Raw genomic sequence first — 56,083 nt, 5'->3', positions numbered from 1 at the left:
GGGTCGCCGTCGGCCTGCCGCCGGTGGGGTCGCCGGAGGCGAAGGCCAGCTTCCCGCCCGGGGCCAGCGTGTAGGTGACGGTCGCCGTGACGCCCGTGCAGCCGAACCTGAGCTCGCCGTCCGTCACCTCCTCCAGCGTGATCTTCGAGGCGCTCGCCGACAGCAGTTTCGCCTTGCTGTCGCACTCCACGACGCCCAGCGCCGCGTACCGGGTGCGGACCACGTAGGCGCCCTTGCCGCCCGCGGTGACAGTGCTGGTCATCGTGCCGTTGGGGGTGCCGTCGGACTGGACGACGTCGCCGCTCCAGGTGCCGAGGAACGCCCCGGGGACCGAACTCCGGTCCGGCGGGCCGCTCGTGGCGGGACGTCCGGCGGACGCGGCGCCGCCGCCTCCCCCGCCCGGCAGCAGGTCGAAGACGAACACCGCGGTCGTGGCGGCGGCCAGCGCCCCGGCGACGGACAGCACGAGCGTGCAGCTCGCCCGGCGCGAGCGCCGCCCGCCCAGGACGGCCGAGAGCGCGACCCGGCGCGAGCGCGCGGGCAGGGGCGCGGGGACGGCTTCCGGCGCCGGCTCCGTGCTCGCCCCGTACGACGGATCCGGTGGCCCGAACGCCCCGGCGGCGGCCGCCGGTTCCGCCTCCAGATCGAGCAGTCCGACCGCTCGCCGGCTCACCTCCTCCACCACAGGCCCCGGCAGCCACCCCGGCCGCAGCAGCGCCCCCGCCCCGCCCTCCCCGGGCGCGAGGCGGCGTACGAGGTCCTGCGGGGACGGCCGGGCGGAGGGCTCCTTGGCCAGGCAGTCCGCGACCAGCGACCGCAGTCCGCCCGTCAGCGCCGGGCCGAGCACCGGCGGCTCGTGGACGACCTTGTAGAGGAGTGCGGCGGAGCTGTCCCCGGGGAACGGCGGCTCGCCCGTGGCCGCGTAGGCGAGGACCGCGCCCAGCGAGAAGACGTCGGCCGCGCCCGTCACGTCCCGGCCGAGGATCTGCTCGGGCGCCATGTAGCCGGGCGAGCCGACGGAGACCCCGGTGGAGGTGAGGGAGGCCGTGGCCTCCGTGGCCCGCGCGATGCCGAAGTCGACGATGCGGGGGCCGTCCAGGGCCAGCAGCACGTTCGACGGTTTGACGTCCCGGTGCACCAGCCCCCGCGCGTGCACCGCCGTCAGCGCCTCCGCGAGCCCGGCCCCCAGGGCCCGCACCGCGGGCGCGGGCAGCGGGCCCGCGGCGGCGACGGCCTCGGAGAGCGAGGGCCCGGCCACGTACCCGGTCGCCACCCAGGGCACCGCGGCCTCCGGGTCCGCGTCCAGCACGGGCGCCGTCCACGCACCGCCCACGCTGCGGGCCGCCCGCACCTCGCGCCGGAAGCGCTCCCGGAATTGATCATCCGCGGCGAAATGCGGATGGACGGCCTTGACGGCGACCGTGCGCCCTCCCGCACTGCGCCCGAGATACACCCGGCCCATCCCGCCGGCCCCCAGCCGGCCCAGCAGCCGATAGGTCCCGATCACTCGCGGATCTTCCGGCAAAAGCGGTTGCATTCGGGCTCTTCGCCTCCCCCCGGACGGGGCTGCGCGCCCCCCGATTAGCCTATGACGCAATTCACCGGCCGACCGGGAACCCGGGCTCGAGGTTTGCCCATCACCTAGGTCGGAACACCCACCGTCATGTCCTTCGGGGCAGCAAATCGTCCGGAGCGACGCGATGACGCACTCAGCCAACGGGGCCTACCAGTCCCAGGGCCACCGCCGGGCCTCCCGCGCCAAACGATGGATCCTCCTCGTGGCCTGCATAGCCGTGCTCGGCGCGATCGCCTACCCCGTCCTGAACTACTTCGACGTGTTCTCGGACAAGGGCGAGTCGGTCTCCTTCGGCCAGAGTGCGGCCGGCGGTGCGGCCGGCGGTGGGCAGGCGGGCGGCAACAACGGTGCGCCGGCCGACTCCAAGACGCTGATGCCGACGGGCCCGCAGGCCGACTTCAAGGTCGCCAACACCATCGAGGACGGCACCAAGATCGCCGTCACCACCTACACCGGCAAGAAGTCCGGCTTCACCGGCAAGGTGTGGGTCTGGGCCCCGAAGCAGTACAACGACCCGAAGTACAAGAACAGCGGCTTCCCGGTCCTCGTCGCGCTCCCCGGCGGCAACGGCTACCCGATGAACTACTGGATGGGCACCGACCTCAAGCTCGAGTCGTCGATCGCCCAGTGGTCGCAGGAGGGCACGTCGCAGCCCTTCATCGTCGTGATGCCGGTGCTCAACCCGGACAACAAGTACTACTACGACGGCAGCGACATCCCGAACCAGCCCAAGATGGGCACCTGGCTCTCCGAGGACGTCCCGGACCTGGTGCGGGAGAACTTCCGCACGCTGAAGTCGCGTGACGGCTGGGCGTTCATGGGCTCCTCCTCCGGCGGCTTCTCCGGCCTGAAGGCCGTGCTGCAGAAGCCCGACAAGTTCAAGGCCGTGATCGCCTCCGGCCCGGACATCGTCCCGGACTCCCCGCTGTGGGCCGGCCACGACCAGGAGAAGGCCGCCAACAACCCCGAGCTCCTGGCCCAGAAGCTGATCGACACCAAGGGCCCGGACGTCTACCTCGCCTTCCAGTACGGCACGAAGGAGACGTCGGTGATCCCGAAGGTGGACAAGTTCATCGCCACCTACGGGAACAAGGGGCCGATCCACACCCACCTGCAGGTCATCCAGGGCGGCGAGCACAACGCCAAGACCTATGTGAAGGGCATGGGCGACAGCTCCATGAAGTGGATCAGCGATCACATGGAGGGGCCGACGCCCTCCTCCTGATCCGCACAGGACGCACACGCGCAAGAGCCCCCGGGGACGTTCCCCGGGGGCTCTTGCGCTGCGGGCGGCGGTTCAGCCCTCCAGCAGTCGCACCCGCACGTCCGCCGGGAAGCCCGTCGTGGGTCCCGTGCGGCGCGCGAACTCCGTCACGCCGGCCAGCTGGTCCGGGCCGAAGCGGAAGTCCAGCGTGGTGAAGTACCGCTCCAGCAGCCCGGCGTCGAAGGCCTCCCAGCGCGCCGCCTGCTCGGCCACCTTGGCGACCTCCTCCAGGGAGACGTCCCGGGACTCCAGGAAGGCCTGGTGCACCTTGGAGACGATGCGCGGCTCACGGGCCAGGTAGTCGCGGCGCGCGGCCCACACGGCGAAGACGAACGGCAGGCCCGTCCAGTCCTTCCACATCTGCCCGAGGTCGTGCACCTCGAGCCCGAGCTTCGGGGCGTCGTGCAGCGAGGCCCGCAGCGCGGCGTCGCCGATGAGGACGGCGGCGTCCGCCTCCTGCATCATCAGGCTGAGGTCCGGCGGGCAGGTGTAGTAGTCCGGCTGTACGCCGTACCGCTCGGCGAGCAGCAGTTCGGCCAGGCGCACGGAGGTGCGCGAGGTGGAGCCGAGGGCGACGCGCGCCCCGTCCAGCTGCTCCAGGGGCCGCTGGGAGACGATGATGCAGGACATCACGGGGCCGTCGCAGCCGACGGCGATGTCCGGCAGCGCGACGAGGTCGTCCGCGTTTCTCAGGAACTCCACGAGCGTGATCGGCCCGATGTCCAGGTCGCCGTTCACGAGCTGCTCGCTGAGCTTCTCGGGGGTGTCCTTGGTCAGATCCAGATCGAGCAGCGTGCCGGTCCGGGCGAGGCCCCAGTAGAGGGGCAGGCAGTTGAGAAACTGGATGTGGCCGACGCGCGGGCGGCTGCGGAGGCTCGGGGGCCCGTCCTGCGGGTCCGCCGCGATCGCTACATCCGAGGCTGAATTGTCCACATGCGGAGGCTAGCCCCGCCTCCTCCCGGGCGCTGTGCCGGGGTCCCTCCCGTCGCCGGGACCAAAGATGGAGCCTTTCCGCCCGGAGAGGGCCGAAAACCCACCTTGGGCGTGATCTTCAACTCTTTCCCCGCGAGAAGCCCGCGTGCTAGGCTCGCCGCAAGTTGCAGTTTGGTTTCCCTTGCAGTACAGAGCCTGCGGAGCATGTGACCCGCAGGCTTTTGTAGTTTTCAGACTTCTCGCAGGTTCTGGAGCAGGGCAACCCTTTGGCCCATAGGAGGGCTTATGGCTACCGGAACCGTGAAGTGGTTCAACGCTGAAAAGGGCTTTGGCTTCATCGCCCAGGACGGCGGGGGCCCCGACGTCTTCGTTCACTACTCCGCGATCAACGCTGCCGGCTTCCGCTCCCTCGAGGAGAACCAGCTGGTCAACTTCGACGTCACCCAGGGCCCGAAGGGCCCGCAGGCGGAGAACGTCACCCCGCAGTAATCATCCACTGCGGGCTGATCGCGGCCTACGTGCAGTACCCAAGGAGCCCTGCCCCCCGCTTCGGCGAGGGGTGGGGCTCCTGCCTTTTCCGGCACGGGGCGGGCTGCGGATTTTCCGCCTATTCACCCACACGCATCACCCCTTTCACTTGTTTCCCCGGCCGTTTTTGTACCCCCTTTTGTGCGTCATTCCTCCGTACGTTCGTACAACGCATCGATTTCGGCCGCATGGCGTTCCGTGACCGCGGCCCGGCGGAGTTTCAGGGAGGGCGTGAGCATGCCGTTCTCCACGGAGAAGTCCTCGTCCAGGATGTGGAAGGCACGGATCCGGGCGGGCCGGGAGAGCTGCCCGTTCGCCGTCCGGACCGCCTCCTCGCACAGTCGCCGGACCGCCGGGTGCCGGGCGGCGGGCGCGGTGAGCGCGACGCCCTCCCGGGCGGCCCAGGCCGTGATCTCGTCCGCGTCGAGCGTGAGCAGGGCGACGGGGTACGGACGGCGGTCGCCGACCATGACCGCGCGGGAGATCCAGCGCGACTGCTGCAGGGCGAACTCGGCCAGCGCCGGGGTGAGGTTCTTGCCGCCCGACGTGATGACGATGTCCTTCTTGCGGCCGGTGATGCGCAGGTAGCCGTCCGCGTCCAGGCTGCCGAGGTCGCCCGTGTGCAGCCAGCGGTCCGCGTCCAGCACTTCGGCGGTCGCGGCGGGGTTGCCGTGGTAGCCGGGGAACACCCCGGGCCCCCGGGCCAGCACCTCGCCGTCCCCGGCGATCCGCACCTCGACGCCCTCGATCGGCCGCCCGACCGTGCCGGGGCGGACGGCGCCGGGGTGGTTGAGGCTGATGACGCCGCCGGACTCGGTCATGCCGTAGCCCTCGAAGATCTGCAGGCCGCAGGCGCGCAGGAAGTCCATCGTCTGCGGGGCGATGGGGGCGGCCCCGGTGAGGGCCCAGCGCAGCCGTCCGCCGAAGACCGCCCGGACGAGCGGGAACAGCCCGGCCTCCGCCGCCTCCCACGCGGCCTTCGCCTCTCCCGCGAGCTCCTCGCCCCGCTCGCGGGCGCCGGCCGCCGCGAGCCCGGCCCGCACGGCCGCGTCGAACCGCTCCCGGCCGTCCGGATCGCGGGACTCCGCGAGCGCGAGGACGGAGGCGTGCACCTTCTCGAACAGCCGTGGCACGGACGGCAGATGCGTGGGCCGCACCTCGGCCAGCTCGGCCACGACGTTCTCGATCCGGCCGCCGAAGTAGCACAGGGTGCTGCCGCGGCCCAGCGCGGTCAGCTGGACGAGCTGCGCGAGCACATGGGCGAGCGGCAGGTAGAGGTACGTGGTGTCGCCGGGGCCGCCCTCCTGGAGAGGCCCGGTGGCGTCCAGGACGGCGCCGAGGTTGCCGTGCGTGAGCCGGCAGCCCTTGGGCAGACCGGTGGTGCCGGAGGTGTAGACGATGGCGCACAGGTCGCCCGCGGTGCGCTGTGCGCCCTGCGCCAGGAGTTCGGCCAGGGGCGCGTCGGCTGGCAGCGCGCCCCACTCGTCCATCCGCACCACGTGCCGCACTCCGGGCGCCTTCCCGCGGACGCCCGCCACGCGGTCCGCCTGCGCGGCGTTCTCGCAGACGACGACGCAGGCGCCCGAGTCGTCCAGCACCCAGGCGAGTTCGTCCTCGCCCGCCGTCGGGTACACCGGCACCACGACGGCCCCCGCGGCCAGCACCGCGAAGTACGTGTAGGTCCACTCCGGACGGGTCTCGGCCAGGACGGCCACCCGGTCGCCGGGGCGCACCCCCAGACCGATCAGTGCGCGCCCGCCCGTCCGCACGGTCTCGCGCAGCTGCGCGTAGCCGACCTCCGTCCAGCCGTCCCCCGCAGGGGACTTGAAGCGCAGGGCGGGCAGCTCCCCGTACTCCGCCCCCGCCCGTTCCATGAACTCCGCGAGCGTGCCGGGCCGTTGTCTCATGAGCCTCCGCCTCCCCGGGAACCGTGCGCAGGAACACCCGACGCTAGGAAGCGCCCGCCCGCCGCGCGATGACCGGAACGGTCGGCACCACTGACTCGAACGCTCAACGGCGCTACCGTGCCCGCATGAGCGGGCGGACGGTCACCGTGCACTGCGTACGGGCCGCGCTGGGCGGGGCGCAGCGGCTCGGGATCGACACCGTGCCCCTGCTGCAGGAGGCGCGGATCGCGCCGCTGCTGCTGGGGGACGAGCGGGCGCGCGTCACGCCCGAGCAGTTCGCCCGGCTGGTGCGGGGGCTGCACCGGGCGACCGGCGACGAGTTCCTCGGGCTCGGCACGGCGCCGAGCCGGCCCGGGACGTTCGCCATGATGTGCCACGCCTGCATCGGCTGCCGCGACCTGGGCGCGGCACTGGAGCGGGCCGCGCGGTTCTACGGGCTCTTCCCCGGCGGGCCGGACCTGGCCCTCGAACGCCACGGCGGGGACGCCGTGTTCACGCTCCGCAGCGACCTGCGGGAGCAGGCGGAGGGGCGGTTCCTCGCCGAGTGCCTGATGATCATCTGGCACCGGCTGGCGAGCTGGCTGATCGGCCGCCGGATCGCCCTGCACCGGGCCGCCTTCGCGCACGCCGCCCCGCTCTGCGCCGCGGACTACGGGGCGGTGTTCGGCTGCCCGGTGCGGTTCGGGGCGGAGCGCACGGGGGCGGGGTTCGACGCGCGGTGGCTGGCGGCGCCCGTGGTGCGGGACGAGGCCGGGGTGGCGGAGCTGCTGCGCCGGGCCCCGGCCGAGCTGCTCAGCCGCCGCGAGTACGGCACGACCGTCGCCGAGCAGGTGCGGCACTCGTTCCTGCGGGCGCTGCGCGAGGGACGGCCGGCCCGGCTGCCGGAGGTGGCGCAGATCGCGGAGCGGCTGGCGGTGAGCCCGGCGACGCTGCGGCGCAGGCTGCAGGCGGAGGGCACCTCGTACCGGCGGCTGGTGGACCAGGTGCGCCGCGAGGCGGCCATCGCGGGGCTCGCGGAGGGACGGGAGCCGATCGCGGAGCTCGCGGTGCGGCTCGGGTTCTCCGAGGACACCGCCTTCCACCGGGCGTTCCGCCGCTGGACGGGCACCACGCCCGGCGCGTACCGGGGCTACCGCGGTCAGCAAAACTGAGCGTTCCGACCAGCACCGGTTCCGCCCGGCGGTCACTACGGTCACCCCAACTCGTACTACCTCACCGGTCAGTTGGGAGTCCGCATGCCCCTGCACCGCTTGCGCACCACCGTCGCCGCCGTCGCCGCGCTGGCCGTCTCGCTGGGTCTGTCCGGGATCCGTCCCGCGACGGCCGCCGGCGCCGACGGCACGCCCGGCGACATCGTCACCTCCGCGCCCACCTCCTTCCATCCGTTGCCCGGCCAGCCGACCGACACCCGGGCCTGGCACATCACGTACCGCTCGACCACGGCCAAGGGCGCGCCGAACGTCGTGTCGGGCACGGTGATCGTCCCCCAGGACGGCCGCACGGGCCCGCGCCCGCTGGTCACGTACGCCGTCGGGACGGTCGGCATGGCCGACTCCTGCGCGCCGTCGGCGGGCTTCCCCTACGGGACGACCGTCGAGGCCAACCTGATCCAGCAACTCACCTGGCGCGGCTGGGCCGTCGCCGTCACCGACTACGAGGGCCTGGGCACCCCCGGCGACCACACCTACACGGTCGGCCGGTCCGAGGGCCACGCCGTCCTGGACGCGGCCCGCGCGGCGCTGCGGCTGCCCGCGGCCGGGCTCGGGCCGGACACGCCCGTCGGCATCATGGGCTACTCGCAGGGCGGCCAGGCCAGTAGTTGGGCCGCCGAGCTGCACGACTCGTACGCACCCGAACTGAACGTCAAGGGCACGGCCACCGGCGGCGTCCCGGCCGACCTGCTCAAGGTCGCGGACTACAACAACGGCGGCATCGGCGCAGGCCTGATCCTCATGGCCGCCGTGGGCCAGAACGCGGCCTACCCCGAACTCCGCCTGGACCGGTACCTCAACGACCGCGGCCGCCACTACGTGGACTTCCTGAAGCACAACTGCGTGGCGATCAACACAGCGGCGGGGCTCTTCAAGCGCATATCGGACGTGACGGTCAAGAACCCGCTGTACGAACCGGATTGGCAGCGCGTGCTGCGCTCGTCGAACCTGGGGACGCATGCACCGGACCGTCCGGTGTACCTGTACCACGGGACGCTCGACGAACTGATCCCGTACGGGGTGGGGAAGCAGCTGCGCACCGACTGGTGCGCCGAGGGCGCGACGGTGCGCTGGACGTCGCTGCCGCTTGCCGAGCATGTGGTGGGCGCCATTGCGGGGTCGGTGCCGGCGGCCGATTGGCTTGCAGCCCGCTTTGCCGGTGCCCCTGCGGGGAGCAACTGCTGATCGGCTGCAGGCCGGTGGGGGCTTGTCGCGCAGTTCCCCGCGCCCCTTTCGGGGCGCGGGGAACTGCGCGAGCAACCAAGGGCGGCCCGCAGATGTCAGCGCTCGTAAAGCCCCTCGACCTCCTCGGCAAAGTCCCGCACTATGACGGCCCGCCGCAGCTTCAGCGAAGGCGTCAGGTGCCCCGCCTCCTCGGTGAAGTCCACCGGCAACACGGCGAACCGCCGTATCGACTCGGCCCTCGACACGAGGCGATTGGCCTCGTCAACCGCCTCCTGGAGGTCGGACCGCAGCATGGGGTCCGACACCAGTTCTTCGACCGGCACCCCCTCCATCCCCCGCATCTTCTGCCAGTGCGCCAGCCCGTCCGCCTCCAGCGTCAACAGCGCGGCGACGTAAGGCCGGTCGTCGCCGACGACGATCGCCTGGCCCACCAGCGGGTGCGCCCGGAGCCGGTCCTCCAGGGGTGCCGGGGCCACGTTCTTGCCGCCGCTCGTGACGAGCAGCTCCTTCTTCCGGCCCGTGATCGTCAGGTACCCATCGGCGTCGAGCGCCCCCAGGTCGCCCGTGGCGAACCACTCCCCCGCGGCGGGCGGCACCGCCGCACTGCGCTCCGCGTTCCAGTAGCCCGGGAAGACGAGGCCCCCGGACAGCAGCACCTCGCCGTCGTCGGCGATGCGCACCCGGCACCCGGGCAGCGGCCAGCCCACCGTGCCCAGTTTGGGCCGCAGCGGCGGGGTGACCGTCGCGGCGGCCGTGGTCTCCGTCAGGCCGTAGCCCTCGAAGACCTCCATGCCGGCGCCCGCGTAGAACGCCCCGAGCCGCCGGCCGAGCGGCGAGCCGCCGGTCAGGACGTAGCGCACGCGCCCGCCCAGGGCGGCGCGCAGTTTCCGGTAGACCAGGGGCCCGTAGAGCGCCCGCTCCGCGCGCAGCCGCACCCCGGGCCCGGGGCCGGTGCCGAGGCGGCCGGCCTCCACGGCCTCGCCGTACTCCCGCGCCACGGCGGCCGCGCGGTCGTACACGGCGGCGCGGCCGAGCCGTTCGGCGGTGGCTCTGCCGCTGTTGTAGATCTTCTCCAGGACGTAGGGGATGGCGGGCAGGAACGTCGGCCTGAACCCCTCCAGATCCGCGCGCAGTTCCTCGGTCCGCAGGGACGGCGCATGGCCCAGCCGGACGCGGGCGCGCAGGCAGCCGACGGCCACCATCCGGCCGAAGACGTGCGAGAGCGGCAGGAAGAGCAGGGTGGCGGCCGGGTCCTTGCTCACGGACCTGAAGACCGGGTGCAGCAGTTCGGTCGTGTTGTCGACCTCGGCGAAGAAATTGGCGTGGGTGAGGACGCAGCCCTTGGGGCGCCCGGTGGTGCCGGAGGTGTAGATGAGGGTGGCGACGTCCTCGGGGCGCCGCGCGGCGCGCCGTTCGGTGACGGCGGAGTCCGGTAACGGGCGTCCGGCGTCCATGAGTTGCGGGATGCACCCGTCGTCGAACCGCCACACATGGGCGAGCCGGGACAGTTGCGCGCGCTCGCCCTCGACGAGCGCGGCCTGCTCCGCGCCCTCGACGGCCACGGCGGCCGCGCCCGAGTCCTGGAGGATCCAGCGCACCTGCAGGGCGGAGGAGGTCGGGTAGACGGGGACGGTGACCAGGCCCGCGGCCCAGCCGGCGCAGTCCAGCAGGGTCCACTCGTACCGGGTACGGGCCATGATCGCGAGCCGGTCGCCGGGCTGCAGCCCCCGGGCGATCAGGCCCTTGGCCACGCCGGCGACCTCGGCGGCGAAGGCGGCGGCGGTCACGTCGCGCCAGGTGCCGTCGTCCTGCTTGCGGCCGAGGACGACGTCCAGCGGCGCGGCGGCGGCGTTGAGGAAGGGCAGGTCGCCGAGCGAGCCCTGCCGGACGGGCGGGACGAGGGAGGGGACGTGCGCCTCGCGGACGGTGCCGTCGACGGCCGTCGTCCGCGGCGGGACGAGGGAGGGGGCGGTGACGCTGTGCGGTACGGACACGTGCGGCTCCTGTTCCGAGAAACCCACAACTTGCCTTACTCGGCGGTAATTTCCCGGTGAATGTACGCCTGAAGGCCCACCTCCTCCACCCCGCCTCTAGTCCTTACGGCCAGCACACACCTGCCCTTTTTGCCGATCCATGCGGCATTGCGCCCGAAATAGCGTGGCTCGCATCGAACCCCCACTCCGTAAGGAGATGCAGAGCCCCATGAACACCACCCGGCGCACCGCCCTCCGCACCGCCATCGCCGCGACCGTCCTCACCGGCGCCGTCGCGGTCCCCACCGCCGCGTTCGCCGCCGACGGCGACTCGGCCCCGGGCAGCTCCGCCCCCGCGTCCGCATCCTCGAAATCGCACACGGTCGACATCGGCGGCGGCATGGAGGCCGAGATCAAGGACGGCAAGGCGTACCTGAAGCAGACAGGCAGCGGCAAGGTCTTCGCGGCCCTGGAGAAGGGCCAGAGCTACACCGACGGCATCTACGTCCACTTCGACGGCCAGAACGTCACCGCCAAGACCCAGGGCGACGACAAGAAGGACGACAAGAAGAAGGACGAGGGCACGTCCTCCTCCCGCACCGTCCAGCTCAAGGACGGCAAGTACGCCGTGATCACCAAGCTCGCGGACGGCTCGTACAAGGCCGTCGTCACGGGCCCGGACGGATTCGTCTTCGGCACCCTCACCGCCAAGTCCCCCTCTCTCACCCTGGACGGTGGCCTGAAGGTGACGCTGGACCAGAAGACCGGCAAGATCACCCAGTCCACGACGGGCGGTTCGAAGGAGCAGTCGAAGGACCAGGCGAAGGATCCGGCGAAGGAGAAGAAGAACACCCCCGCCCCGGACGCCAAGAAGCTCCCCAAGGGCGGCGTGGCCGCGGGCGAGGCGCCCGGTCAGGGGACGGCGGACACCGACCCGGCCCTCATCGGCGGTGCCCTCGCCGCGGCCGGCGTCCTGGGCGGCACCGGCGTCCTGCTGGCCCGCCGCCGCCCCGGCACGGAGCGCTGAGCGGACCCGGGAGGATCACGGGCGAACGGGCGCCCAGCGCCGCCCGTTCAGCAGGTTCTCCAGCCCCGCCCACGCCACGTTCATCAGCGTCGCCGCCGTCTCCTTCGCCGGAGGGGCGGCGTCCGCACGGGTGTTGGCCCAGCCGGCCAGCGACTCGGCGGCGCCGACGAGGGCGTGCGCGAGGCCGGAGACCTCCTGGGCGTCCAGGGGCGCGCCGGCCCGCTCCGGGTCCAGGCCCGCGGCCGCGATCAGCTGCGTCACGAAGTCGACGATCTCCTGGCGCAGTTCGGCCAGGGTGCGGGCGAACGGCTCGCCGTGGATGCGCGCCGGGCAGCTGAGCATCGCCCAGGCCGAGGGGTACGCGGCGGTGTGCGCGAAGAAGGCCCGCAGCCCGCACCACAGCCGCCGGTCGGCGGAGTCCTCGGGGTCCGCGGCGGACTGCACCGCGTCCAGCAGCGCCCGCGACTCGCGCCGGATGCAGGCGCCGTACAGCTCCTCCTTGGAGTTCAGGTAGAGGTACACCAGCGGCTTGGAGGCTCCGGCCAGTTCGGCGATCTCGTCCATCGAGGCCGCGCTGTAGCCGCGCCGGGCGAAGACCTCCACGGCGGCGTCGAGCATCTGGCGCTCACGAACGGCCCGGGGCATGCGCTTGGCCTTGCCCGTGGTCACAGGCCGGGCCTTCTGTGCAGTAGTCACGACAAAACGTCCCTCCGCCCCCGCTACATTACCGACAGGTAATGTCACGGAGCGGAGGGACGTCAAGGGTGGAGATCAAGCCGTAGCGGAACGGCTACGCGGCGACCGGGACGGGCTCCGCCTCCAGGTTGGCGCCGTCGGCCGTCTCGAACGCGCGGCGGTCGAGGATGTTCTCCCGCGCGGCGACGATGATCGGGATCACCGACTGGCCCGCCACGTTGGTGGCCGTGCGCATCATGTCCACGATCGGGTCTATCGCCAGCAGCAGGCCCACGCCCGCCATCGGCAGGCCCAGCGTCGACAAAGTCAGCGTCAGCATCACCGTGGCACCGGTCAGACCGGCCGTGGCGGCCGAGCCGATGACCGAGACGAAGGCGATCAGCAGGTAGTCGCGCAGCTGCAGCGGGACACCGAAGACCTGCGCCACGAAGATCGCGGCGATGGCCGGGTAGATGGAGGCGCAGCCGTCCATCTTGGTCGTCGCGCCGAACGGCACCGCGAAGGAGGTGTACTCCTTCGGCACCCCGAGGCGCTCCGTCACCTTCTGCGTCAGCGGCATCGTGCCCACGGAGGAGCGGGAGACGAAGGCGAGCTGGATGGCCGGCCAGGCACCCTTGAAGAACTGCAGCGGGTTGACCTTGGCGACGGTGGCGAGCAGCAGCGGGTAGACGCCGAAGAGGACGATGGCGCAGCCGACGTAGATGTCGGCGGTGAACGTCGCGTACTTGCCGATCAGGTCCCAGCCGTACTTGTAGACGGCCCGGCCGACGAGGCCCAGGCTGCCCAGCGGGGCGAGCCGGATGACCCACCACAGGACCTTCTGCAGCAGCTCCAGCACGGACTCGGAGAAGGTGAGCAGCGGCTGCGCCTTCTCGCCGATCTGCAGGACGGCGACGCCGGCGACGGCGGCCATGAAGACGATCTGCAGCACGTTCAGCTGGGTGAACGGCGTGATGACGTCGGTCGGGACGATGCCGGTGATGAAGTCCAGCCAGGAGCCGTGCTTCTTGGGCGCGGCGCCGTCGGCGGCGGTCAGGCCGGTGCCGGAGCCGGGGTGGGTGAGCAGGCCGATCGCCAGGCCGATGCTGACCGCGATCAGCGACGTGATCATGAACCACATCAGGGTGCGGGTCGCCAGCCGGGCGGCGTTGGCGACGTTCCGCAGATTGGTGATCGACACCAGGATGGCGAAGAAGACCAGCGGGGCGACCACGACCATCAGCAGCTGGACGAAGAGGCTGCCGATCTTGTCGAGGGTCACCTGGAGCCAGTGGACGTCACCGCTCTTGGCGACCCAGCCGAGCAGGGCGCCCAGCACGAGGGCGAGCAGGATCTGGGCCCAGAACGGGACCTTGGGTATGCGGCCGCGCAGGGCGGACGAGGGCGTCGAGGACAACGGAGAACTCCGGGTGCAGACGGGAAGTCAGGGGAAGAGCGACGTCAGCGGCTGCAACAGGCCGCGGAGAAACAGCGGCAGAGATCGACGTGCAGGCGCGCCACGAGCCGGAGGCCCGTGGGGATGCGGTGCGCTGCTGCTGTCTTCATGTCGAACACGTTAACACCCGGACTTTGAGCGCCCCAAAGAATTACTTTGGGACCGGGAGGCGCAGAAGCCCCGGAAAGCCCCCGAAACGCCGCATGCCGCGCACGGAGTTGAGAACTCCGTGCGCGGCATGCGCAGGCAATGCGTGTGACGAGGCTTACACCCCGTCCTCCTGGCCCGCGTTGGCCTCCAGGCGGGCCTTGGCGCGGTCCACCCGCTCACTGATCTGCACCGACATCGCGTCCCGCTGCTTGCGCAGCAGCACGAAGCTCAGCGGTGCGGAGATCACGAGCGCGACGAGCACCATCCAGAACACGTTCGAACCGCCCACGCCCAGCGGGATGACATGGAGGTAGCAGAGCACCCACACGGCCCCGAAGCAGGCGACGAGCAGGGCCACGCGCAGCGCGGTGTAGCGGAGCGATGCGAACTTGTTGCTGCTCACGGACAGGACCTTCTTCTGGGGCTCGGGGGACTGACGCGGAACGGTCTGTTCCAGTCAAACACAAGCCGTCTCAGACCCGCATCGGCTGCGGCGACTCGCGGCGCTCCGCGTCCGGACCGGGGTACTCGCGGATGATCTCGTAGCGCGTGTTGCGCTCGACGGGGCGGAAGCCGGCGTCGCGGATCAGGTCCAGCAGGTCGTCCCGGGTCAGCTTGTTGGGCGTGCCGTAGTTGTCCGCGTCGTGCGTGATCTTGTACTCGACGACCGAGCCGTCCATGTCGTCCGCGCCGTGCTGCAGCGCGAGCTGGGCGGTCTGCACGCCGTGCATGACCCAGAAGACCTTGACGTGCGGCACGTTGTCGAAGAGCAGCCGGGAGACGGCGAAGGTCTTCAGCGCCTCGGCACCGGTGGCCATGGTGGTCCGGGCCTGGAGCCGGTTGCGGATCTTGCCGTCCTTCATGTCCACGAAGTCGTGCTGGTAGCGCAGCGGGATGAAGACCTGGAACCCGCCGGTCTCGTCCTGCAGTTCACGCAGCCGCAGCACGTGGTCCACGCGGTGGCGGGGCTCCTCGATGTGCCCGTAGAGCATCGTGCTCGGGGTCTTCAGACCCTTCTCGTGCGCGAGGCGGTGGATGCGCGACCAGTCCTCCCAGTGGGTCTCGTGGTCGACGATGTGCTGCCGGACCTCCCAGTCGAAGATCTCGGCGCCGCCGCCGGTCAGCGACTCCAGCCCGGCGTCGATCAGTTCGTCGAGGATCTCGGAGGCGGACAGCCCGGAGATCTTCTCGAAGTGGTGGATCTCGGTGGCCGTGAAGGCCTTCAGGGAGACCGCCGGCAGGGCCTCCTTGAGCGCCTTCAGCGAGCGGGGGTAGTAGCGCCACGGCAGCGTCGGGTGCAGGCCGTTGACGATGTGCAGCTCGGTGAGGTTCTCGTTCTCCATGGCCTTGGCGAGGCGGACGGCCTCTTCGATGCGCATGGTGTACGCGTCCTTCTCGCCCGGCTTGCGCTGGAACGAGCAGTACGCGCACGACGCGGTGCACACGTTGGTCATGTTGAGGTGCCGGTTGACGTTGAAGTGGACGACGTCACCGTTCTTGCGCGTGCGCACCTCGTGGGCGAGACCGCCCAGCCAGGCCAGGTCGTCGGACGCGTAGAGGGCGATGCCGTCCTCGCGGGTCAGCCGCTCCCCCGCACGGACCTTCTCCTCCAGCTCGCGCTTGAGTCCCACGTCCACGGTGCGTCCGCCTCTCCGATGTCTTTCCGGGTCACTTCCGATGCGCAACCCCGTCGAGACTACTCCCCCGTTTTCAGACCTCTTCGGGCAGCTCGCCCACCCGGTTCTCCCACTTGGTGGAGAGCACGATGGTGGTGCGGGTACGGGCGACGCCCTTGGTGCCGGACAGCCGCCGGATAGTGCGCTCCAGGCCGTCGACGTCCCCGACGCGGACCTTGAGCATGTACGAGTCGTCGCCCGCGATGAACCAGCAGTCCTCGATCTCCTCCAGGTCGCGCAGCCGGCGCGCCACGTCCTCGTGGTCCGCGGCGTCCGAGAGCTGGATGCCGATGAGGGCCGTGACCCCGAGACCGAGCTGCGCTGCGTTGACGGTCGCGCGGTAGCCCGTGATGACGCCCGCCGCCTCCAGGCGGTTGATCCGGTCCGTGACGCTCGGCCCGGAGAGACCGACCAGCCGGCCCAGCTCCGCGTACGAGGCCCGGCCGTTCTCCCGCAGGGCCTGGATGAGCTGCCTGTCCACCGCGTCCATAGCCTGGCACCTTTCAATAATCAGCGAACTTGCCGTCTTGCGTGTAGAATCTAAGGCGTACAGGGCTTAAGACCCTGTAAATCTTTCATCAGCTCAGAGAATCAGCGTCGATCCTTCAGGAGTGAAGTTCCCGTGTACTCGATCGAGATGGCCTACGCCCGTATGCGCGAGCTGCAGGACCTGGCCAACCGCTCGCGTGCCCACAAGCCCGCAACGACCGAGCGCCGCACCGGGTCGAGGTTCCGCCCCCTGCGCGCCAGGAAGGGCTAACCCTCCCCGAGGGTTCGTGAGCCACCGAGCTCTCCCTTCCACCTGCGGTACAGCCGGTGCGGCACCCCTGCCGCGTCCAGCACCCGCCCGGCGACGAAATCCACCAGATCCTGGATGTGCGTCGCCCCCGCATAGAACGCCGGAGAGGCGGGCAGCACCACAGCGCCCGCCTCGTCCAGGGCCACCAGCTGCTTGAGCGTCTGACCGCTCAGCGGCGTCTCCCGCACCGCGACGATCAACGGCCGACGCTCCTTCAGAGTCACGCTCGCGGTGCGCTGCAGCAGATCCTTCGACAGTCCCAGCGCCACTCCGGCCACACAGGCCGTGCTCGCCGGGACGATCAGCATCCCCTTCACCGGGTACGAGCCCGACGACGGCCCGGCGGCCAGATCACCGGCCGCCCAGTGGCGCACGTCCGACAGGTCGGCGTCGAAGCCGCACGGCTTGCCGTCGGCCCCCCGCGCGAGCCACTCGCGCAGATCGTCCTGCCAGTGGGCATCCCGGAACCCGATCCCGGTCTCGTCCAGCAACGTCAGCCGCGAGGCCCGGCTGACCACCAGGTCCACGGCCTCCCCGGCCTCCAGCAGCCCGCGCAGCACGGCCGCCGCGTACGGCGTGCCGGACGCGCCGGACACGCCGACCACCCAGGGCCGGCGTTCCTGACGTTGCGTTGTGTGTTCGTACGGCTCCACGCGACGAGCCTAACCGTCCGGCCGCGGGGCCACGGCCGGTGCAGGTCCGGACCGGCTACCAGCCCAGGCCGCGGGCGACCAGGTCCAGCAGGGCGAAGCAGAACAGGCTGATCCCGACGAAGCCGTTCACCGTGAAGAACGCCCTGTTCAGCCGCGACAGGTCGTGCGGCCGCACGATCGTGTGCTCGTAGCCGAACGCCGCCGCGACCACCACCAGGCCGGTCCACCAGAGGATGCCCGCATGGATGGCCACGCCGTACCAGATCAGCAGCGCCGTGGTGAGGACGTGGCAGACCCGTGCACCGTGCAGCGCGGCCGGGATGCCGAAGCGGGCCGGGGTGGACTTCACCCCGTGCGCGCGGTCCGCGGCCACGTCCTGGCACGCGAAGATCAGGTCGAAGCCGCCGATCCAGACACCCACCGCGAGCCCGAGGATCATCGCCTCCCAGGACCACGACCCCGTCACCGCCAGCCAGGCGCCGACCGGGCCCATCGCCTGCGCGAGACCGAGGATGGCGTGCGGGAAGTCGGTGAACCGCTTGCCGTACGGATAGACCACCATCGGGATCACGGCGATCGGCGCCAGCGCCAGGCACAGCGGGTTCAGCAGTCCGGCCGCGCCGATGAAGAACACCACGGCGACCAGCGCACCCGTCCACGCCGACCGCACCGACACCGCACCGGTGACCAGCTCGCGGTTCGCGGTGCGCGGGTTACGGGCGTCGATCTCGCGGTCGATGATGCGGTTGCACGCCATGGCGAAGGTGCGCAGGCCGACCATCGCGACGGTGACGAGGAAGAGCTTCCACCAGTCGACCGTGCCGCTCTTCTGGAACATCGCCGTCAGCGCGGCGATGTACGCGAAGGGCAGCGCGAAGACCGAGTGCTCGATCATCACGAGCCTGAGAAAGGCCTTGGTACGCCCCGGCCGGGGCACTGCGGCAGCGGGGGCGGTCACAGCCCGCACTCCGGTTCACCTCCGCGAAGGCGGAGAAACTCCGTCTTCGCACTGCCGGCCACCATTGTGGACTCGCGGCTCACAAGCCGTACTCCTTCCAGCGCTTGGTCACCCGAACGGCGACATCAGGGTCCGACTGCACCATCTCCGGCCAGCCGCCGTCCCGCGTGTAGCCCTCCTCGGGCCACTTCGCGGTCGCGTCGATGCCCGCCTTGCCGCCCCAGAACTGCTGGTACGAGGCGTGGTCGAGGTGGTCGACCGGGCCCTCGACGACGGTGAGGTCACGCGCGTAGTCGGTGTTGCCCAGCGCCCGCCAGGACACCTCGTGCAGGTCGTGGACGTCGCAGTCGGCGTCGACCACGATGATCAGCTTGGTCAGCGACATCATGTGCGCACCCCAGACGGCGTGCATCACCTTCTGCGCGTGCTTGGGGTACTTCTTGTCGATCGAGACGATCGCGCAGTTGTGGAAGCCGCCCGACTCCGGCAGGTGGTAGTCCACGATGTCCGGCACGATGACCTTCAGCAGCGGCAGGAAGAACCGCTCGGTGGCCCGCCCCAGCGGGCCGTCCTCCGTCGGCGGCCGGCCGACCACGATCGACTGCAGCAGCGGACGCTTCCGCATCGTCACGCAGTCGATGGTCAGCGCGGGGAAGTCCTCCTGCGGCGTGTAGAAGCCGGTGTGGTCGCCGAACGGGCCCTCGGGCAGCATCTTCCCGGGCTCCAGCCAGCCCTCCAGGACGACCTCGGCGTTGGCCGGGACCTGCAGCGGAACGGTCTTGCAGTCGACCATCTCGATCCGCTTGCCCTGGATGAACCCGGCGAACAGGTACTCGTCGATGTCGCCGGGCAGCGGCGCGGTGGACGCGTACGTCACCGCGGGCGGGCAGCCGAAGGCGATGGCGACCGGCAGCCGCTCTCCGCGCCGGGCCGCCACCTGGTAGTGGTTGCGGCTGTCCTTGTGGATCTGCCAGTGCATCCCGATGGTGCGCTTGTCGTGCCGCTGCAGGCGGTACAGACCCAGGTTGCGGACGCCCGACTCGGGGTCCTTGGTGTGCGTGAGGCCGAGGTTGAAGAAGGAGCCGCCGTCCTCGGGCCAGGTGAACAGCGCGGGCAGCCGGTCGAGGTCGACGTCGTCGCCGGTGAGGACGACCTCCTGGACGGGCGCCTCCTTCACCTTCCGCGGCGGGACGTGCGCCATCGCACCGAGCTTGCCGAATGCCTCGCGGACACCGGTGAAGCCGTGCGGCAGCTCGGGCTTGAGCAGACCGCCGATCTTCTCGGAGATCTCGTCGTAGGACGCGAGGCCGAGCGCCTTGAGCAGCCGCCGGTCGGTACCGAAGACGTTCATCGCGAGCGGCATGGCCGAGCCCTTGACGTTCTCGAAGAGCAGGGCGGGCCCGCCGGCCTTGTTCACCCTGTCGACGATCTCCCCGACTTCCAGGTACGGATCGACTTCGGCCTTGATGCGCTTGAGGTCACCGTCGCGCTCCAGCGCCCTGAGGAACGAGCGCAGATCGTCGTAAGCCATGCGTTCCAGTATCGAGCACGCACTACCCTGGACCCGTCACTGGGGCCGCCGCGCGGCCCCGCAGCACCGCACTCCGGGGGCCGCCGCCATGCTCAGGTATCTGCCGTTCCTGCTGATCCTGGCACTGTGGATCTACGCCTTCATAGACTGCCTGAACACCCCGGAGAACGAGGTGCGGGGCCTGCCGAAGATCGCCTGGGTGTTCGTGATCCTGCTCTTCGGCGAGGTCCTGGTGGGCCCGGTGGCCTGGCTGGCCGCGGGCCGCCCGCGCCGCGCACCGGCGCGGGCCGCGGAGCGGCGGCAGTGGGTGGCACCGGACGACAACCCGGATTTCCTGCGGTCCTTGGACAAGGACAAGGACTGAGCGCCCCTAGCCCCGGCGGTCCTGCGGATACCAGCGAAGCTCCACCGTGTTGCCGTCCGGGTCCCGGACATAGAGCGACTCCGCCCGGCCCCGCGCACCGAAGTTGTTGCTGGGCCCCCGGACGACGTCGAACGTCCCCGCATCGATCACCGCCTGTCAGTCCAGCGGCTCGACGACCAGGCACAGATGGTCCACGTTGGACTCCCCGCGCGGCCCCTCCACCAGATCGATGATCACCGTCGGAGACACCCGCACCGACGGGAACGGCACCTGCCCCGCGCGCCACTCCTCCACCCGCACCGGCTCCAGCCCGAGCGGGCCGCAGTAGAAGGCCAGGGACCGCTCGGCGTCCGAGACGTTGAGGACGAGGTGGTCGAAGTCGATGACACGCATGGCAGGACAGCTCCTCGGTCGTGCGTCAGCCCTCGCGGTGCACCTTGGAGTTCGACGCCTGGGCACGGGGGCGGACGACGAGCAGGTCGATGTTCACGTGGGACGGGCGGGTGATCGCCCAAGTGATCGTCTCCGCAACGTCCTCGGCCGTCAACGGTTCGGCGACCCCCGCGTAGACCGCGGCCGCCTTCTCCTCGTCCCCGCGGTAGCGGGTCAGGGCGAACTCGCCGGTCCTCACCATCCCGGGCGCGATCTCGACGACCCGCACCGGCTCCCCGCACAGCTCCAGCCGCAGCGTCTCGGCGATCACATGGGCCCCGTGCTTCGCGGCGACGTACCCGCCCCCGCCCTCGTAGGTGGCGAGCCCCGCCGTCGAGGAGACGACGAGCACGGTCCCGTCGCCGCTCTTCCGCAGCGCGGGCAGCAGCGCCTGCGTCATGTTCAGCACGCCGAGCACGTTGGTCTCGTACATCGTGCGCCAGTCGGCCGGGTCGGCGTCGGCCACGCGGTCCGCGCCGAGCGCCCCGCCCGCGTTGTTGACCAGCACGTCGACCCGGTCCAGGGAGGCCGCGAAGGCGTCGACCGCGGCCCGGTCGGTCACGTCCAGCACCTGCGCCACCGCGTCCGGCAGTTCCTCCGCCAGGGCCCGGATCCGGTCCTCGCGGCGCGCCGTGAGGACGACCCGGTATCCGGCGGCGGCCAGCTGCCGCGCGGTGGCGGCGCCGATGCCGCTGCTGGCGCCGGTGATGACGGCGGTACGGGTGCTCACAACGGGCCTCCTGGGGACGGCGGGACGCATACGCGCGTGATCGCTCGCAGGATAAGCCGTCAGCGTCCCCTCGGCGCGTACATGATCACGGCGACGCCCGCCAGGCAGACCAGGGCGCCGATCACGTCGTAGCGGTCGGGCCGGTATCCGTCGGCGACCATGCCCCAGGCCAGCGAACCGGCGACGAACACGCCGCCGTACGCGGCGAGGATCCGCCCGAAGTGGGCGTCGGGCTGGAGGGTGGCGACGAATCCGTACGCGCCGAGGGCGACGATCCCGGCCCCGATCCACGCCCATCCGCGGTGCTCGCGCGCCCCTTGCCAGACGAGCCACGCACCGCCGATCTCCAGGAGGGCGGCGAGGACGAAGAGGGCGATGGAACGGAGGGCGAGCATGCCCGCCAGGCTAACCAGCAGCGCGCCCCGTCAGGGGCGCCGGGCTCTGCCGAATGATGCGGCTCCGCCGCGTGGGCGCGACCAGCCACAGCCGACCCGCGGACGAACGACTACGGCCAGACAAGACAGTACGGCTGATGCCCCGCCTCGTGCAGCCGGTGCGAGAAGTCCTGCCACTCGTGCAGCAGCTTGTAGACGGTGAAGGCGTCACGCGGACCGCCCCGGTCGGGGACGGTGGACCAGATGAAGGCGGCGGCGCCGACCGCCTCCTCGCCGATGCCGCGCAGCGGGTCGACGACGGTCATGGGGAGCTTGACCACCGCGTAGTCGGGGTGGAGGACGACCAGTTCGAGCGGGGGAACCTTGTGCAGGGGTATGCCCTCGATGCCGGTGAGGACCATGGCGGCCACCGTCTCCGGCTTGATCCTGGTGAACATGCCGCCCATGCCCAGCTCGTCACCGCCGAGTTCCTCGGGACGCATGGAGATGGGGACGCGGGCAGCTGTCGCACCGTTGGGGGCCCCGAAGTACTTGTAGGTCACCCCCACCCGGCCACTCCTGCTTTCCGTGCTCTCCGTGCCTGCCGTGCCCCCGGGGGTGCGCTCCGGGCCCCGCTCCTCGTGATCGCCGGCACGCCGGTGCCGCCCCCTGCGGGTCTGCTCGGCGCGCTCGGGCCCCAGGTCATCGGTGCCCTCGCCCAGTCCGCCACCGCGATGCATATCTCCACCCGACCGCTGTTTCAGCCAGCACAGCCCCCGCCGCGCAACCCGATCATCGTCTCAGAGACCTCCCCCGTGAACGACGTGCGAAACGCCCGGACGCAAGCCCTCGTGCCGCTCTGAGACCATGGCTGGTGTGAGCTACCCGCACCCATACCAAGCCCCAGTCTCGCAGACGCTCTTCGACCGCGCGGCGGCCGTCACGCCCGGTGGCGTGAACTCTCCCGTGCGCGCGTTCCGCGCCGTGGGCGGTACGCCCCGGTTCATGGTGTCCGGCAGCGGCCCGTACCTGACCGACGCGGACGGCCGGGAATATGTGGACCTCGTGTGCTCGTGGGGACCGATGATTCTCGGCCATTCCCACCCCGAGGTGCTCTCGGCCGTGCAGCAGGCCGTCTCCCGCGGCACCTCCTTCGGCACGCCCGGCGAGGGCGAGGTGGCGCTGGCAGAGGAGATCACCGCCCGGATCGCGCCCGTCGAGCAGGTGCGCCTGGTGTCCTCCGGCACCGAGGCGACCATGTCGGCGATCCGGCTGGCGCGCGGCTTCACCGGCCGCGCCAAGGTGATCAAGTTCGCCGGCTGCTACCACGGCCACGTGGACGCCCTGCTGGCCGCGGCCGGCTCCGGCCTGGCCACCTTCGCGCTGCCCGACACGCCGGGCGTCACCGGCGCCCAGGCCGGGGACACCATCGTGCTCCCCTACAACGACCTGGATGCGGTGCGCGCGGCCTTCCGTGCGCACCCGGGCGAGATCGCCTGCGTGATCACCGAGGCGTCGCCGGGCAACATGGGCGTGGTCCCGCCGCTGCCCGGCTTCAACGCGGGCCTGAAGGCGGCCTGCGCGGAGAACGGCGCGCTGTTCATCTCCGACGAGGTGATGACCGGCTTCCGCGTCTCGAAGGCGGGCTGGTACGGGATCGACGGGGTCGCACCGGACCTGATGACCTTCGGCAAGGTCATGGGCGGCGGCTTCCCGGCGGCGGCCTTCGGCGGCCGCGCGGACGTCATGGCCCATCTGGCACCGGCGGGCCCGGTCTACCAGGCGGGCACGCTCTCCGGGAACCCGGTCGCCACGGCCGCGGGCCTGGCGCAGCTGCGGCTGCTGGACGACGCCGCGTACGAGAAGGTCGACGCGGTCTCGGCGGAGATCAGCGGCCTGGTCACCGAGGCACTCACCAAGGCGGGCGTGGCGCACCGGCTGCAGACCGCGGGGAACATGTTCTCGGTCTTCTTCACCGAGGCCGAGGTGACGAACTACGCAGGGGCCCGGGAGCAGGAGTCCTTCCGCTTCACCGCCTTCTTCCACGCGATGCTGGCGAACGGCGTATACCTGCCGCCGTCGGCCTTCGAGTCCTGGTTCGTCTCGACGGCGCACGACGGTGCGGCGGTCGAGCGGATCGCGGCGGCGCTGCCGGTCGCCGCCCGGGCCGCGGCCGAGGCGACGGAGGAGGCGAAGTGAGCAACGACGACATCACCGTCGTGCACCTGATGCGGCACGGCGAGGTCCACAACCCCGAGGGCGTGCTCTACGGGCGCCGGGCCGGCTATCACCTGTCCGAGCTGGGCCGGCAGATGGCCGACCGGGTCGCGGAGCACCTGGCCGACCGGGACGTCACGCACGTGGTGGCCTCCCCGCTGGAGCGCGCCCAGGAGACGGCCACGCCGATCGCCAAGGCGCACGGCCTCGGCCTGGCCACGGACGAGCGGCTGATCGAGGCGGCGAACGTCTTCGAGGGCAAGACCTTCGGCGTGGGCGACGGCGCGCTGCGCAAGCCCGCCAACTGGCGGCACCTGACGAACCCGTTCCGGCCGTCCTGGGGCGAGCCGTACGTCGAGCAGGTGGTGCGGATGATGGCCGCGCTGGACCGGGCTCGCGACGCGGCCCGCGGCCACGAGGCGGTGTGCGTGAGCCACCAGCTGCCGATCTGGATCGTGCGCAGCTTCGTGGAGAAGCGGCGGCTGTGGCACGACCCGCGCAAGCGGCAGTGCACCCTGGCGAGCCTGACGACCTTCACCTACCGCGGCGACAAGATCGTTTCGGTGGGCTACAGCGAGCCGGCCCGCGATCTGGTGCCCGCTCATCTCCTGGCCGGCGCCAAGCCGGTGAAGGGCGGGGCCAAGGCCTTCGGCGCCTGAGCCGTTCTCACCTTTTCCCGGCAGACGCCGGACGGGCTGCAATAGCAGACTGTCCGGCGTTTGCCGTATTCCGACGCGCCCTCTCACCCGAAGTCGTCTTGTATGGGCGACACAGGGAGCAATGAGGGAGAGCGACATGGGCGGGATCAGCCGGCGGGATCTCCTCGGATGGGGAGCGGTCGCGGCCGCGGCACCGGTGGTCGCCGGATGTGCGGCGGGCATGTCCGACGGCCCCGCCGCGAAACCGAGCACACGCGCGAAGCCCCGGCGGATCGGCGACGGCTCCGCGGCCGTCGTCGCCGAACAGCCCAATCAGCCGCCGCCGCCCGGACAGCTGGAGCCGGGCGAGAAACCGCCGCAGTTCGTCGTCTTCTCCTGGGACGGCGCCGGAGAAGTGGGCAACGGCCTCTTCCCGCGCTTCCGGGAACTCGCCCGGAATCACGGCGCCCGGATGACCTTCTTCCTCTCCGGGATCTACTGCCTGCCCGAGGACAGGCGGCGCGCCTATCGCCCGCCGAACAATCCGCGCGGCGCCTCCGACATCGGCTATCTCTCCGACGAGCACGTCAAGGAGACCCTGCGCAACATCCGTGCGGCCTGGCTGGAGGGCCACGAGATCGGCACCCACTTCAACGGCCACTTCTGCTCCGGCCACGGCTCGGTCGCCCACTGGGAACCCGAGGACTGGGAATGGGAGATCGAACAGGCGGTCTCCTTCGTCACCGAATGGCGTACCCACACCGGATTCACCGACGTCGAACCGCTGCCCTTCGACTACCGCGAGGAACTCGTCGGCGGCCGCACCCCCTGCCTGCTCAATCAGGAGAGCCTGCTGCCGGTCGCCAAAAAGCTCGGCTGGCGCTACGACGCGAGCAACCCTGGCGGCGAACAGATCTGGCCGAGGAAACGACACGGCATCTGGGACCTGCCACTGCAGCAGATCCCCTTCCCGGGTCACTCCTTCGAAGTGCTTTCCATGGACTACAACATCCTCGCCAACCAGTCGAAGAACGCCCTGCACGGCCGCACCGACCACTATCCGCACTGGCGGCAGCAGGCCACCGATTCCTTCATCTCCGGTTTCGAGCGGGCGTACGAAACGAATCGCGCGCCGTATTTCATCGGCAACCACTTCGAGGACTGGAACGGCGGCATCTACATGGACGCCGTGGAAGAGGCGCTCAAACACATCGCCGACGAACGGCACAAGGACGTGCGGCTCGTCTCCTTCCGGCAGTTCGTCGACTGGCTCGACGTCCAGGACCCGAAGGTCATGAAGCACCTGCGCACACTGGAGGTCGGCGAGAAGTGGAGTGCCGCAGGCCGCTGAAGAGCGGGTGAGGGGGGCGCGGAAGATCCTCGAATCGCCCATGCGAAACTTTTCACATGAGTGCCTGCCGCGCCCTTCGACGCCACCCTTCCCGCCGTCGTACCACCCTGCTGGCCGCCGGCTCCGCCCTCGCCGCCCTCGTGCTCACCGCCTGCGGGTCGGGCGGCCCCAAGAGCGGCGGACAGACGCAGTTCGTGCAGGGCTCGGGCGGCGTGGAACTGGCCAAGGACAAGGACGGCAGGCAGGACGCCCCGGACCTGTCCGGCAAGACCCTCGACGGCAAGGACCTCGACGTCGCCAAGGACCCGGAGTTCAAGGGCAAGATCGTCGTCCTCAACGTCTGGGGCTCGTGGTGCGCGCCCTGCCGGGCCGAGGCCAAGAACCTCGTGAAGGTCGCGAACGACTACAAGGACAAGGGCGTGCAGTTCGTCGGGCTCGACACCCGCGACCCCGACCCCGCCAACGCGATCGCCTTCGAGAAGGAGTTCCAGGTCCCGTACCCGAGCCTGCACGACTCCTCCGGCAAGCTGCTGCTGCGCTTCCCCAAGGGCAGCCTCAACCCGCAGGCCATCCCCTCCACGATCTTCATCGACCGCGACGGGAAGATCGCCGCCCGCGCGCTCAAGGCCCTCGGCGAGGACGAGCTGCGCGAGACCCTCGACCCGCTGATCGCGGAGAAGTGACGCCGTGACCCCCGTGGCCTCTGCGATCACCCTTGCCGCCTCCGACGGGTACAACCACACCGTCCTGTCCGGCGCCCTGCTGCTGGCCCTGCCGGTCGCGGTGCTCGGCGGCCTCATCTCCTTCTTCTCCCCGTGCGTGCTGCCGCTCGTACCGGGCTACCTCTCCTACGTCACCGGCGTCAGCGGCACCGACCTCGCCGAGGCCCGGCGCGGCCGGATGGTCGCCGGGGCCTCGCTCTTCGTCCTCGGCTTCACGGCCGTCTTCGTCTCCTCCGGCGCCGCCTTCGGCTACTTCGGGCAGACGCTGCAGGAGTACAAGGGCACGATCAGCAAGGTGCTCGGCGCACTGACCATCGTGCTGGGCCTCGCCTTCATGGGCGTCCTCAACCGCTTCGGACAGCGCGAGTTCCGCTTCCATACCAAGCCCACGATGGGCCTCGCCGGCGCACCCCTGCTGGGCGTGCTCTTCGGCGTCGGCTGGACACCGTGCATCGGCCCGACGCTCGCCGCCGTGCTCTCCCTCTCCCAGAACCAGGCCAGCGCCGGACGGGGGGCCCTGCTCACCGTCGCGTACTGCGCCGGACTCGGCGTGCCCTTCGTGCTCGCCGCCGTGGCCTTCCGCCGCGCACTCGGCACCTTCGGCTGGGTCAAACGGCACTACGCCTGGGTCATGCGGCTGGGCGGCGGGATGCTCGTCGCCGTCGGCGTGCTCCTCGTGACAGGGGTGTGGGACAGCATGGTCCAGGAGCTGCAGACGTGGACCGCGAACTTCACCCCGGGAATCTGACAATGGCCAGGAGCGACAGCACCATGGATGCCACGGGCACCGAGAGCCCCGCCGCGGACTCCGCCGGCACCGAGGCGGACGAGACCGCCGCACGCGCCGCCCTGTCCACGGCTCCGGCCGAGGACACCGCCGACGCCGCCGGAGGCACCGGCACCGCCGTGCCCGGCTCCTTCGGCGGCGTCCGCAAACCCGGCGCGCTCGGCGCCCTGGCCTGGACCGCCCGCGAGGGCCTCGGCTGGGCGCGCTGGTTCTGGCGGCAGCTCACCTCCATGCGGGTCGCCCTGATCCTGCTCTTCCTGCTCTCCCTCGCCACCATCCCCGGCTCCCTCGTCCCGCAGAGCAGCGTCGACGAGGTCAAGGCCCAGGCGTGGAAGGACAGCCACAAGACGCTGACGCCGGTCTACGAGAAGCTCCAGCTCTTCCACGTCTACAGCTCGGTGTGGTTCTCCGCGATCTACATCCTGCTGTTCATCTCGCTCATCGGCTGCATCGTCCCGCGCACCTGGCAGTTCGTCGGCCAGCTCCGCGGCCGCCCCCCGGCCGCCCCCCGCCTGCTCACCCGCATGCCCGCGCACGCCACCTGGCACACCGACGCCGCACCCGAGCAGGTGCTGGCCGCGGCCGAGAAGGTGCTGCGCCGCCGCCGCTTCCGCGTCGAACGCTCCGGGACGGCGGTCGCCTCCGAGAAGGGCTACCTGCGCGAGGCCGGCAACCTCCTCTTCCACATCTCGCTCATCGTCCTGCTGCTCGCCTTCGCCACCGGACAGCTGTGGAAGTCCGAGGGCGGCAAGCTCGTCGTCGAGGGCGACGGCTTCGCCAACACCCTCACCCAGTACGACGACTTCAAGTCCGGCTCGCTCTTCCGCGCCGACGACCTCGACCCCTTCAGCTTCACCCTCGACAGCTTCTCCGGAAGCTACGAGCGCACCGGCCCGCAGAAGGGCACCCCGCGCGACTACGCCGCCCACATCACGTACTCGGACGGCTCCGACGGCAGCACCCGCAAGGCCACCATCAAGGTCAACGACCCGCTCGAGACCGCCGGCTCCAAGGTCTACCTGATCGGCCACGGCTACGCGCCGATGGTCACCTTCCGCGACGGCCAGGGCAACATCGCCTTCAAGGGCGCCATGCCCGCGCTGCCCCTCGACAGCAACGTCACCGAGACCACCGTCGCCAAGGTCCCCGACATGAAGGATAAGGACGGCAACAAGGTCCAGGTCGGCTTCAAGGGCAACTTCGTCCCCACCATGGACCTGAAGACCGGCACGATGCTGTCCCAGTTCCCCGCCCTGGACAACCCGGGCCTGGTGCTCACCGCCTACAAGGGCAGCCTCGGCATCGACTCCGGCGTCCCGCAGAGCGTCTACCAGCTCGACGTGTCGAAGATGAAGCAGTACACGGAGAAGGACGGCTCGCCCTTCGCCAAGCTGCTCACGGTCGGCGACACCATGACGCTGCCCGACGGCGCCGGCACCCTGCACTTCGACGGCATCAAGCAGTGGGCCACCTTCCAGGTCTCCCAGAAGCCCGGCGACGAGTGGGCCCTCGCCGGCGCCGTCGCCGCGGTCGTCGGCCTGGCCGGCTCGCTGTTCATCCAGCGCCGCCGCGTCTGGGTCCGGGCCCTGCCCGGCGACGACGGCCGCACGGTCGTGGAACTCGCCGGCCTCGGCCGCAGCGAGTCCGCCAAGCTCCCCGAGGAGCTCGGGGACATCGCCGCCGCCCTGCAGCCCGACGCCCCGCCCGCGGCCGGCGCAACAGACTCCGCAGACCCCGCCGAACCGTCCGAAGGAGCGCGCGCGTGATCCTCGCCGCCGCGGCCAACGAGAACCTGGCCCACATCAGCAACTATCTGATCTATTCGGCCATGGCCGTCTACACCCTGGCCTTCCTCGCGCACATCACCGAGTGGGTCTTCGGCAGCCGCAGCGCCGTCGGCCGCACGGCAGCCGCCCTCACCGCCGAGGCGCGGCAGACCACCACGGTCGCCGTCACCACGCGCAGCGCCGAACAGGGCGGCGGCACCGCCGTCCTGGAGCGCCCCAAGGTCGTCACCCGCTCCGCCCCCGGCAGCCGGGACGTCCCCGACGGCCCCGGCGCCGCCGGCACCAGCGAGAAGGGCGACCTCTACGGCCGCATCGCCGTCTCGCTCACCGTCCTCGCCTGGCTCTTCCACGCGGGCGGCGTGCTCACCCGCGCCCTGTCCGTGCAGCGTGCCCCCTGGGGCAACATGTACGAGTTCTCGACCACCTTCGGCTCGGTCGCCGTCGCGGTCTACCTCGTGATGCTCCTCATGAAGAAGAACGTCCGCTGGCTCGGCCTGCCGCTGGTCACCTCGATCCTGCTCGATCTCGGCCTCGCCGTCTCCGTGCTCTACACCGACAGCGACCAGCTCGTGCCCGCCCTGCACTCGTACTGGCTGTGGATCCACGTCTCCTGTGCGATCTTCTGCGGTGCCGCGATGTGGGTCGCCTCGGTCTCGACGCTCTTCTACCTCTTCCGCGACAGCTACGAGGCCAAGCTCGCCGAGGGCCGCGAGGCCGGCGGCGCCTGGGGCAACATCATGTCCCGCCTGCCCTCGGCCGCGACGCTCGACAAGTTCGCCTACCGCATCAACGCCACGGTCTTCCCGCTGTGGACGTTCACGATCATCGCGGGCGCGATCTGGGCCGAGGCCGCCTGGGGCCGCTACTGGGGCTGGGACCCCAAGGAGGTCTGGGCCTTCATCACCTGGGTCGCCTACGCCTGCTACCTGCACGCCCGGGCCACCGCCGGCTGGAAGGGCCGCAAGGCCGCCTACCTCGCCCTGCTGGCCTTCGCCTGCTACCTGTTCAACTACTACGGGGTGAACATCTTCCTCGGCGGCAAGCACTCCTACGCCGGAGTCTGAGGGGCTCCGAAGGGCGCGACCCAGACCTGCATGGTAGGTCTGGACCATGGAGATCCCCTCCCCGTACGGCACGTCCGAGACGGAGGGCGACAGCCACACCCTGCGGTACGAACTGTCGCTCCCGTACCCCCTGGACCAGGTCTGGCAGGCCATCGCCACCCCCGAGGGCCTGCCCGCCTGGCTCGCCGCCGCCGAACCCTTCGAGCAGCGCGAAGGCGGCGCCATCACGCTGCGCTGGCTCAACACCGACACGGAGGGCACGGCCACGGTCGCCCCCGGCCACGTCACCGTCTGGGACCCGCCGCGGTGCGTCGAGTACACCGTCGCCGTCCACGGCCGCATCCGCTTCGACCTCGAACACGCCCCCGCCAGCGTCGGCGGCACCCTGCTGCACTTCACCAACGAGCGCACCGGCACCACCGACGACCGCCTCGACTGCCTCGCAGGCTGGCACCACCACTTCGAGTACCTGCTGCAGGCCCTGGCGGGCCACCCCGCCGACTGGTCCCGCTGGACCCTCAACCGCTGGCGGCAACTGCGCCAGGACTACGCACAGCGGGACCGGACCGACTGAGCGGGACCGTCACCTCCGGGGCCGGGTCCCCGGCTCCTGCCGCGGCTCGTGCTGGTCGGCCCCCGGCAGCTTCGGCTTCGGCAGGTGGGAGACCTCCCACTCCGCCTGCCGCAGCTGCTCCGCGGTGTCACCCGGAACGCCCGGCGCCTTCCCGGCCGGCGCCCCGAACCCGAACGCCGACGTCAGATCCCCGAACGCCCGCCGCCGCCAGGCGCTGATGTTCGGCTCCCGCACGCCCGTCACCCGCTCCAGGAACCGCAGCGTCGACGTGTGGTCGAAGGCCTCGCCCGCCGCCCAGCCGCCCACCGTCCACGGCGAGACGATCAGACACGGCACCCGGAACCCGCCGCCGATCGGCAGCCCCTTCACGTACTCGTCCCTCGTCCCCTTCGGCGGTACCGGCGGCGGCACATGGTCGAACAGCCCGTCGTTCTCGTCGTAGTTGAGGACGAAGACCGTCTTCCGCCACACCTCCGGATTGTCGGCGATGGCCTCGATCTTCTTCGCCACGAAGTCCGCACCCGCCGCCGGCATGTAGTCCGGGTGCTCGGACTGGTGCCCCGTCGGCAGGATCCACGAGACGGCCGGCAGCCGGTCGTTGCGGGCGTCCGCCTCGAACGTCCCCTCCGGCGTCTTGCGCACCCCGCGGTCGTACAGCGGGTTGCCCGGCTTGAGGTGCTTGAACTGCCGGAACTCCTCCAGCATGTTCGTGCCGTAGTTGTCCTCCTGCTGGTACACCCGCCAGCTGACCCCCGCCGCCTGCAGCCGCTCCGCGTAGGTGGTCCAGCGGTACGGCGACGGCGCGGTGTTGTCGACGACGGGCCCGCCCCGGGTCCCGCCCGGGTCGATCGTGCCCGTCATCCAGTACAGCCGGTTGGGCCAGGTCGGCCCGAAGACCGAACAGAAGTAGTTGTCGCAGACGGTGAACGTCTCCGCGAGAGCGAACTGGAACGGGATGTCCTCGCGCGTGTGGTACCCCATCACGTACGGGGCGTCCTTCCCGTCCGCGTCGGGTCTGCGGTGCGCCGGCAACCACCGGTCCATCCTCCCGCCGTTCCACGCCTCGTGCTGAACGCCCCACTCGTGGCTCGTGGACGGGATCGCCTGCGCGCTCGTCTTGCGCGTGTCGAGACGGAAGGGCAGCAGATAGCCCTTGGGGTTCTCCTTGTCGGGCTGGTGGAACACACTGCGCCCGTTCGGCAGCTTCAGCGCATGCGGGTCGGCGAAGCCGCGGACGCCCTTGAGGGTGCCGAAGTAGTGGTCGAACGAACGGTTTTCCTGCATCAGCAGAACCACGTGCTTCACGTCCGCGAGCGAACCGCCCGCAGCGGCCCCCGCCGCCACGGCCCGCTGCACACTGGGCGGCAGCAACGCCAACGCCGCCCCGCCGCCGGCCGCGCCCGCCGCCGTACCGAGCAGTCTGCGCCGTGTCAGATCAGGCATGAATGTCCCTCCCTGGAGTCGGGTGAAGCCACAGAGTGACCATTCCGACTCTCGGGGCGCGTATGCGTCGGGGGGAGGGGGGATGGAGTGAACGTTGTGTCAACCGACGGTAACGGGGCCGGTGTTGGCCGTCCGGGCGGCCTTCCGGCCGCCCGCGCCCGTCAACCCTTCACGCACACGACCTGCTTGAGCTTCGCCACGACCTCGACGAGGTCCCGCTGCTGCTCCATGACCTGCTCGATGGGCTTGTACGCGGCCGGGATCTCGTCGACCACGCCGCGGTCCTTGCGGCACTCGACGCCCCGCGTCTGATCCGCCAGGTCCTGCTCGGAGAACCGCTTCTTCGCGGCGTTGCGGCTCATCCGCCGGCCGGCGCCGTGCGAGGCGGAGTTGAACGACTCCTCGTTGCCCAGACCGCGCACGATGTACGAACCCGTGCCCATCGAGCCCGGGATGATGCCGTACTCGCCGCCGCCCGCGCGGATCGCACCCTTGCGGGTGACCAGCAGGTCGACGCCCTCGTAGGTCTCCTCGGCCACGTAGTTGTGGTGGCAGGAGATGACCGGCTCGAACGCCACCTTCGCCTTCGCGAACTCCTTGCGGACCACGTCCCGGAACAGGGCCATCATGATCTCGCGGTTGTGCCGCGCGTACTCCTGCGCCCAGAACAGGTCGTGCCGGTAGGCCTGCATCTCCGGGGTGTCCGCAAGGAACACGGCGAGGTCGCGGTCCACCAGGTTCTGGTTGTGCGACAGCTTCCGCGCCTGGCCTATGTGGTACTCGGCCAGCTCCTTGCCGATGTTGCGGGAGCCGGAGTGCAGCATCAGCCACACCGAGCCCTCGCCGTCGATGCAGACTTCGCAGAAGTGATTTCCGCCGCCGAGCGAACCCATCTGCTTCAGCGCCCGCCCCTGCCGGAACTTGACCGCCTCGGCCACCCCGTCGAACCGCCCCCAGAAGTCGTCCCACCCCGCCGTCGGCAGGCCGTGCAGGCGGCGCGGGTCGACCGGATCGTCGTGCATGGCGAAGCCGACCGGGATCGCCGCCTCGATCCGCGAGCGGAGGCGCGACAGGTCGCCCGGCAGGTCGTTCGCCGTGAGCGACGTCTTCACCGCGGACATGCCGCAGCCGATGTCCACACCGACCGCAGCCGGGCACACCGCTCCGCGCATGGCGATCACGGAGCCGACCGTCGCCCCCTTGCCGAAGTGGACGTCGGGCATGACGGCCAGGCCCTCGATCCACGGCAGGGTGGAGACGTTGCGCAGCTGCTGCATGGCGACCGGCTCCACCGTGGCGGGATCCGCCCACATGCGGATGGGCACCCGGGCGCCGGGCACCTCGGTGTAGGACATACCTTCCTCATTCCCCCGAAAAATGTCGATAAAGCAAAAAGCCGGACCAACCGCTCATCCGCGACAGCGAACCGGCGGGCGTGGCGGCCCGTGCTGTAGACATTGTTCCCGGCCGCCGCCGTGCGGGGGCAACCAGTTTTCGGCGAAGGGAGCCACGGACAGTGCAGCACAGGGCGTACGCACCGGCAGCCGCACTGGCCGCGGTCGTGCTCGCGGCCGGGCTCGCGGGATGCAGTTCGGGGTCCGGGGCCACGGGCGGGGCCGACGATGCCAGGCCGGGACGCGCGGGGGCCTCGGCACCCGCCGCGCAGCCGGGGAAGTACCACAGCCTCCCCGAGCCGTGCAGCTACGTCGGGCGGGACACGCTGCGCCGGATGCTGCCGGACGGCGCGACCGCGACCGACGACGACGATGCCGGCGCCGACAAGCTCTACAAGGGCCAGCCCACGATCACCTACGACACCGACCGCCGCGTCGGCTGCCGCTGGAAGGTGGAGTCGCCGGACGGCGCCCGGCACCTGTCGGTCGACTTCGAGCGCGTGGTGTCGTACCAGCCGGGCGTGAGCGACGAGGCCCGCGCCGAGCAGCTCTACGCGCGCCAGGCCACCGCCGCGCACATCCCGGCGGCCTCCGGCTCGCCCTCCCCGAGCGCCTCCGCGCCCTCCGCGCCCACAACGCCCTCGGCGAGTCCGAGCATCGGCAACGCACCCGGCCCGCAGCTGTCGGCCTCCCCCGCCGCGTCCCCCTCGGCCTCCGCCTCCCCCTCCGCGGACCCGGCCCTGGCGCCGCGGACGCTCGACGACCTCGGGGACGACGCGTTCATCGACGACCGGCTGGCCACGGCGGCCTCGGGCGTGCACCGTGACGTGACGGTCGTCTTCCGGTCGTCCAACGTGCTGGTGACGATCGCGTACGACCAGTGGTCGACGGACAAGCAGCACGTACCCTCCGCCCAGGACCTGCAGGGCAAGGCCCACGGCCTGGCCCGTGAGCTCGACGCGGGGCACTTCGGCAATTAGCGCACTCCGGCGCACCGCCCCGGCGAGTACCGCCCCGATCGGGCCTGTGCCGGGCGCGGGCCGCGTACCGTGCCGCGTAACGCGACAACTCCCACGCGACATCCCCCATCGAATGAGCGAAGGACCCATGCACCGACGTACAGCCCCGCGACTCGCCCGAATCCTCGCCTGCGCCGCAGTACCGGTGATGCTCGTCGCCACCGGCTGCTCGTCGGGCGGGGGCGGCGGCGAGAAGAAGGAATCGGGCAAGCCGTCCCAGTCGGCCACGCCCAACGCCACGCCGACGGTGAAGGCGGCGGCGTTCGCCAAGCTGCCGGAGGTCTGCAAGACCCTCGACGAGAAGGCCATCGACAACCTGGTGCCGAAGGCGGACAAGAAGGAGGGCAAGGCGCTGCCCTCCAGTGACGTCAACGACTCGGCGAGCTGCTTCTGGAGCGGCCTGAACTCCGAGGACGTCAAGAACCAGCAGTTCCGTTCGCTGACGGTCTCGCTGAAGCGATTCGCCTCGGACCCCACCCTCGGCACGGGCGAGAAGCGTGCCACGGACTTCGCCGCGAAGCAGGCGACGGCGGCGACGACCGCGGACGGCGCCAAGGACGCGAAGTCGGAGAAGACGTCCGGCATCGGCGACGAGGCCACCACGGTCTCGTCGCAGACGAAGAAGGACGACAACGACTTCCAGAACGAGACGGTGGTGGCCCGCACGGCCAACGTCGTCATCACCGTGAAGTACAGCGGCGCGGGCTACGAGGGCGCGAAGACGCCCGACGCCGGCGACATGACGAAGAACGCCCAGGACGCGGCCAAGCAGGTCGTGACGGCGGTGGGCAACGCCAACAAGAAGTAGCGAACGAACGAAGAGGGCCGCTCCCGGATTCCGGGAGCGGCCCTCTTCGTCGTCGTGCCTACGCGGCGAGCAGCTTGCGCACGCGGTCGGCGCCCACGGCGAGCAGCAGCGTGGGCAGGCGCGGGCCGGTGTCCCGGCTCACCAGCAGGTGGTAGAGCAGGGCGAAGAAGGACCGCTGGGCGACCTTGAGCTCGGGGGTGGGCTTGGCGTCCGGCTCCAGGCCGGCCTGGACCTTGGGCACGCCGTAGACGAGCGTGGTGAGCCCGTCGAGCGACCAGTGGTCGTCGAGCCCGTCGAGCAGCAGGCGCAGGGATTCGCGCGCCTGGCCGTCGAGGGAGGCGAGGAGCTCGGTGTCGGGCTCCTCGCGGACGATGGTGCGGGACTCGGCCGGGACCTGGGTGTTGATCCAGTGCTCGGCGCGGTCGAGCCGGGGGCGGACCTCGTCGAGGCCGGTGACCGGGTTCTCGGGGTCGAGGTCGCTGAGGATGCGCAGCGTCTGCTCGTCGTGGCCGGCGGTGATGTCGGCGACGGAGGCGAGCGTGCGGTACGGGAGCGGGCGCGGGGTGCGCGGCAGCTCGCCGGCCGCGGTGCGAACGGCGCGGCTGTGGGCGGCGGCGTCGGCGGGGAGCACGGTGCCGTCGGCGACCTTGCTCTCCAGCTTGTCCCACTCGTCGTAGAGGCGCTGGATCTCCTGGTCGAAGGCGATCTTGAAGGACTGGTTGGGCTTGCGGCGGGCGTAGAGCCAGCGCAGCAGCGGCGCCTCCATGATCTTCAGCGCGTCGCCGGGGGTGGGGACGCCGCCCTTGGAGGAGGACATCTTGGCCATGCCGCTGATGCCGACGAAGGCGTACATCGGGCCGATGGGCTGTTCGCCGCCGAAGACCTTGCGGACGATCTGGCCGCCGACGACGAAGGAGGAGCCGGGCGAGGAGTGGTCGACGCCGGAGGGCTCGAAGACGACGCCCTCGTAGGCCCAGCGCATGGGCCAGTCGACCTTCCAGACCAGCTTGCCGCGGTTGAACTCGCTGAGCAGGACGGTCTCGGAGTGACCGCACACGCAGGTGTAGGCGAGCTCGGTGGTCCCGTCGTCGTAGGCGGTGACGGTGGTGAGGTCGCGCTCGCAGGCGGCGCAGTAGGGCTTGTACGGGAAGTAGCCCGCGGTGCCCGCGCTGCCGTCGTCCTCGGCGGCGGCGCCGGAGCCCTCGGCGGCCTCCAGCTCGGCCTCGTCGACGGGCTTCTGCTGCTGCTTCTTCGGCTTGCCGGTCGCCTTGTCCTTCGTCCGGTACTGGTCGAGGATCGCGTCGATGTCGCCGCGGTGCTTCATCGCGTGCAGGATCTGCTCGCGGTAGACACCGGAGGTGTACTGCTCGGTCTGGCTGATCGGGTCGTACTCGATGCCGAGCTCGGCGAGCGAGGCGACCATGGCGGCCTTGAAGTGCTCGGCCCAGTTGGGGTACTCGGAGCCGGCCGGGGCGGGCACGGAGGTGAGCGGCTTGCCGATGTGGGCGGCCCAGGACTCGTCGATGCCGGGGACGCCGGCCGGGACCTTGCGGTAGCGGTCGTAGTCGTCCCAGGAGATCAGGTGACGGACCTGGTGGCCGCGGCGGCGGATCTCGTCGGCGACCAGGTGCGGGGTCATGACCTCGCGCAGGTTGCCCAGGTGGATCGGGCCGGAGGGCGACAGTCCCGAGGCGACGGTGATCGGTTTGCCGGGTGCGCGGCGCTCCGCTTCGGCGATGACCTCGTCGGCGAATCGGGAGACCCAGTCGGCCTCGTTGCTCTGAGCCTGAGCCACGGCACTTCCTTCCTGACGGTCCTGGCATGACCATTGTCCCAGACGGCGGCACGGGTTCCGGGGTTGCCCGGGGCGGCCGGGAATTCCCGGAGTGCCGTGGTAGGCGCATGGGATACTCGGTGCCATCACCACAATGCCGTCTACCGGAATGGCACCCATCCCATGGCTTCGGTTCCCTCTCTCGCTTCCACGCTCCAGCAGCGCATCTCGGACGCCCTCTCGGCCGCCCTGCCGGAGGCCGGTTCCGCCGACCCGCTGCTGCGACGGAGCGACCGGGCGGACTTCCAGGCCAACGGCATGCTGGCGCTGGCGAAGAGGCTCAAGGGCAATCCGCGGGAGCTGGCGGCCAAGGTCGTCGAGGGCCTGCCGGCCGGTGGTCTGATCGAGGAGATCGAGGTCTCGGGCCCGGGCTTCCTGAACATCACGGTCTCGGACCGGGCGATCACCGAGACGCTGGCGGCGCGGGTCGCGGACGCGCGTCTGGGCGTGCCGTTGAAGGAGAAGCCGGGCACGACGGTCATCGACTGGGCCCAGCCGAACGTGGCCAAGGAGATGCACGTCGGTCACCTGCGGTCGGCGGTGATCGGCGATGCCGTCGTGAAGATCCTGGAGTTCGCGGGCGAGAAGGTCGTCAGCCGCCACCACATCGGCGACTGGGGCACCCAGTTCGGCATGCTCATCCAGTACTTGCTGGAGCACCCGCACGAGCTGGACCACGAGGGCGAGCAGGACCAGGCCGCCTCGGGCGAGGAGGCGATGTCGAACCTCAACCGCCTGTACAAGGCCTCGCGTGCGCTGTTCGACGCGGATGCGGACTTCAAGGAGCGTGCGCGCCGCCGCGTGGTGGACCTGCAGGCGGGCGACGAGGAGACGCTCGCGCTGTGGCAGCGGTTCGTCGACGAGTCGAAGATCTACTTCTACTCGGTCTTCGACAAGCTGGACATGACGATCGAGGACGCGGACGTGGTCGGCGAGTCCGGCTACAACCACATGCTGGCCGAGACGTGCCGCCTGCTGGAGGAGTCCGGCGTCGCGGTGCGGTCGGAGGGCGCGCTGTGCGTGTTCTTCGAGGACGTCAAGGGTCCCGACGGCAACCCGGTGCCGCTGATCGTGCAGAAGTCGGACGGCGGTTTCGGCTATGCGGCGACGGACCTGTCGGCGATCCGCAACCGCGTGCAGGAACTGGGCGCGGACACCCTGATCTACGTGGTGGACGCGCGGCAGTCGCTGCACTTCAAGATGGTCTTCGAGACGGCCCGCCGGGCGGGCTGGCTGAATGGCGAAGTCAAGGCCGTGCAGCTGGCGTTCGGCACGGTGCTGGGCAAGGACGGCAAGCCGTTCAAGACCCGTGAGGGCGAGACGGTGCGTCTGGTGGACCTGCTGGACGAGGCCGTGGAGCGCGCGGCGACGGTGGTGCGCGAGAAGGCGCAGGACCTCTCCGAGGAGGAGATCGCCGAGCGCGCCGCGCAGGTGGGCATCGGCGCGGTGAAGTACGCGGACCTGTCGACGTCGGCCATCCGCGACTACAAGTTCGATCTGGACCAGATGGTTTCGCTCAACGGCGACACCAGCGTCTACCTCCAGTACGCGTACGCGCGGATCCAGTCGATCCTGCGCAAGGCGGGGGACGTCTCCCCGAAGGCGCACCCGGAGCTGGCGCTGGCCCCGGCGGAGCGCGCGCTGGCGCTGCACCTGGACGAGTTCGCGGAGATCCTGGCGGGGGCGGCGGAGACCTACGAGCCGCACAAGCTGGCCGCGTACCTGTACCAGTTGGCGTCGGCGTACACGACGTTCTACGACCAGTGCCCGGTGCTCAAGGCGGAGTCGGCGGAGCTCGTGGAGAACCGTCTGTTCCTGTGCGACCTGACGGCGCGCACCCTGCGGCAGGGTATGGCGCTGCTGGGCCTGCGGACGCCCGAGCGCCTGTAGGCAGCCGCCTCTCAACTGCCTTATGCGACAGGGCCCTTCCCGGACCGGGAGGGGCCCTGTCGCACACCGGCGCCCGCTCCGGCACCGAGTTCGAACCAGATGAGCTTGCCGACGAGCCCCTGGGGCTGGTCGCGCAGGGCGAATCCGCCCCAGCTGTCGGCGCACCACTGCACCAGCCCGAGCCCGCGCCCCTGTTCGGCCTCGGTCTCGGCGTCGGGGAGGGAGACGGTGTCGAGCGCGGGGAGGCGGGGGTTGGTGTCCCAGACGGCGACGCGCACGCGGTCGCCCTCGCGTTTGACGCGGACGGAGGCGGGGCCGTCGCTGTAGCGGTAGGCGTTGGTGACGAGCTCGGAGGTCAGCAGCTCGGCGGTGTCGGCCAGTTCGAGGAATCCGTGTTCCTCGAAGATGGTGCGCAGGGTGCGCCGTGCGATGCACGGCGCCATGGGGTCGGGAGGGACCTGGAGCGTGTACTCCCAGTCATCCGTGAGTTCGGGATCATGACTCATGCACGCCTCCGTAGCGTAAGCATCCTGACACGCACAGTAGTCATGTTGGTTTGCGAACGCCGGATCAAGCCCGATTCCCGGAGACTCAACCTGTGTGGGTGACGGGCGCTTTCGGCCCGTCACCCCCTGCCCAGGCCCTTACAGCCCCCGCGCGACCTCGGTCGCCCAGTACGTCAGGATCATGTTCGCACCGGCCCGCTTGATGCCGGTGAGGGCCTCGAGGATCGCGCGGTCGCGGTCGATCCACCCGTTGGCGGCCGCCGCCTCGATCATCGCGTACTCGCCGGAGATCTGGTACGCCGCCACCGGCACGTCCACGGAGTCCGCGACCCGCTGCAGCACGTCCAGGTACGGCAGCGCCGGCTTGACCATCACCATGTCGGCGCCCTCGGCGAGGTCCAGCTCCAGCTCGCGCAGCGATTCGCGGGCGTTCGCCGGGTCCTGCTGGTAGGTCTTGCGGTCGCCCTGGAGGGACGAGCCGACGGCCTCGCGGAAGGGCCCGTAGAACGCGGACGCGTACTTGGCCGTGTAGGCGAGGACGGAGACGTCCTCGTGCCCGGTCTGGTCGAGGGCGTCGCGGATAACGCCGACCTGGCCGTCCATCATGCCGCTGGGGCCCACCACATGGACGCCCGCGTCGGCCTGGACCTGCGCCATCTCGGCGTAGCGCTCCAGCGTCGCGTCGTTGTCCACGCGGCCCTGCCCGTCGAGCACGCCGCAGTGGCCGTGGTCGGTGTACTCGTCCAGGCAGAGGTCGGACATGATGACGAGCTCGTCGCCGACCTCCGCCTTCACGTCCCGGATGGCGACCTGGAGGATGCCGTCGGGGTCCGTCCCGGCGGTGCCCAGGGCGTCCTTCTTCGCGTCCTCGGGCACGCCGAAGAGCATGATCCCGGCGACGCCCGCCTCCAGCGCCTCGACCGCGGCCTTGCGCAGCGTGTCGCGGGTGTGCTGGACGACCCCCGGCATGGCGGAGATCGGCACCGGCTCGGCGATGCCCTCCCGCACGAAGGCGGGCAGGATCAGGTCGGCCGGGTCCAGCCGGTGCTCCGCGACCATGCGCCGCATGGCGGGCGTGGTGCGCAGCCGGCGGGGCCGCGATCCGGGGAAGGTTCCGTACGTCGTGCTCAACTCCGTGCCCTTCTGCGCGATCCGGGCCGTCGCTCGCTCGGACGGGTGACCGGATCGCCGGCCTCCAGGGCCGCGTCGCGCCGGGCCGCGCCGAACTCCGCGAGCGCCTCGGCGAGTTTGTGCACCGAGGGCTCGGGCGACAGCACGTCCACCCGCAGGCCGTGTTCCTCCGCGGTCTTCGCGGTGGCCGGTCCGATGCAGGCGATGACGGTGACATTGTGCGGCTTGCCGGCGATGCCGACCAGGTTCCGCACGGTGGAGGACGAGGTGAACAGCACGGCGTCGAAGCCGCCGCCCTTGATCGCCTCGCGGGTCTCGGCCGGCGGCGGCGAGGCGCGCACGGTCCGGTAGGCCGTGACGTCGTCGACCTCCCAGCCCAGCTCGATCAGGCCGGCCACCAGGGTCTCGGTGGCGATGTCGGCGCGCGGCAGGAAGACGCGGTCGATCGGGTCGAAGACCGGGTCGTAGGGCGGCCAGTCCTCCAGCAGGCCGGCGGCCGACTGCTCGCCGCTGGGCACCAGGTCCGGCTTGACGCCGAACTCGATCAGCGACCGGGCGGTCTGCTCGCCGACGGCCGCGACCTTGATGCCGGCGAAGGCGCGCGCGTCGAGCCCGTACTCCTCGAACTTCTCGCGCACCGCCTTGACGGCGTTGACGGACGTGAAGGCGATCCACTCGTAGCGGCCGGTGACCAGGCCCTTGACCGCGCGCTCCATCTGCTGCGGGGTGCGCGGCGGTTCGACGGCGATGGTCGGCACCTCGTGCGGCACGGCGCCGTACGAGCGGAGCTGGTCGGAGAGCGAGGCGGCCTGCTCCTTGGTCCGCGGGACGAGGACGTTCCAGCCGAAGAGCGGCTTGGACTCGAACCACGAGAGCCGGTCGCGCCGTGCGGCCGCGCTGCGCTCGCCGACCACGGCTATGACGGGCTGCCGGCCGTCGGGCGAGGGCAGCACCTTGGCGGCCTTGAGCACCTGGGCGACCGTGCCGAGGGTGGCGGTCCAGGTGCGCTGGCGGGTGGTGGTGCCGGCCACGGTGACGCTCACCGGCGTCTCGGGCTTGCGCCCGGCGGAGACCAGCTCGCCGGCCGCGGAGACGACCGCGTCGAGCGTGGTGGAGACGACCGCGGTGGTCTCGCTCGCGCCGACCTCGCTCCAGCAGGTGGCGGTGGCGGTGCGGGCGTCGACGAAACGGACGTCGCCGCCCTGGCCGTCGCGCAGCGGCACACCGGCGTACGCGGGCACGCCGACGGCCGTGGCGACGCCCGGCACGACCTCGAAGGTGATGCCGCCGTCGGCGCAGGCCAGCATCTCGTCGGCGGCGTTGCCGTCGAGCCCGGGGTCGCCGAGCACGGCACGGACGACCCGCTTGCCGCCGCGCGCGGCCGACATGACAAGATTGGCCGTGTCCCTGAGTACGGGGATGTCCGCGGTTTTTGATGCCTCGTCAGTAACCGTCTGCGCAGGCATGTCCACATGGGCGCGCGCATGCGTGCGCACCACGTCGAGCACCTGCGGATCGGCGATCAGGACGTCCGCGGCCGCCAGCGCCTCCACGGCGCGCAGCGTCAGCAGTCCCGGGTCTCCGGGTCCGGCACCGAGGAAGGTGACGTGCCCGTGCGTGGGGTGGTTCGGGGCGGTGGGGTTCAAAGTGCTCGCTCCCCCATAAGACCGGCCGCACCCTTGTCGAGCATCTCCGCGGCGAGCAACTGCCCCATGGCAACTGCCTCTTCGCTGGACGCCGGCACGGGACCGGTGATGGACAGCTGCACCAGCGTGGAGCCGTCGGTGGTGCCGACGACGCCGCGCAGGCGCATTTCGGTGACAACCTGCCCGACGGCCAGAAGGTCGGCCAGTGCGCCCACGGGTGCACTGCAGCCGGCCTCCAGGGCGGCGAGCAGGGAACGCTCGGCGGTCACGGCGGCCCGCGTGTACGGGTCGTCGAGCTCGGCGAGCGTGGCGGCGAGGGGCGCGTTGGTCGCGGCGCACTCGATCGCCAGGGCCCCCTGGCCGGGGGCGGGCAAAACTGCGTCGGTCTCCAGGAACTGGGTGGCGTCCCCGATCCTGCCGAGGCGGGTCAGACCGGCGGCGGCGAGCACGACGGCGTCCAGCTCGCCCTTGGCGACGTAGCCGAGCCGGGTGTCGATGTTGCCGCGGATCGGCACGGTCTCGATGCGCCGTCCGAGCGTGCGCGCCCAGGAGTTGAGCTGCGCCATGCGGCGCGGCGAGCCGGTTCCGATGCGGGCGCCGTCCGGAAGTTCCTCGAAAGTCAGCCCGTCGCGGGCCACCAGCACGTCGCGCGGGTCCACGCGGACCGGGATCGCGGCGAGCGCGAGGTCGTCCGGCTGGTGGGTCGGCAGGTCCTTCAGCGAGTGCACGGCGAAGTCGATCTCACCCGCGAGCAGTGCGTCGCGCAGCGCGGAGACGAAGACGCCGGTGCCGCCGATCTGCGCGAGGTGCTCGCGCGAGACGTCGCCGTACGTGGTGATCTCGACCAGCTCGACGGGGCGGCCGGTGAGCTGCTGCACTGCCTCGGCGACCTGCCCCGACTGGGCCATGGCCAGCTTGCTGCGGCGGGTGCCGAGGCGCAGCGGTGTAGTGGTGTCGTTCATGACGGCTCCCGTGAGGTCCGCGTGTCGGCGCGGCTGACGGCAGCCACGGCCTGCGGATCGAGGTCGAAGAGTTCCCGCAGCGCATCGGCGTAGCCGGCGCCGCCGGGGGTGGAGGCGAGCTCCTTGACCCGCACGGTGGGCGCATGGAGGAGCTTGTCGACGACGCGGCGCACGGTCTGCGTGATCTCCGCGCGCTGCTTGTCGTCCAGGCCGGGCAGCCGCCCGTCGAGCCGGGCCATCTCGCCGGCCACGACACCGGCGGCCATGGTGCGCAGGGCGACCACGGTCGGCGTGATGTGCGCGGCCCGCTGCGCGGCGCCGAAGGCGGCGACCTCGTCGGAGACGATGGCGCGCACCTGGTCGACGTCGGCGGCCATGGGGGCGTCGGCGGAGGCCTCGGCCAGGGTCTCGATGTCGACGAGCCGGGCGCCACCGATGCGGTGCACGGCGGCGTCGACGTCCCGCGGCATGGCGAGGTCGAGCAGGGCGAGTCCGGTGCCGGCGCCCTGGCGGGCGGCCGACGGACCCGGGTCCGTCGCGTCGGCGGAAGCGTCTGCGGCCCCGCGGGCCGCCAGCGCGTCCCGGACGTCGTCCGCCGTCAGCACCAGGCCCGTTGCACCCGTGCAGCTCACCACGACGTCCGCGAGCGCCAGCTCGCCGGCCACGGCGGCCATCCCCACTGCCGAGGCCGTGAGGCCCCCGGAACCGCCGGAGGCGCCCGGCTCCGTGAGGATCCGGGCGAGCCGCTCGGCCCGGTCCAGGGTGCGGTTGGCGACGGACACGTGCGCCACGCCCGCGCGCGCGAGCGTGGCGGCGGCGAGCGAGGACATCGAGCCTGCGCCGATGACCAGGGCGCGCTTGCCCGCGATCCAGTCGGCCACCGGCACGTCGCGGGCGAGCCGCTCCAGGCCGAAGGTGACCAGGGACTGGCCCGCCTTGTCGATGCCCGTCTCGCTGTGGGCGCGCTTGCCCACCCGCAGGGCCTGCTGGAACAGGTCGTTCAGCAGCCGCCCGGCGGTGTGCAGCTCCTGGCCGAGGGCGAGCGCGTCCTTGATCTGGCCGAGGATCTGGCCCTCGCCGACGACCATCGAGTCCAGCCCGCACGCCACCGAGAAGAGGTGGTGGACGGCCCGGTCCTCGTAGTGCACGTACAGGTACGGGGTGAGCTCCTCCAGGCCGACGCCCGAGTGCCGGGCGAGCAGCGTGGACAGCTCGGCCACACCGGCGTGGAACTTGTCCACGTCGGCGTAGAGCTCGATGCGGTTGCAGGTGGCGAGCACGGCCGCCTCGGTGGCGGGCTCGGCGGCCAGCGTGTCGTGCACCAGGCGCGCCTGCGTCTCGCGCGCGAGGGCGGCCCGCTCCAGCACGCTCACGGGCGCGCTGCGGTGGCTCAGTCCGACGACCAGGAGGCTCATGCCGGCATCACGGCGGGGACGTCCCCCTCCGGTCCCTTCCTGCCGCCCGTGGCCGGGCGCGCGGCAACGGCGGCCGCCGCGGCGGCGCCTGCGGCACCGGCGGACGGCGCGGTGGTCTCCTCGCCGGCCTTGCGCTGCTCGTGGAAGGCGAGGATCTGCAGCTCGATCGACAGGTCGACCTTGCGGACGTCCACGCCCTCCGGAACGGCCAGCACGGTGGGCGCGAAGTTGAGGATCGAGGTGACCCCGGCCGCCACGAGCCGGTCGCAGACCTGCTGCGCGGCACCGGCGGGGGTCGCGATGACGCCGATGGAGACGCCGTTGTCCTCGATGATCGACTCGAGTTCGTCGGTGTGCCGCACGGGCAGCCCGGCGACCGGCCGGCCGGTCATGGCGGGGTCTGCGTCGATCAGGGCCGCGACACGGAAGCCGCGCGAGGCGAAGCCGCCGTAGTTGGCCAGGGCGGCGCCGAGGTTGCCGATGCCGACGATCACGACCGGCCAGTCCTGGGTGAGGCCGAGTTCGCGGGAGATCTGGTAGACGAGGTACTCGACGTCGTAGCCGACACCGCGGGTGCCGTAGGAGCCGAGGTAGCTGAAGTCCTTGCGGAGCTTGGCGGAATTGACGCCCGCCGCGGCCGCGAGCTCCTCGGAGGAGACCGTGGGGACCGAGCGCTCGGAGAGCGCGGTCAGCGCACGCAGATACAGCGGTAGCCGGGCGACGGTGGCCTCGGGAATCCCTCGGCTTCGGGTCGCCGGTCGGTGAGTTCGGCCAGTTGCCACGGTGCTCCTGCGGGTAGAGCGGGGCTGCAGGCGGCGCCTCGTCCCAGGACCGCCCCGTCGAACGCAGGCTATGCCTTTGTGAACGCGTGCACAAAGATGGTGTCCGCTTTGTCCGGGCAAAGTGACCGGGCTCACGCGGTCTTTAGGCCCACTCCGGGAACCAATGCCCGCGCCGTTGCGACCGTCACACAGGCCGCACGCGCACCACAGGTGCGTCGACGGGGACACGGGCGTTCACTCCTCACCGCACTGCTTCCTCTTCGGACAAAACGCCCACGATGGCAGTCGACTCAGGCATCCGGATTCTCCGCCCGGACACCCGGCGGGACCCCTGCGGGACGACGGCGCGACAGCTGCCCCGCGGCGGCACCCGGCACAATGACGGACATGAGCCCGCTGCTGCGCCGTAGCGCCCGCAAGAACCCCGCCGATTCCATGGTCACTCTGATCGGCAAGCCCGGCTGCCATCTCTGCGACGACGCCGAGGCCGTGATCGAGCGGGTCTGCGGCGAACTGGGCGCGCGCTGGGAGAAGAAGGACATCGAGCAGGACGCGGAACTGCACCGTAAGTACTGGGAACAGATTCCGGTCGTCCTCGTCGACGGTGAGCAGCACGACTTCTGGCGGGTGAATCCGGACAGGCTGCGCAAGGCACTGGGCGGATAGCCGCCGGGTAGCCGCACCGATACGCAGTGTTCACGCCATCGCATCGTCCCGGCTCCGGATACTCCGAACAAACTGGCTATGCTCACGGCATGGCCGCACTCGGATGGCTCCTTTCCCGCAAGCGCTCCGCCACCGCCCGCAGCGTGCTGGCGGGCGAGGCCTCGGCAGAAGCAGCCCGCAAGTCCGCCCAGGAGAGCGACGAGGCGTCCGCCCCGCTCGAGCCGGAGACCCCCGCGCAGCCCGAGCCGGAATTCCCGGTCGCGGGCGACGAAAAGGCGGCCGCCTTCTTCGACCTCGACAACACCGTGATGCAGGGCGCCGCCATGTTCCACTTCGGGCGCGGCCTCTACAAGCGGCGCTTCTTCGGCAAGCGCGACCTGCTCCGCTTCGCCTGGCAGCAGGCCTATTTCCGGCTGGCCGGCATGGAGGACCCCGAGCACATCCAGGACGCCCGCGACAGCGTGCTGTCCATCGTGAAGGGCCACCGCGTCTCCGAGCTGATGACCATCGGCGAGGAGATCTACGACGAGTACATGGCCGAGCGCATCTGGCCCGGCACCCGCGCCCTCGCCCAGGCCCACCTGGACGCCGGACAGAAGGTCTGGCTCGTCACCGCCGCCCCGGTGGAGACCGCCACGATCATCGCCCGCCGGCTGGGCCTGACCGGCGCACTGGGCACGGTCGCCGAGTCCGTCGGCGGCGTCTACACCGGCAAGCTCGTCGGCGAACTGCTGCACGGCCCGGCCAAGGCCGAGGCCGTCCGCGCGCTCTCCTCCGCCGAGGGCCTGGACCTGTCCCGCTGCGCCGCCTACAGCGACTCCCACAACGACATCCCGATGCTGTCGATCGTCGGGCACCCCTATGCGGTGAATCCCGACGGCCGGCTGCAGAAGCACGCGCGCGAGCACGGCTGGCGGCTGCGCGACTACCGCACCGGCCGCAAGGCCGCGAAGATCGGCATCCCCGCGGCGGCTGCCGTGGGCGCCCTCGCGGGCGGCGCCGCGGCGGCCGTCGCCCTGCACCGGCGCCGCCGCTGACACCCGGCGGGGGCAACTCCGGCCCGTCCCCCCGGGGTTGCCACGCCATCACCACATCGGGCGACAGCCCCGGCGCGCCTCCTCGCCACGGGCCGTAACCGATTTCACCCCGCAGGCAATCCTGTTGTCATACCCCCACATGGCCCACGACAGTCCTTGCGTGTCCGGATTGCCACAACACGCTGCCGAATCGGCCACACCCTCGGCAAAACCGGTCAACTTCCGCTCAGAGTTCGATATTTGATCGAGCAGCAATCGGGCTCAGATCGCATGGAAACGATGATTTGAGCAACTCGGTGTAGCGCTGCCTGTACGAAGGGTTATTCTCCTCAGACGCAAACCGGTACCCACTTGTCCCCACGGCGAGTGAACGGTCCCGCACTGCACGTGATGGAAGCTCTGCCTCTGGGAGTCCCGTGTACCCACACGTCGGGGTTGACGCCTCGGGCCTGGCTACGCTGCGCGCAGCGGTCGTCGACCGTCTGCGCGGCTTCGTCCCCACCGCGTATGCCGTCCCCGCCCTCGCCACACCCGGACCGGCCGTAGGGAACGGCGGCCCGGCCGGTCCCCTCTACGCCCTCGCCGAGAGCAGCGCGGCCGTCGGCAGACGAGCCCGCCGCGGCGCCGCCGCGACCACGACCACCCGCCGCCCGAGCGCCGACAGCGACAGCGCACGCATGCTGGACCTGGTCGAGCGCGCCCAGGCCGGCGAGGCCGAGGCCTTCGGCCGCCTCTACGACCAGTACGCCGACACCGTCTACCGCTACATCTACTACCGGGTCGGCGGCCGGGCCACGGCCGAGGACCTCACGAGTGAGACGTTCCTGCGCGCCCTGCGCCGTATCGGCACCTTCACCTGGCAGGGCCGGGACTTCGGCGCCTGGCTGGTGACCATCGCCCGCAACCTCGTCGCCGACCACTTCAAGTCGTCAAGGTTCCGGCTCGAAGTGACCACGGGAGAGATGCTCGACGCGAACGAGGTCGAGCGCAGCCCGGAGGACTCCGTCCTCGAATCCCTTTCCAACGCAGCCCTGTTGGAGGCGGTGCGCAAACTCAATCCACAGCAGCAGGAGTGCGTCACCCTCCGGTTCCTGCAGGGCCTCTCGGTCGCCGAGACCGCCCGGGTGATGGGGAAGAACGAGGGCGCCATCAAGACCCTCCAGTACCGGGCCGTGCGCACCCTGGCCCGACTCCTGCCGGACGACGCCCGCTGAGACCGTGTGTGCTTCCCCCCGCCCCCGTATCCGCGTAACCCGACTGCCGCGCCACTCGTTGTCCGGGATGCAGACTTCCCGAGGTCGCGCCCAACCCCTGTCTACTCACTCGTTCGAGTGGATGCCCTCAAGGCGTGCAACCCTACTGGTGTCCAGGGGAGTCGACCGTCATGACGAGAGGAGGTGCCGCCCGTGATCGCGAATGTTTCGGCGCACCGGCGGGCGAACGCCTTCGCCCAGGCCCTGGAGGAACAGGACCTCCAGGGCGCGGCGGCTGCACGGCCCGGACCACCGGCGGAGGACGCCGAACAGGCCCGGCTGCTGGCCCTGGCGAGCGGGCTCGGCGAACTGCCGGCCCCCGAGCTGGATCCCGAGGTGAAAACCGTCCAGCGGGCCCAGCTGATCGCCGCCATGGAGAGCCAGTTCGCGGGCGGCGGCACCACGGTCCCCCAGCCGCGCGAAGGCGCGGCCACCGGCCGGGGCGCCCACCGGGCCCTGCCGCTGGGCCGGCTCCGACCGCGCTCCCGCTGGTCCAAGGGGCTCGCGGCCGGCGGGCTCACGGTGGGCGTGGCGGCGGGCGCGTTCGGCGGCGTGGCGTCGGCGAGTTCCAACGCCCTGCCGGGCGACACCCTCTACGGGCTGAAGCGCGGCATCGAGGACCTCAAGCTCGGCATGGCCGACGGCGACGCCGACCGCGGCGGCCTCTTCCTCGACCAGGCGTCGATGCGCCTGGCCGAGGCCCGCCGCCTCATGGAGCGCGGCCGCTCCGGGCACCTCGACCACGAGTCGCTCAGCGAGATCCGCCGCACCCTCTTCGGCATGCAGGAGGACGCGGCCAACGGCCACCGGCTGCTGTACGCGGCCTACCAGCGCGACGGCTCCCTGGGCCCGATCCGCCGGCTGTCCTCGTTCGCCTCCTCGCACCGCGAGGGCTGGAGCCAGCTGCGCGAGCGGCTGCCCCTCCCCCTCACCGATGTGGGGGACAAGGTGAATTCGGTCTTCACCGCCATAGACGATGAAGTCGAGCCGCTGCAGGGCCTGCTGCGGCAGCCCAAGGGCAGGCACGCGGCTCCCGACCGGGGCAGCGCCTCGCCGCACGCCGGAGGCAGCGCGGGCCGTTCCGCGCCCGCCCCGCAGTCCCCGTCCACCACGGACGGCAAGCACCCGAGCAGCAGCCCGCGTTCGTCCGCCCCGGGCAATCGCGACGAGGGCGAGGGGCTCCTCGGCGGTACGGGCCTGCTGCAGCCCGCGCCCGACAGCTCGGGCACGTCCGGCTCCCCGGGCAAGGACGGCAAGCAGTCCGGCAAGCCGCCCATCGTCATCCCGCCGCTGCTGCCCCCGGACGTCCTGCCGGGCCTGGGCATCCACGGCCAGGAAGACAAGTAGGAAACAAGCGCGGTCGGTGTTCTTCCCTCGGACTCAGAAGAACACCGACCGCCGCTGTACCAGCAGCTTGTAGAGGGTGTGCTGAATCGTTTCCCGCACCTGGTCCGTGAGGTTGAACATCAGCATCGGGTCGTCCGCCGCCTCCGGCGAGTACCCGTCCGTGGGGATGGGCTCGCCGAACTGGATCGTCCACTTCGTCGGCAGCGGCACCAGCCCCAGCGGGCCCAGCCACGGCCACGTCGGCGTCAGCGGGAAGTAGGGGAAGCCGAACAGCCGTGCCACCGTTCTGGCGTTACCGACCATGGGGTAGATCTCCTCCGCACCCACGATCGAGCACGGCACGATCGGCGCACCGGCACGCAGTGCCGTGGAGACGAACCCGCCCCGGCCGAAGCGCTGCAGCTTGTACCGCTCGGCGAAGGGCTTCCCGATCCCCTTGAAGCCCTCCGGCATCACCCCCACCAACTCCCCGCGCTCCAGCAGCCCTTGGGCGTCCTCGGCGCAGGCGAGGGTGTGCCCGAGCTTGCGGGAGAGCTCGTTGACGACCGGCAGCCGGAAGACCAGGTCCGCGGCGAGCATCCGCAGGTGCCGCGCGGCCGGGTGCCGGTCGTGGACCGCGACCTGGAGCATCAGGCCGTCCCACGGGAGCGTCCCGGAGTGGTTGGCGACGATCAGCGCCGCACCCTTGTCGGGGATGTTCTCCAGGCCCTTCACCTCGACCCGGAAGTACTTCTCGTAGACCGGCCGCAGCGCGGACATCACGACCTGCTCGGTCAGCTCCTCGTCGAAGCCGAAGTCGTCGACCTCGTACTCGCCCGTGATCCGCCGCCGCAGGAAGCTCAGCCCGTGCGCCAGCCGCCGGTCCCAGCCGCCCTCCTCCGGGGCCTGAGCCGCGCCGGACGGCACCGGCTGGACGTCGGCGGGCTGCTGCGGCTCGTCCCGCTGCGCCGGTACGGGGGTGAGCGGCGCGGACGTCCGGCCGACCCGGCCGCGCGCGGGCCGCTTGGGCCTCCGCTTGGCCCGTGGATCGTCGCCGAACGGGATGACCTTCGCATCCGCCATGGTGGGTGCGCTCCTCAGTTCTGATTGCGGCCGGCAGGCACCAGCGCGGCGATCCGGTCGACGGTACGGGCGAGGGTCTCGGGCGGCAGCAGTCCCGGGCCGCGGCTGCGGGCGAAGTCCGCGAAGGCGTCCGCAGTGGAGTAGCGGGGGTGGAAGCCCAGCGTCTCGCGCATCTGCGTGGTGTCGACGACCCGGCCGTGGGTGAGCAGCCGGACCTGCTCGGGCGAGAAGTCCAGGGCCCCGACCGAGCGCAGCACCGAGCCCACCCAGGTGACGCTGGGCAGGAAGAAGGGGAGGGTGGGGCGCCCGAGCCGTCGGGCGGCCTGGGAGAGCAGCAGAACGCCGTCTCCCGCGATGTTGAAGGTGCCGCTGTTGAGCGTGGAGCGGGCCGGCTCGCCGGTGGCCATGCGCAGCACCTCGATCGCGTCGTCCTCGTGGACGAACTGCAGCCGGGGGTCGAAGCCGAGGACCGTGGGCAGGACGGGCAGCGAGAAGTACTCCGCGAGCGGCGAATCGGCGCAGGGCCCGAGGATGTTGGCGAACCGCAGGACGCACACGGCCACGTCGGGCCGACGGCGCGCGAAGCCGCGCACATAGCCCTCGACCTCGACGGTGTCCTTGGCGAAGCCGCCGCTGGGCAGGGACTTGGGCGGGGTGGTCTCGGTGAAGACGGCGGGGTCGCGGGGTGCGGAGCCGTAGACGTTGGTGCTCGACTTGACCACGAGCCGCTTGACGGAGGGCGTCTTCTGGCAGGCGCCGAGCAGCTGCATGGTGCCGATGACGTTGGTCTCCTTGACCGCGGTCCGGCTGCCCCGCTTGGCCAGCGAGGTGCCGCTGACGTCCATGTGGACGACGGTGTCCACGGCGTGTTCGGCCAGGAGCTTGCCGATCGTGGGGTGGCGGATGTCCGCCCGTATGAATTCGGCCCCGCCGAGGCGGTGCTCGGGTGGCACTGCATCCACCCCGATGACGCGGTCGACGTCGGGCTCGCGCAGGACGCGGCGGACGAAGCGGCCGCCCAGCTGCCGTGCGACTCCGGTGACGAGCACGACCTTCCCCAAGATCAGCGCCTTCCTTCCACCCTCACCCGACCAGAAGTGCCCTGCCGCGGCCACGGTAGCGGGTCGTTGTTGCACTGTGATGACCGCCCGCTGCACCGAGCGACATTTCAAGCCGTAGCGAAAGGCTCACTCACTGCAACGCACCGCAGCCCTCCCACCAGGAACGGTGGAAGGGCTGCGGGACGAACACAGCGGCGTGCCGCTTACTTCTTGTTGCGACGCTGAACGCGCGTGCGCTTGAGCAGCTTGCGGTGCTTCTTCTTGGCCATCCGCTTGCGCCGCTTCTTGATAACAGAGCCCACGACTACCCTCGCTTACATCGATTCACTCGGTGCGGGGCGTCCGAGCCCACACGACCTACATCGGGCCAGCCTACCCGGCACCGGGCGAACAGCGTAATCCGAGGCCCCCGTCAGGCTGTTTCCACCCCCACGTAGGACTCCCGGAGGTACTCGTGCACCGCTTGCTCTGGGACCCGGAAGGACCTGCCCACCCGGATCGCCGGCAGATGACCACTGTGCACCAAGCGGTACACGGTCATCTTGGACACTCGCATCACCGCGGCTACTTCCGCCACGGTCAGGAACACGACCTCGTTGAGAGGCCTTTCGCCAGCAGCCATGACACACCTGAACCTTCCGCACATGACGCGCACCGGCTTCCCCTCCGGTGACTCCTCGTCGCTGCGCGCTCACTCCCCAGAGTAGGGGCGGGTGATGCGAGTGGGGAAGAGGAGCAGCCATCGGCCGCCTACTGTGACAGACACGCTCGATTGAGTACATAGCGAGTAAGCGGTCGGTAGTAATCAGACCGCACAGTGTCATCAAGCGGAACGACCACGGACACCCTCCCCTCGGCCTCCCCGACGAACGGAGCGGGGTCGTCCGAGTCGGCCGGACCGATGGCTTCAATCCCCAGCTGACCTGCCCCGCAGAGCCACCCGTGGTCCCCGATGACCAGGTCGGGCAGGGGGCCGCCGGCATCGGCGGCAGCGTCCAGGGCGATCCGAACCGGGAGGGGTGAATGCGTATGCGCGCCCGGCTCACTCCCCGACGCCCGCGCGCCGGGTTCACGCATCAGCGCGACTCCTCGGACGTAGTCAAGGTTGTAAGTGCGTACCCCGAACCGGGTCGTTATGTCGACACTTCGACCCTGCGCCAGGGTGAGGACTTCGCATCCCGCCGCCGAGAGGCCGGCGGCCAACCCGGCGTAGAAGTCCAGGAGCCGGTGCGGGTGACCGGTCCCGAGCAGCACCGCACCGCGCCGCCCGGCCACCGCGCCGAGCCGCTCGGCGAAGGCACCGAGTGCCACGATCGTCCGCTCCGGATCGATCACGTCCTGCCCGGAAGTGAGCCGGGGATCGGCTGAAACCCCACACCTGTTGCTCATCAGACGTAACAAGTCCTCGAAGCGCCAGTCACATTCAGGCTCAAGACCGATCAGCACCCGCGGATCCCCCGCGACGAACCCCCGGTACCGCCGAAGACTCCCTTCCCGCGAGGTCGCCACGGTCCCGGCAAGCCCGGAGGAGAGCAGGTGCGCGCGGAGGGAGGAGGCGGTGCTCACCATCGGGCCCTCCTGGTTGTGGGCAGGCGTTCCGCAGGGCTGGGGGCACCTCCCAGCGGTAGCTGGGGGAGGGTGGGCACAACCGGCCCACCGGCAGCAACCGAAACCGGTACCCATGGCCTAGGGCAACAGCCCGTGCGCCGGAAACACAGCCCGCCGCACGGCGAGCACGGCCTGGTCCACCCGATCCGCAGGGTCGTACCCCGACTCCCCGAAGTCCCGCCACTCGGGCGTCAGCCCGTCCGTCATCCGCAACGGCCCCAACTCCCGCGTCCGCCGGAACACTTCCCCCCGCCATTCCTCCGGCACCGCAGCCGTCGGCGGGACAGGCCGCCCGGCCGCGATCCCCACCAGATGCGTCCACGACCGCGGCACCACGTCCACCACCGCGTACCCGCCCCCGCCCAACGCGACCCAGCGCCCCGCGGCATGTTCATGGGCCAGCGCATGGCACGCCTCCGCCGCCATCCGCTGCGCGTCCAGCGACACCGCCAGATGCGCCAGCGGATCGTCGAAGTGCGTGTCGGCACCGTGCTGGCTCACCACCACCTGCGGCCGGAACGCGGCCAGCAGCTCGGGCACCACGGCGTGGAACGCCCGCAGCCACCCGGCGTCCCCGGTCCCCGCCGGCAGCGCCACGTTCACCGCACTGCCCTCCGCGCCCGGCGCACCCGTCTCCTCGGGCCAACCGGTCTGCGGGAAAAGGGTCCTGGGGTGCTCGTGCAGCGAAACCGTCAGCACCCGCGGGTCCTCCCAGAAGGCCGCCTGCACGCCGTCGCCGTGGTGCACGTCCACATCGATGTACACGACCCGCTCGGCCCCGAGCTCGAGCAGCCGGGCCACCGCCAGGGCGGCATCGTTGTAGATGCAGAACCCCGAGGCGCCGCCCGGCATGGCGTGGTGCAGCCCGCCCGCGAAATTCACCGCATGGGTCGCTTCCCCGCTCCACACCGCCTCGGCCGCGGCGACGGACTGGCCGGCGATCAGGGCCGAGGCCTCGTGCATGCCGGCAAAGGCCGGTACATCGGTGGTCCCGATCCCGTAAGGGAGAAAGGCCGCGGCATCGGCATGCGGTACGGCCCCGGGATCCGCCGAAGCCGCGCGCACGGCAGCGATGTAGTCCTCGCGGTGCACAAGCCGCAGCGTCGACTCCCCCGCCGGAGGTGCCGCCACGACGCGCACCGCCTTGTCCAGCCCGAAGGCCTCGACCAGACGCATCGTCAACGCGAGCCGCACCGGGTCCATCGGATGTCCGGGACCGAAGTCGTAGCCCGTTACTGCCTCATCCCACATCAGCTGTGCGCGGCCGCTCATGACCGTCACCGTATCGGTCGGACAACACCGCGAACGAGCGGACGTACAACAACGTTGCAAGAACGAGTGTCATCGGCACACACATCGCCCCGCGATAACTCCACACCTCTCCCAGAGCACCCACGAGAGGCGAACCGAGCAGAAATCCCACGTAGTTGAAGACATTGAGCCGGGCCACGGCGGCATCGTCCTCGGCGGCGGCGAAGATCTGCGGCACGATGACGCACAGCCCGATGCCCAGGAGGGTGAACCCGCCTATCCCCACCCACGCTCCGGGCGCCACCGCCACCACGGCAAAACCACCCGCAGCAACCACGGCCCCGGCACGGACGACGGCCACCGCACCGAAACGCCGAACCGTCAGATCCCCGAGCGAACGGCCGATCAGCGTGGTCGCCATGTAGACGTTGTAGGGCACGGTCGCGAGCTGTTCGGAGCCGTGCAGCACCGAATGCAGGTATGTGGCACTCCAGTTGGAGACCGTGGAATCACCGATATAGGCGAAGGTCATGACGAGACAGAGGGGCAACAGCCCACGAACAGCACCCGGTTCGGACGCCTGACGTCCCGAGTCCGGGTCCGGCTCCACTGCGGTCCGGACGACATACCACCGGCTCGCGATGAACGCCGCCGGCAGGACGACGGCCACGACGGGCACGTCCAGCCGGGCCAACGACAGCCCCTGATGCGCTCCCAGCCAGGCGAGCGACGCCCCGGCAATCCCTCCCAGGCTGTACGCGGCATGAAAGCCGAGCATGATGCTGCGCCCGTACGCACGCTGCAGGCTCACCCCGAGCATGTTCATCGACGCGTCCAGCGCACCCACGGCGAGCCCGAACACCCCGAGCCCGCAGGCCGCTTGCCACAGCCGGTCCCCCACGGCCACCGCCGGCAGCGCGAGGCAGACGACGGGCTGCACCCAGCGCAGTACATACGCGGGCGGCACTCTCCGCACCAGCCGCCCGGTGACCACGCTGCCCACCCCGGCCAGGATCGGCACGGCGGCGAGGAAGACGGGTAACAGTCCGTCGGACATCCCGTACTGATCCTTGAGCGCCGGGATCCGGGTGACGAGGAGGGCGAAGACGACCCCCTGGACACAGAAGCTGACGGTGAGGGCGAGTCGGCCGTGCCGTATGTGGGATGGCATAACGCAAAAATGCCGCAGGCCCCGGTCAAAGACCAGGGCCTGCGGCTATCACATTTAGTTCGGCGGCGTCCTACTCTCCCACACGGTCCCCCATGCAGTACCATCGGCGCTGAAAGGCTTAGCTTCCGGGTTCGGAATGTAACCGGGCGTTTCCCTAACGCTATGACCACCGAAACACTATGAAGATGACAACCCGGCCGTAATCACGGGTCGTTACTTCAGAACCTACACAGTGGACGCGAGCAACTGAGGACA

The 56,083-nt window shown here is 70.9% G+C and carries 53 protein-coding genes, 1 rRNA gene and 1 pseudogene (1 of these 55 cut by a window edge); 22 read left to right on the top strand and 33 right to left on the bottom strand.

Annotated features, from left to right (window positions below; all coding sequences use genetic code 11):
• Positions 1-1,537, bottom strand: partial view of a serine/threonine-protein kinase gene (locus ACLHRZ_RS22330; RefSeq protein ID WP_490420271.1) — the 5' portion only. It extends 20 nt beyond the left edge of the window; 1,537 of the gene's 1,557 nt are visible here — the first part of the coding sequence; it begins with the start codon at positions 1,535-1,537; its stop codon lies beyond the left edge, outside the window.
• A gap of 163 nt (positions 1,538-1,700) precedes the next feature.
• Between ACLHRZ_RS22330 and ACLHRZ_RS22325 the strand changes: the two genes are divergently transcribed.
• Positions 1,701-2,801 (top strand): alpha/beta hydrolase, encoded by a 1,101-nt coding sequence (locus ACLHRZ_RS22325; RefSeq protein ID WP_490420270.1) that lies wholly within the window; start codon positions 1,701-1,703, stop codon positions 2,799-2,801.
• Between the two features lie 72 nt (positions 2,802-2,873).
• Here ACLHRZ_RS22325 and ACLHRZ_RS22320 read toward each other — a convergent pair whose 3' ends face one another.
• Complete coding sequence (locus tag ACLHRZ_RS22320) at positions 2,874-3,746, bottom strand: menaquinone biosynthetic enzyme MqnA/MqnD family protein (RefSeq protein WP_490420409.1); 873 nt, start codon at positions 3,744-3,746, stop codon at positions 2,874-2,876.
• A gap of 312 nt (positions 3,747-4,058) precedes the next feature.
• Here ACLHRZ_RS22320 and ACLHRZ_RS22315 point away from each other — a divergent pair, with 312 nt between their 5' ends.
• Complete coding sequence (locus ACLHRZ_RS22315; RefSeq protein ID WP_490420269.1) at positions 4,059-4,262, top strand: cold-shock protein; 204 nt, start codon at positions 4,059-4,061, stop codon at positions 4,260-4,262.
• A 185-nt stretch (positions 4,263-4,447) separates the two neighbouring features.
• On the opposite strand, the gene ACLHRZ_RS22310 is transcribed toward ACLHRZ_RS22315, so the two are convergent.
• Entirely contained in the window at positions 4,448-6,208 is a 1,761-nt protein-coding gene (locus ACLHRZ_RS22310; protein WP_490420268.1) for an AMP-dependent synthetase/ligase, read from the bottom strand.
• A 125-nt stretch (positions 6,209-6,333) separates the two neighbouring features.
• Between ACLHRZ_RS22310 and ACLHRZ_RS22305 the strand changes: the two genes are divergently transcribed.
• Together ACLHRZ_RS22305 and ACLHRZ_RS22300 are read left to right on the top strand one after the other, a co-directional pair.
• Positions 6,334-7,359: an AraC family transcriptional regulator gene (locus tag ACLHRZ_RS22305; protein ID WP_490420267.1), complete on the top strand. Its 1,026-nt coding sequence runs from the start codon at positions 6,334-6,336 to the stop codon at positions 7,357-7,359.
• Positions 7,360-7,443: 84 nt separating this feature from the next.
• Entirely contained in the window at positions 7,444-8,604 is a 1,161-nt protein-coding gene (locus ACLHRZ_RS22300; RefSeq protein ID WP_490420266.1) for a lipase family protein, read from the top strand.
• A gap of 95 nt (positions 8,605-8,699) precedes the next feature.
• On the opposite strand, the gene ACLHRZ_RS22295 is transcribed toward ACLHRZ_RS22300, so the two are convergent.
• Positions 8,700-10,598 (bottom strand): AMP-dependent synthetase/ligase, encoded by a 1,899-nt coding sequence (locus ACLHRZ_RS22295; RefSeq protein ID WP_490420265.1) that lies wholly within the window; start codon positions 10,596-10,598, stop codon positions 8,700-8,702.
• A 208-nt stretch (positions 10,599-10,806) separates the two neighbouring features.
• Between ACLHRZ_RS22295 and ACLHRZ_RS22290 the strand changes: the two genes are divergently transcribed.
• On the top strand, positions 10,807-11,604 hold the full coding sequence (locus ACLHRZ_RS22290) for a hypothetical protein (protein WP_490420264.1): 798 nt from the start codon (positions 10,807-10,809) through the stop codon (positions 11,602-11,604).
• Between the two features lie 15 nt (positions 11,605-11,619).
• Here ACLHRZ_RS22290 and ACLHRZ_RS22285 read toward each other — a convergent pair whose 3' ends face one another.
• The 5 genes from ACLHRZ_RS22285 to ACLHRZ_RS22265 all read right to left on the bottom strand — a co-directional run bounded on the left by ACLHRZ_RS22285 (position 11,620) and on the right by ACLHRZ_RS22265 (position 16,051).
• Positions 11,620-12,249, bottom strand: a complete 630-nt coding sequence (locus ACLHRZ_RS22285; protein ID WP_490420408.1) for a TetR/AcrR family transcriptional regulator — start codon at positions 12,247-12,249, stop codon at positions 11,620-11,622.
• Positions 12,250-12,394: 145 nt separating this feature from the next.
• Positions 12,395-13,696, bottom strand: a complete 1,302-nt coding sequence (locus ACLHRZ_RS22280; protein WP_490420263.1) for a dicarboxylate/amino acid:cation symporter — start codon at positions 13,694-13,696, stop codon at positions 12,395-12,397.
• A 304-nt stretch (positions 13,697-14,000) separates the two neighbouring features.
• The gene (locus ACLHRZ_RS22275; RefSeq protein WP_490420262.1) at positions 14,001-14,288 is read right to left on the bottom strand and encodes a DUF4229 domain-containing protein; all 288 of its coding nucleotides are present in this window, start codon (positions 14,286-14,288) and stop codon (positions 14,001-14,003) included.
• A gap of 70 nt (positions 14,289-14,358) precedes the next feature.
• Complete coding sequence (gene mqnE / locus ACLHRZ_RS22270; RefSeq protein ID WP_490420261.1) at positions 14,359-15,522, bottom strand: aminofutalosine synthase MqnE; 1,164 nt, start codon at positions 15,520-15,522, stop codon at positions 14,359-14,361.
• Between the two features lie 73 nt (positions 15,523-15,595).
• A complete protein-coding gene (locus tag ACLHRZ_RS22265) occupies positions 15,596-16,051 on the bottom strand; it encodes an Lrp/AsnC family transcriptional regulator (protein WP_490420260.1) in 456 nt (151 codons plus the stop codon).
• Between the two features lie 132 nt (positions 16,052-16,183).
• Here ACLHRZ_RS22265 and ACLHRZ_RS22260 point away from each other — a divergent pair, with 132 nt between their 5' ends.
• On the top strand, positions 16,184-16,321 hold the full coding sequence (locus tag ACLHRZ_RS22260; protein WP_490420418.1) for a hypothetical protein: 138 nt from the start codon (positions 16,184-16,186) through the stop codon (positions 16,319-16,321).
• Here the strand turns inward: ACLHRZ_RS22260 and ACLHRZ_RS22255 are convergent.
• The 3 genes from ACLHRZ_RS22255 to ACLHRZ_RS22245 all read right to left on the bottom strand — a co-directional run bounded on the left by ACLHRZ_RS22255 (position 16,318) and on the right by ACLHRZ_RS22245 (position 19,502).
• The gene (locus ACLHRZ_RS22255) at positions 16,318-17,013 is read right to left on the bottom strand and encodes a UbiX family flavin prenyltransferase (protein WP_490420259.1); all 696 of its coding nucleotides are present in this window, start codon (positions 17,011-17,013) and stop codon (positions 16,318-16,320) included. The genes ACLHRZ_RS22260 and ACLHRZ_RS22255 overlap by 4 nt on opposite strands.
• Positions 17,014-17,068: 55 nt before the next feature.
• Positions 17,069-17,971, bottom strand: coding sequence for a menaquinone biosynthesis prenyltransferase MqnP (gene mqnP, locus ACLHRZ_RS22250; protein WP_490420258.1), 903 nt, complete (start codon positions 17,969-17,971; stop codon positions 17,069-17,071).
• A 79-nt stretch (positions 17,972-18,050) separates the two neighbouring features.
• Entirely contained in the window at positions 18,051-19,502 is a 1,452-nt protein-coding gene (locus ACLHRZ_RS22245) for a menaquinone biosynthesis decarboxylase (protein WP_490420257.1), read from the bottom strand.
• Between the two features lie 88 nt (positions 19,503-19,590).
• Here ACLHRZ_RS22245 and ACLHRZ_RS22240 point away from each other — a divergent pair, with 88 nt between their 5' ends.
• Positions 19,591-19,866 carry a PLDc N-terminal domain-containing protein gene (locus ACLHRZ_RS22240; protein ID WP_490420407.1) on the top strand — a complete coding sequence of 92 codons (276 nt, stop codon included), beginning with the start codon at positions 19,591-19,593 and terminating at the stop codon, positions 19,864-19,866.
• Between the two features lie 6 nt (positions 19,867-19,872).
• On the opposite strand, the pseudogene ACLHRZ_RS22235 reads toward ACLHRZ_RS22240, so the two are convergent.
• The 4 genes and pseudogenes from ACLHRZ_RS22235 to ACLHRZ_RS22220 form a co-directional block, all read right to left on the bottom strand.
• Positions 19,873-20,259 (bottom strand): annotated as a pseudogene (locus ACLHRZ_RS22235) (VOC family protein).
• A gap of 25 nt (positions 20,260-20,284) precedes the next feature.
• The gene (locus tag ACLHRZ_RS22230; RefSeq protein WP_490420256.1) at positions 20,285-21,028 is read right to left on the bottom strand and encodes an SDR family NAD(P)-dependent oxidoreductase; all 744 of its coding nucleotides are present in this window, start codon (positions 21,026-21,028) and stop codon (positions 20,285-20,287) included.
• 59 nt (positions 21,029-21,087) lie between these two features.
• Positions 21,088-21,423, bottom strand: coding sequence for a YnfA family protein (locus tag ACLHRZ_RS22225; protein ID WP_490420255.1), 336 nt, complete (start codon positions 21,421-21,423; stop codon positions 21,088-21,090).
• 110 nt (positions 21,424-21,533) lie between these two features.
• Complete coding sequence (locus ACLHRZ_RS22220; RefSeq protein WP_490420254.1) at positions 21,534-22,142, bottom strand: hypothetical protein; 609 nt, start codon at positions 22,140-22,142, stop codon at positions 21,534-21,536.
• Positions 22,143-22,269: 127 nt separating this feature from the next.
• Between ACLHRZ_RS22220 and hemL the strand changes: the two genes are divergently transcribed.
• The 8 genes from hemL to ACLHRZ_RS22180 all read left to right on the top strand — a co-directional run bounded on the left by hemL (position 22,270) and on the right by ACLHRZ_RS22180 (position 30,542).
• Positions 22,270-23,601 carry a glutamate-1-semialdehyde 2,1-aminomutase gene (hemL, locus tag ACLHRZ_RS22215; protein ID WP_490420253.1) on the top strand — a complete coding sequence of 444 codons (1,332 nt, stop codon included), beginning with the start codon at positions 22,270-22,272 and terminating at the stop codon, positions 23,599-23,601.
• Positions 23,602-23,630: 29 nt separating this feature from the next.
• A complete protein-coding gene (locus tag ACLHRZ_RS22210) occupies positions 23,631-24,278 on the top strand; it encodes a histidine phosphatase family protein (protein ID WP_490420406.1) in 648 nt (215 codons plus the stop codon).
• A 136-nt stretch (positions 24,279-24,414) separates the two neighbouring features.
• Entirely contained in the window at positions 24,415-25,608 is a 1,194-nt protein-coding gene (locus ACLHRZ_RS22205) for a polysaccharide deacetylase family protein (RefSeq protein WP_490420252.1), read from the top strand.
• A 56-nt stretch (positions 25,609-25,664) separates the two neighbouring features.
• The gene (locus ACLHRZ_RS22200) at positions 25,665-26,291 is read left to right on the top strand and encodes a TlpA family protein disulfide reductase (RefSeq protein ID WP_490420251.1); all 627 of its coding nucleotides are present in this window, start codon (positions 25,665-25,667) and stop codon (positions 26,289-26,291) included.
• A 13-nt stretch (positions 26,292-26,304) separates the two neighbouring features.
• Positions 26,305-27,078 carry a cytochrome c biogenesis CcdA family protein gene (locus tag ACLHRZ_RS22195; RefSeq protein WP_490420405.1) on the top strand — a complete coding sequence of 258 codons (774 nt, stop codon included), beginning with the start codon at positions 26,305-26,307 and terminating at the stop codon, positions 27,076-27,078.
• A 23-nt stretch (positions 27,079-27,101) separates the two neighbouring features.
• A complete protein-coding gene (gene resB / locus ACLHRZ_RS22190) occupies positions 27,102-28,883 on the top strand; it encodes a cytochrome c biogenesis protein ResB (RefSeq protein WP_490420250.1) in 1,782 nt (593 codons plus the stop codon).
• The gene (gene ccsB / locus ACLHRZ_RS22185; protein ID WP_490420249.1) at positions 28,880-29,968 is read left to right on the top strand and encodes a c-type cytochrome biogenesis protein CcsB; all 1,089 of its coding nucleotides are present in this window, start codon (positions 28,880-28,882) and stop codon (positions 29,966-29,968) included. The genes resB and ccsB overlap by 4 nt, the downstream gene beginning before the upstream one ends.
• A 46-nt stretch (positions 29,969-30,014) precedes the next feature.
• On the top strand, positions 30,015-30,542 hold the full coding sequence (locus tag ACLHRZ_RS22180) for an SRPBCC domain-containing protein (protein WP_490420248.1): 528 nt from the start codon (positions 30,015-30,017) through the stop codon (positions 30,540-30,542).
• A 9-nt stretch (positions 30,543-30,551) separates the two neighbouring features.
• On the opposite strand, the gene ACLHRZ_RS22175 is transcribed toward ACLHRZ_RS22180, so the two are convergent.
• Positions 30,552-31,985, bottom strand: a complete 1,434-nt coding sequence (locus ACLHRZ_RS22175) for an alkaline phosphatase family protein (RefSeq protein ID WP_490420247.1) — start codon at positions 31,983-31,985, stop codon at positions 30,552-30,554.
• A gap of 161 nt (positions 31,986-32,146) precedes the next feature.
• A complete protein-coding gene (locus ACLHRZ_RS22170) occupies positions 32,147-33,340 on the bottom strand; it encodes an RtcB family protein (protein WP_490420246.1) in 1,194 nt (397 codons plus the stop codon).
• 161 nt (positions 33,341-33,501) lie between these two features.
• Between ACLHRZ_RS22170 and ACLHRZ_RS22165 the strand changes: the two genes are divergently transcribed.
• Both ACLHRZ_RS22165 and ACLHRZ_RS22160 read left to right on the top strand, forming a co-directional pair.
• Entirely contained in the window at positions 33,502-34,359 is an 858-nt protein-coding gene (locus ACLHRZ_RS22165) for a hypothetical protein (protein WP_490420245.1), read from the top strand.
• A gap of 127 nt (positions 34,360-34,486) precedes the next feature.
• Positions 34,487-35,206, top strand: coding sequence for a hypothetical protein (locus ACLHRZ_RS22160; protein ID WP_490420244.1), 720 nt, complete (start codon positions 34,487-34,489; stop codon positions 35,204-35,206).
• A 58-nt stretch (positions 35,207-35,264) separates the two neighbouring features.
• On the opposite strand, the gene lysS is transcribed toward ACLHRZ_RS22160, so the two are convergent.
• On the bottom strand, positions 35,265-37,001 hold the full coding sequence (lysS, locus tag ACLHRZ_RS22155; RefSeq protein ID WP_490420243.1) for a lysine--tRNA ligase: 1,737 nt from the start codon (positions 36,999-37,001) through the stop codon (positions 35,265-35,267).
• 162 nt (positions 37,002-37,163) lie between these two features.
• Between lysS and argS the strand changes: the two genes are divergently transcribed.
• Positions 37,164-38,930 (top strand): arginine--tRNA ligase, encoded by a 1,767-nt coding sequence (gene argS / locus ACLHRZ_RS22150; protein WP_490420242.1) that lies wholly within the window; start codon positions 37,164-37,166, stop codon positions 38,928-38,930.
• Positions 38,931-38,950: 20 nt separating this feature from the next.
• On the opposite strand, the gene ACLHRZ_RS22145 is transcribed toward argS, so the two are convergent.
• The 6 genes from ACLHRZ_RS22145 to ACLHRZ_RS22120 form a co-directional block, all read right to left on the bottom strand.
• On the bottom strand, positions 38,951-39,436 hold the full coding sequence (locus ACLHRZ_RS22145) for an ATP-binding protein (protein ID WP_336413175.1): 486 nt from the start codon (positions 39,434-39,436) through the stop codon (positions 38,951-38,953).
• 138 nt (positions 39,437-39,574) lie between these two features.
• Positions 39,575-40,567 (bottom strand): porphobilinogen synthase, encoded by a 993-nt coding sequence (gene hemB, locus ACLHRZ_RS22140; RefSeq protein ID WP_490420241.1) that lies wholly within the window; start codon positions 40,565-40,567, stop codon positions 39,575-39,577.
• Positions 40,564-42,213 (bottom strand): bifunctional uroporphyrinogen-III C-methyltransferase/uroporphyrinogen-III synthase, encoded by a 1,650-nt coding sequence (locus ACLHRZ_RS22135; RefSeq protein ID WP_490420240.1) that lies wholly within the window; start codon positions 42,211-42,213, stop codon positions 40,564-40,566. The genes hemB and ACLHRZ_RS22135 overlap by 4 nt, the downstream gene beginning before the upstream one ends.
• Positions 42,210-43,175, bottom strand: a complete 966-nt coding sequence (gene hemC / locus ACLHRZ_RS22130; protein WP_490420239.1) for a hydroxymethylbilane synthase — start codon at positions 43,173-43,175, stop codon at positions 42,210-42,212. The genes ACLHRZ_RS22135 and hemC overlap by 4 nt, the downstream gene beginning before the upstream one ends.
• Entirely contained in the window at positions 43,172-44,590 is a 1,419-nt protein-coding gene (locus ACLHRZ_RS22125; protein ID WP_490420238.1) for a glutamyl-tRNA reductase, read from the bottom strand. The genes hemC and ACLHRZ_RS22125 overlap by 4 nt, the downstream gene beginning before the upstream one ends.
• A complete protein-coding gene (locus ACLHRZ_RS22120) occupies positions 44,587-45,372 on the bottom strand; it encodes a redox-sensing transcriptional repressor Rex (protein WP_490420237.1) in 786 nt (261 codons plus the stop codon). Before ACLHRZ_RS22120 ends, ACLHRZ_RS22125 begins: the two co-directional genes overlap by 4 nt.
• A 387-nt stretch (positions 45,373-45,759) precedes the next feature.
• Here ACLHRZ_RS22120 and ACLHRZ_RS22115 point away from each other — a divergent pair, with 387 nt between their 5' ends.
• From ACLHRZ_RS22115 to ACLHRZ_RS22100, 4 genes are all read left to right on the top strand, one after another.
• Positions 45,760-46,038 carry a glutaredoxin family protein gene (locus tag ACLHRZ_RS22115; RefSeq protein ID WP_490420236.1) on the top strand — a complete coding sequence of 93 codons (279 nt, stop codon included), beginning with the start codon at positions 45,760-45,762 and terminating at the stop codon, positions 46,036-46,038.
• An 89-nt stretch (positions 46,039-46,127) separates the two neighbouring features.
• Positions 46,128-47,075 carry an HAD family hydrolase gene (locus tag ACLHRZ_RS22110; RefSeq protein WP_490420235.1) on the top strand — a complete coding sequence of 316 codons (948 nt, stop codon included), beginning with the start codon at positions 46,128-46,130 and terminating at the stop codon, positions 47,073-47,075.
• Positions 47,076-47,491: 416 nt separating this feature from the next.
• Positions 47,492-48,289: an ECF subfamily RNA polymerase sigma factor, BldN family gene (locus ACLHRZ_RS22105; protein WP_490420234.1), complete on the top strand. Its 798-nt coding sequence runs from the start codon at positions 47,492-47,494 to the stop codon at positions 48,287-48,289.
• Between the two features lie 192 nt (positions 48,290-48,481).
• The gene (locus ACLHRZ_RS22100) at positions 48,482-49,675 is read left to right on the top strand and encodes a DUF5667 domain-containing protein (protein ID WP_490420233.1); all 1,194 of its coding nucleotides are present in this window, start codon (positions 48,482-48,484) and stop codon (positions 49,673-49,675) included.
• Between the two features lie 33 nt (positions 49,676-49,708).
• On the opposite strand, the gene ACLHRZ_RS22095 is transcribed toward ACLHRZ_RS22100, so the two are convergent.
• The 8 genes from ACLHRZ_RS22095 to rrf all read right to left on the bottom strand — a co-directional run bounded on the left by ACLHRZ_RS22095 (position 49,709) and on the right by rrf (position 56,002).
• A complete protein-coding gene (locus tag ACLHRZ_RS22095) occupies positions 49,709-50,737 on the bottom strand; it encodes a lysophospholipid acyltransferase family protein (RefSeq protein ID WP_490420232.1) in 1,029 nt (342 codons plus the stop codon).
• 14 nt (positions 50,738-50,751) lie between these two features.
• On the bottom strand, positions 50,752-51,798 hold the full coding sequence (locus tag ACLHRZ_RS22090; protein ID WP_490420231.1) for an NAD-dependent epimerase/dehydratase family protein: 1,047 nt from the start codon (positions 51,796-51,798) through the stop codon (positions 50,752-50,754).
• Between the two features lie 203 nt (positions 51,799-52,001).
• Positions 52,002-52,100, bottom strand: coding sequence for a 30S ribosomal protein bS22 (locus tag ACLHRZ_RS22085; protein WP_003948845.1), 99 nt, complete (start codon positions 52,098-52,100; stop codon positions 52,002-52,004).
• Positions 52,101-52,210: 110 nt separating this feature from the next.
• On the bottom strand, positions 52,211-52,420 hold the full coding sequence (locus ACLHRZ_RS22080; RefSeq protein WP_067299677.1) for a helix-turn-helix domain-containing protein: 210 nt from the start codon (positions 52,418-52,420) through the stop codon (positions 52,211-52,213).
• A 128-nt stretch (positions 52,421-52,548) separates the two neighbouring features.
• The gene (locus ACLHRZ_RS22075; RefSeq protein WP_490420230.1) at positions 52,549-53,367 is read right to left on the bottom strand and encodes a phosphatase; all 819 of its coding nucleotides are present in this window, start codon (positions 53,365-53,367) and stop codon (positions 52,549-52,551) included.
• 117 nt (positions 53,368-53,484) lie between these two features.
• On the bottom strand, positions 53,485-54,678 hold the full coding sequence (locus ACLHRZ_RS22070) for an acetoin utilization protein AcuC (RefSeq protein ID WP_490420229.1): 1,194 nt from the start codon (positions 54,676-54,678) through the stop codon (positions 53,485-53,487).
• Positions 54,647-55,828: an MFS transporter gene (locus ACLHRZ_RS22065; RefSeq protein WP_490420228.1), complete on the bottom strand. Its 1,182-nt coding sequence runs from the start codon at positions 55,826-55,828 to the stop codon at positions 54,647-54,649. The genes ACLHRZ_RS22070 and ACLHRZ_RS22065 overlap by 32 nt, the downstream gene beginning before the upstream one ends.
• A gap of 57 nt (positions 55,829-55,885) precedes the next feature.
• A 5S ribosomal RNA gene (gene rrf, locus ACLHRZ_RS22060) occupies positions 55,886-56,002 on the bottom strand.
• Between the last annotated feature and the right edge of the window lie 81 nt (positions 56,003-56,083).

The organism is Streptomyces sp. AM25 (genome assembly GCF_058146165.1).
Note: the sequence above shows the minus strand (reverse complement) of the source record. Positions and strands in the feature narration are given on the sequence as shown.

Excerpts from the sequence above, each read along its gene's own strand:
- ACLHRZ_RS22325 (WP_490420270.1), top strand. The coding sequence starts at position 1,701 with ATGACGCACTCAGCCAACGGGGCCTACCAGTCCCAGGGCCACCGCCGG.
- ACLHRZ_RS22315 (WP_490420269.1), top strand. The coding sequence starts at position 4,059 with ATGGCTACCGGAACCGTGAAGTGGTTCAACGCTGAAAAGGGCTTTGGC.
- ACLHRZ_RS22310 (WP_490420268.1), bottom strand. The coding sequence starts at position 6,208 with ATGAGACAACGGCCCGGCACGCTCGCGGAGTTCATGGAACGGGCGGGG.
- ACLHRZ_RS22305 (WP_490420267.1), top strand. The coding sequence starts at position 6,334 with ATGAGCGGGCGGACGGTCACCGTGCACTGCGTACGGGCCGCGCTGGGC.
- ACLHRZ_RS22300 (WP_490420266.1), top strand. The coding sequence starts at position 7,444 with ATGCCCCTGCACCGCTTGCGCACCACCGTCGCCGCCGTCGCCGCGCTG.
- ACLHRZ_RS22290 (WP_490420264.1), top strand. The coding sequence starts at position 10,807 with ATGAACACCACCCGGCGCACCGCCCTCCGCACCGCCATCGCCGCGACC.
- ACLHRZ_RS22285 (WP_490420408.1), bottom strand. The coding sequence starts at position 12,249 with ATGCCCCGGGCCGTTCGTGAGCGCCAGATGCTCGACGCCGCCGTGGAG.
- ACLHRZ_RS22265 (WP_490420260.1), bottom strand. The coding sequence starts at position 16,051 with ATGGACGCGGTGGACAGGCAGCTCATCCAGGCCCTGCGGGAGAACGGC.
- ACLHRZ_RS22245 (WP_490420257.1), bottom strand. The coding sequence starts at position 19,502 with ATGGCTTACGACGATCTGCGCTCGTTCCTCAGGGCGCTGGAGCGCGAC.
- ACLHRZ_RS22240 (WP_490420407.1), top strand. The coding sequence starts at position 19,591 with ATGCTCAGGTATCTGCCGTTCCTGCTGATCCTGGCACTGTGGATCTAC.
- ACLHRZ_RS22225 (WP_490420255.1), bottom strand. The coding sequence starts at position 21,423 with ATGCTCGCCCTCCGTTCCATCGCCCTCTTCGTCCTCGCCGCCCTCCTG.
- ACLHRZ_RS22220 (WP_490420254.1), bottom strand. The coding sequence starts at position 22,142 with ATGCATCGCGGTGGCGGACTGGGCGAGGGCACCGATGACCTGGGGCCC.
- hemL (WP_490420253.1), top strand. The coding sequence starts at position 22,270 with ATGGCTGGTGTGAGCTACCCGCACCCATACCAAGCCCCAGTCTCGCAG.
- ACLHRZ_RS22210 (WP_490420406.1), top strand. The coding sequence starts at position 23,631 with ATGCGGCACGGCGAGGTCCACAACCCCGAGGGCGTGCTCTACGGGCGC.
- ACLHRZ_RS22205 (WP_490420252.1), top strand. The coding sequence starts at position 24,415 with ATGGGCGGGATCAGCCGGCGGGATCTCCTCGGATGGGGAGCGGTCGCG.
- ACLHRZ_RS22200 (WP_490420251.1), top strand. The coding sequence starts at position 25,665 with ATGAGTGCCTGCCGCGCCCTTCGACGCCACCCTTCCCGCCGTCGTACC.
- resB (WP_490420250.1), top strand. The coding sequence starts at position 27,102 with ATGGATGCCACGGGCACCGAGAGCCCCGCCGCGGACTCCGCCGGCACC.
- ACLHRZ_RS22180 (WP_490420248.1), top strand. The coding sequence starts at position 30,015 with ATGGAGATCCCCTCCCCGTACGGCACGTCCGAGACGGAGGGCGACAGC.
- ACLHRZ_RS22175 (WP_490420247.1), bottom strand. The coding sequence starts at position 31,985 with ATGCCTGATCTGACACGGCGCAGACTGCTCGGTACGGCGGCGGGCGCG.
- ACLHRZ_RS22170 (WP_490420246.1), bottom strand. The coding sequence starts at position 33,340 with ATGTCCTACACCGAGGTGCCCGGCGCCCGGGTGCCCATCCGCATGTGG.
- ACLHRZ_RS22160 (WP_490420244.1), top strand. The coding sequence starts at position 34,487 with ATGCACCGACGTACAGCCCCGCGACTCGCCCGAATCCTCGCCTGCGCC.
- argS (WP_490420242.1), top strand. The coding sequence starts at position 37,164 with ATGGCTTCGGTTCCCTCTCTCGCTTCCACGCTCCAGCAGCGCATCTCG.
- ACLHRZ_RS22145 (WP_336413175.1), bottom strand. The coding sequence starts at position 39,436 with ATGAGTCATGATCCCGAACTCACGGATGACTGGGAGTACACGCTCCAG.
- hemC (WP_490420239.1), bottom strand. The coding sequence starts at position 43,175 with ATGAACGACACCACTACACCGCTGCGCCTCGGCACCCGCCGCAGCAAG.
- ACLHRZ_RS22125 (WP_490420238.1), bottom strand. The coding sequence starts at position 44,590 with ATGAGCCTCCTGGTCGTCGGACTGAGCCACCGCAGCGCGCCCGTGAGC.
- ACLHRZ_RS22115 (WP_490420236.1), top strand. The coding sequence starts at position 45,760 with ATGAGCCCGCTGCTGCGCCGTAGCGCCCGCAAGAACCCCGCCGATTCC.
- ACLHRZ_RS22110 (WP_490420235.1), top strand. The coding sequence starts at position 46,128 with ATGGCCGCACTCGGATGGCTCCTTTCCCGCAAGCGCTCCGCCACCGCC.
- ACLHRZ_RS22095 (WP_490420232.1), bottom strand. The coding sequence starts at position 50,737 with ATGGCGGATGCGAAGGTCATCCCGTTCGGCGACGATCCACGGGCCAAG.
- ACLHRZ_RS22080 (WP_067299677.1), bottom strand. The coding sequence starts at position 52,420 with ATGGCTGCTGGCGAAAGGCCTCTCAACGAGGTCGTGTTCCTGACCGTG.
- ACLHRZ_RS22075 (WP_490420230.1), bottom strand. The coding sequence starts at position 53,367 with ATGGTGAGCACCGCCTCCTCCCTCCGCGCGCACCTGCTCTCCTCCGGG.
- ACLHRZ_RS22070 (WP_490420229.1), bottom strand. The coding sequence starts at position 54,678 with ATGAGCGGCCGCGCACAGCTGATGTGGGATGAGGCAGTAACGGGCTAC.
- ACLHRZ_RS22065 (WP_490420228.1), bottom strand. The coding sequence starts at position 55,828 with ATGCCATCCCACATACGGCACGGCCGACTCGCCCTCACCGTCAGCTTC.